The sequence below is a fragment of the Nocardioides alcanivorans genome (assembly GCF_021555175.1).
GTDB lineage: Bacteria > Actinomycetota > Actinomycetes > Propionibacteriales > Nocardioidaceae > Nocardioides > Nocardioides alcanivorans.
In genome coordinates this window covers 1-57,671 of the sequence record NZ_JAKGRW010000004.1, presented here as the reverse complement: position 1 = coordinate 57,671, position 57,671 = coordinate 1, and the positions used below count along the sequence as shown (strand labels likewise).

The 57,671-nt window shown below is 67.3% G+C and carries 49 protein-coding genes, 5 pseudogenes and 1 riboswitch (1 of these 55 running past the window's edge); of the genes and pseudogenes, 18 read left to right on the top strand and 36 right to left on the bottom strand.

Features of this window, described 5'->3' with window-relative positions; genetic code table 11:
• A protein-coding gene (locus tag L1066_RS01995; protein WP_235734702.1) for an ABC-F family ATP-binding cassette domain-containing protein crosses the window boundary here: on the top strand, position 1 shows a 1-nt sliver of it. Its footprint begins 1,484 nt before the window's first position; just 1 of its 1,485 coding nucleotides falls inside the window; its start codon lies beyond the left edge, outside the window; its stop codon straddles the left edge of the window (only 1 of its three bases is visible, at position 1).
• A gap of 18 nt (positions 2-19) precedes the next feature.
• Here the strand turns inward: L1066_RS01995 and L1066_RS01990 are convergent, their stop codons facing one another.
• Positions 20-487: a nuclear transport factor 2 family protein gene (locus tag L1066_RS01990; protein WP_235734701.1), complete on the bottom strand. Its 468-nt coding sequence runs from the start codon at positions 485-487 to the stop codon at positions 20-22.
• 151 nt (positions 488-638) lie between these two features.
• On the opposite strand from L1066_RS01990, the gene L1066_RS01985 reads away from it, so the two are divergent.
• The gene (locus L1066_RS01985; RefSeq protein ID WP_235734700.1) at positions 639-1,757 is read left to right on the top strand and encodes a magnesium and cobalt transport protein CorA; all 1,119 of its coding nucleotides are present in this window, start codon (positions 639-641) and stop codon (positions 1,755-1,757) included.
• Positions 1,758-1,838: 81 nt separating this feature from the next.
• Here L1066_RS01985 and ilvC read toward each other — a convergent pair whose 3' ends face one another.
• The 8 genes and pseudogenes from ilvC to kynU all read right to left on the bottom strand — a co-directional run bounded on the left by ilvC (position 1,839) and on the right by kynU (position 9,718).
• Positions 1,839-2,864 carry a ketol-acid reductoisomerase gene (ilvC, locus tag L1066_RS01980; protein WP_312006769.1) on the bottom strand — a complete coding sequence of 342 codons (1,026 nt, stop codon included), beginning with the start codon at positions 2,862-2,864 and terminating at the stop codon, positions 1,839-1,841.
• Positions 2,865-2,944: 80 nt separating this feature from the next.
• Positions 2,945-3,486, bottom strand: a pseudogene (gene ilvN, locus L1066_RS01975) (acetolactate synthase small subunit).
• A gap of 4 nt (positions 3,487-3,490) precedes the next feature.
• Positions 3,491-5,245, bottom strand: a complete 1,755-nt coding sequence (locus L1066_RS01970) for an acetolactate synthase large subunit (protein WP_235734699.1) — start codon at positions 5,243-5,245, stop codon at positions 3,491-3,493.
• A gap of 228 nt (positions 5,246-5,473) precedes the next feature.
• Positions 5,474-6,160 carry a 4a-hydroxytetrahydrobiopterin dehydratase gene (locus tag L1066_RS01965; RefSeq protein WP_235734698.1) on the bottom strand — a complete coding sequence of 229 codons (687 nt, stop codon included), beginning with the start codon at positions 6,158-6,160 and terminating at the stop codon, positions 5,474-5,476.
• 140 nt (positions 6,161-6,300) lie between these two features.
• A complete protein-coding gene (locus L1066_RS01960; RefSeq protein ID WP_235734696.1) occupies positions 6,301-7,002 on the bottom strand; it encodes a GNAT family N-acetyltransferase in 702 nt (233 codons plus the stop codon).
• A gap of 10 nt (positions 7,003-7,012) precedes the next feature.
• Positions 7,013-7,882, bottom strand: a complete 870-nt coding sequence (locus L1066_RS01955) for an LD-carboxypeptidase (protein WP_235734694.1) — start codon at positions 7,880-7,882, stop codon at positions 7,013-7,015.
• 145 nt (positions 7,883-8,027) lie between these two features.
• Positions 8,028-8,453 (bottom strand): VOC family protein, encoded by a 426-nt coding sequence (locus L1066_RS01950; protein ID WP_235734692.1) that lies wholly within the window; start codon positions 8,451-8,453, stop codon positions 8,028-8,030.
• Positions 8,454-8,494: 41 nt separating this feature from the next.
• Positions 8,495-9,718 (bottom strand): kynureninase, encoded by a 1,224-nt coding sequence (kynU, locus tag L1066_RS01945; RefSeq protein WP_235734690.1) that lies wholly within the window; start codon positions 9,716-9,718, stop codon positions 8,495-8,497.
• 211 nt (positions 9,719-9,929) lie between these two features.
• On the opposite strand from kynU, the gene L1066_RS01940 reads away from it, so the two are divergent.
• The gene (locus L1066_RS01940) at positions 9,930-10,646 is read left to right on the top strand and encodes a DedA family protein (RefSeq protein WP_235734688.1); all 717 of its coding nucleotides are present in this window, start codon (positions 9,930-9,932) and stop codon (positions 10,644-10,646) included.
• A gap of 43 nt (positions 10,647-10,689) precedes the next feature.
• Here L1066_RS01940 and L1066_RS01935 read toward each other — a convergent pair whose 3' ends face one another.
• Both L1066_RS01935 and ilvD read right to left on the bottom strand, forming a co-directional pair.
• Positions 10,690-11,667 carry a hypothetical protein gene (locus tag L1066_RS01935; RefSeq protein ID WP_235734686.1) on the bottom strand — a complete coding sequence of 326 codons (978 nt, stop codon included), beginning with the start codon at positions 11,665-11,667 and terminating at the stop codon, positions 10,690-10,692.
• 99 nt (positions 11,668-11,766) lie between these two features.
• A pseudogene (gene ilvD / locus L1066_RS01930) lies at positions 11,767-13,445 on the bottom strand (dihydroxy-acid dehydratase).
• A 122-nt stretch (positions 13,446-13,567) separates the two neighbouring features.
• Between ilvD and L1066_RS01925 the strand changes: the two are divergent.
• From L1066_RS01925 to L1066_RS28310, 6 genes are all read left to right on the top strand, one after another.
• Complete coding sequence (locus L1066_RS01925; protein WP_235734682.1) at positions 13,568-14,446, top strand: EamA family transporter; 879 nt, start codon at positions 13,568-13,570, stop codon at positions 14,444-14,446.
• A 47-nt stretch (positions 14,447-14,493) separates the two neighbouring features.
• Entirely contained in the window at positions 14,494-14,751 is a 258-nt protein-coding gene (locus L1066_RS01920) for a hypothetical protein (protein WP_235734681.1), read from the top strand.
• 66 nt (positions 14,752-14,817) lie between these two features.
• Complete coding sequence (locus L1066_RS01915; RefSeq protein ID WP_235734680.1) at positions 14,818-15,318, top strand: alpha/beta fold hydrolase; 501 nt, start codon at positions 14,818-14,820, stop codon at positions 15,316-15,318.
• On the top strand, positions 15,315-15,779 hold the full coding sequence (locus L1066_RS01910) for an alpha/beta fold hydrolase (protein WP_235734678.1): 465 nt from the start codon (positions 15,315-15,317) through the stop codon (positions 15,777-15,779). The genes L1066_RS01915 and L1066_RS01910 overlap by 4 nt, the downstream gene beginning before the upstream one ends.
• Positions 15,776-16,645, top strand: a complete 870-nt coding sequence (locus tag L1066_RS01905; protein WP_376707629.1) for a PQQ-dependent sugar dehydrogenase — start codon at positions 15,776-15,778, stop codon at positions 16,643-16,645. Before L1066_RS01910 ends, L1066_RS01905 begins: the two co-directional genes overlap by 4 nt.
• Positions 16,642-16,917: a PQQ-dependent sugar dehydrogenase gene (locus L1066_RS28310; protein WP_376707628.1), complete on the top strand. Its 276-nt coding sequence runs from the start codon at positions 16,642-16,644 to the stop codon at positions 16,915-16,917. The genes L1066_RS01905 and L1066_RS28310 overlap by 4 nt, the downstream gene beginning before the upstream one ends.
• A gap of 177 nt (positions 16,918-17,094) precedes the next feature.
• Here the strand turns inward: L1066_RS28310 and L1066_RS01900 are convergent, their stop codons facing one another.
• A complete protein-coding gene (locus L1066_RS01900; RefSeq protein WP_235734677.1) occupies positions 17,095-18,237 on the bottom strand; it encodes an ISAs1 family transposase in 1,143 nt (380 codons plus the stop codon).
• Positions 18,238-18,548: 311 nt separating this feature from the next.
• Here L1066_RS01900 and L1066_RS01895 point away from each other — a divergent pair, with 311 nt between their 5' ends.
• Together L1066_RS01895 and L1066_RS01890 are read left to right on the top strand one after the other, a co-directional pair.
• The gene (locus L1066_RS01895; protein ID WP_235734676.1) at positions 18,549-19,205 is read left to right on the top strand and encodes a hypothetical protein; all 657 of its coding nucleotides are present in this window, start codon (positions 18,549-18,551) and stop codon (positions 19,203-19,205) included.
• Between the two features lie 10 nt (positions 19,206-19,215).
• Positions 19,216-19,908 (top strand): hypothetical protein, encoded by a 693-nt coding sequence (locus tag L1066_RS01890; RefSeq protein WP_235734674.1) that lies wholly within the window; start codon positions 19,216-19,218, stop codon positions 19,906-19,908.
• Between the two features lie 3 nt (positions 19,909-19,911).
• On the opposite strand, the pseudogene L1066_RS01885 reads toward L1066_RS01890, so the two are convergent.
• The 15 genes and pseudogenes from L1066_RS01885 to L1066_RS01815 all read right to left on the bottom strand — a co-directional run bounded on the left by L1066_RS01885 (position 19,912) and on the right by L1066_RS01815 (position 40,995).
• Positions 19,912-20,633: pseudogene (locus tag L1066_RS01885) on the bottom strand (ECF transporter S component).
• Between the two features lie 71 nt (positions 20,634-20,704).
• The gene (locus tag L1066_RS01880) at positions 20,705-22,303 is read right to left on the bottom strand and encodes an ABC transporter ATP-binding protein (protein WP_235734673.1); all 1,599 of its coding nucleotides are present in this window, start codon (positions 22,301-22,303) and stop codon (positions 20,705-20,707) included.
• Positions 22,300-23,415, bottom strand: a complete 1,116-nt coding sequence (locus L1066_RS01875; RefSeq protein WP_235734671.1) for an energy-coupling factor transporter transmembrane component T family protein — start codon at positions 23,413-23,415, stop codon at positions 22,300-22,302. The genes L1066_RS01880 and L1066_RS01875 overlap by 4 nt, the downstream gene beginning before the upstream one ends.
• Positions 23,412-24,314: a hypothetical protein gene (locus tag L1066_RS01870; protein WP_235734669.1), complete on the bottom strand. Its 903-nt coding sequence runs from the start codon at positions 24,312-24,314 to the stop codon at positions 23,412-23,414. The genes L1066_RS01875 and L1066_RS01870 overlap by 4 nt, the downstream gene beginning before the upstream one ends.
• The gene (locus tag L1066_RS01865; protein ID WP_235734666.1) at positions 24,311-25,942 is read right to left on the bottom strand and encodes a prenyltransferase/squalene oxidase repeat-containing protein; all 1,632 of its coding nucleotides are present in this window, start codon (positions 25,940-25,942) and stop codon (positions 24,311-24,313) included. The genes L1066_RS01870 and L1066_RS01865 overlap by 4 nt, the downstream gene beginning before the upstream one ends.
• Before the next feature lie 70 nt (positions 25,943-26,012).
• A riboswitch (cobalamin riboswitch) is annotated at positions 26,013-26,161 on the bottom strand.
• A gap of 90 nt (positions 26,162-26,251) precedes the next feature.
• Positions 26,252-27,748, bottom strand: coding sequence for an Asp-tRNA(Asn)/Glu-tRNA(Gln) amidotransferase subunit GatB (gatB, locus tag L1066_RS01860; RefSeq protein ID WP_235734665.1), 1,497 nt, complete (start codon positions 27,746-27,748; stop codon positions 26,252-26,254).
• Positions 27,745-29,304, bottom strand: coding sequence for an Asp-tRNA(Asn)/Glu-tRNA(Gln) amidotransferase subunit GatA (gene gatA, locus L1066_RS01855; RefSeq protein ID WP_235734664.1), 1,560 nt, complete (start codon positions 29,302-29,304; stop codon positions 27,745-27,747). Before gatA ends, gatB begins: the two co-directional genes overlap by 4 nt.
• Positions 29,301-29,627, bottom strand: a complete 327-nt coding sequence (gene gatC / locus L1066_RS01850; RefSeq protein ID WP_235734663.1) for an Asp-tRNA(Asn)/Glu-tRNA(Gln) amidotransferase subunit GatC — start codon at positions 29,625-29,627, stop codon at positions 29,301-29,303. The genes gatA and gatC overlap by 4 nt, the downstream gene beginning before the upstream one ends.
• Before the next feature lie 102 nt (positions 29,628-29,729).
• A pseudogene (gene ligA, locus L1066_RS01845) lies at positions 29,730-31,837 on the bottom strand (NAD-dependent DNA ligase LigA).
• 91 nt (positions 31,838-31,928) lie between these two features.
• Positions 31,929-35,297, bottom strand: coding sequence for a pyruvate carboxylase (locus L1066_RS01840; protein ID WP_235734662.1), 3,369 nt, complete (start codon positions 35,295-35,297; stop codon positions 31,929-31,931).
• Between the two features lie 35 nt (positions 35,298-35,332).
• Positions 35,333-35,728 (bottom strand): cupin domain-containing protein, encoded by a 396-nt coding sequence (locus tag L1066_RS01835; RefSeq protein ID WP_235734661.1) that lies wholly within the window; start codon positions 35,726-35,728, stop codon positions 35,333-35,335.
• 22 nt (positions 35,729-35,750) lie between these two features.
• Complete coding sequence (locus L1066_RS01830; protein ID WP_235734660.1) at positions 35,751-36,509, bottom strand: HpcH/HpaI aldolase family protein; 759 nt, start codon at positions 36,507-36,509, stop codon at positions 35,751-35,753.
• Complete coding sequence (locus L1066_RS01825) at positions 36,506-37,669, bottom strand: amidohydrolase/deacetylase family metallohydrolase (RefSeq protein ID WP_235734659.1); 1,164 nt, start codon at positions 37,667-37,669, stop codon at positions 36,506-36,508. The genes L1066_RS01830 and L1066_RS01825 overlap by 4 nt, the downstream gene beginning before the upstream one ends.
• Before the next feature lie 63 nt (positions 37,670-37,732).
• On the bottom strand, positions 37,733-38,350 hold the full coding sequence (locus tag L1066_RS01820) for a fumarylacetoacetate hydrolase family protein (RefSeq protein WP_235734658.1): 618 nt from the start codon (positions 38,348-38,350) through the stop codon (positions 37,733-37,735).
• A gap of 416 nt (positions 38,351-38,766) precedes the next feature.
• Positions 38,767-40,995: a cytochrome P450/oxidoreductase gene (locus L1066_RS01815; RefSeq protein WP_235734657.1), complete on the bottom strand. Its 2,229-nt coding sequence runs from the start codon at positions 40,993-40,995 to the stop codon at positions 38,767-38,769.
• Between the two features lie 227 nt (positions 40,996-41,222).
• Here L1066_RS01815 and L1066_RS01810 point away from each other — a divergent pair, with 227 nt between their 5' ends.
• Positions 41,223-42,332, top strand: a complete 1,110-nt coding sequence (locus tag L1066_RS01810; RefSeq protein WP_235734656.1) for an NDMA-dependent alcohol dehydrogenase — start codon at positions 41,223-41,225, stop codon at positions 42,330-42,332.
• A gap of 82 nt (positions 42,333-42,414) precedes the next feature.
• Here the strand turns inward: L1066_RS01810 and L1066_RS01805 are convergent, their stop codons facing one another.
• Genes L1066_RS01805 through L1066_RS01790 form a run of 4 tightly spaced genes read right to left on the bottom strand, consistent with a single transcriptional unit; the run spans position 42,415 to position 47,246 of the window.
• A complete protein-coding gene (locus L1066_RS01805) occupies positions 42,415-43,323 on the bottom strand; it encodes an ABC transporter permease (RefSeq protein WP_235734655.1) in 909 nt (302 codons plus the stop codon).
• Entirely contained in the window at positions 43,320-44,510 is a 1,191-nt protein-coding gene (locus L1066_RS01800) for an ABC transporter permease (protein ID WP_235734654.1), read from the bottom strand. Before L1066_RS01800 ends, L1066_RS01805 begins: the two co-directional genes overlap by 4 nt.
• Positions 44,507-46,081, bottom strand: coding sequence for an ABC transporter ATP-binding protein (locus tag L1066_RS01795; RefSeq protein WP_235734653.1), 1,575 nt, complete (start codon positions 46,079-46,081; stop codon positions 44,507-44,509). Before L1066_RS01795 ends, L1066_RS01800 begins: the two co-directional genes overlap by 4 nt.
• A 4-nt stretch (positions 46,082-46,085) precedes the next feature.
• Complete coding sequence (locus tag L1066_RS01790) at positions 46,086-47,246, bottom strand: BMP family ABC transporter substrate-binding protein (RefSeq protein ID WP_235734652.1); 1,161 nt, start codon at positions 47,244-47,246, stop codon at positions 46,086-46,088.
• A gap of 295 nt (positions 47,247-47,541) precedes the next feature.
• Between L1066_RS01790 and L1066_RS01785 the strand changes: the two genes are divergently transcribed.
• Complete coding sequence (locus tag L1066_RS01785; protein WP_235734651.1) at positions 47,542-48,990, top strand: aldehyde dehydrogenase family protein; 1,449 nt, start codon at positions 47,542-47,544, stop codon at positions 48,988-48,990.
• Between the two features lie 283 nt (positions 48,991-49,273).
• Entirely contained in the window at positions 49,274-50,467 is a 1,194-nt protein-coding gene (locus L1066_RS01780; protein ID WP_249224046.1) for an IS30 family transposase, read from the top strand.
• Positions 50,468-50,541: 74 nt separating this feature from the next.
• Here L1066_RS01780 and L1066_RS01775 read toward each other — a convergent pair whose 3' ends face one another.
• From L1066_RS01775 to L1066_RS01760, 4 genes are read right to left on the bottom strand one after another with little or no spacing between them, the layout of a single operon-like run.
• A complete protein-coding gene (locus L1066_RS01775) occupies positions 50,542-51,528 on the bottom strand; it encodes an ABC transporter substrate-binding protein (RefSeq protein WP_235734650.1) in 987 nt (328 codons plus the stop codon).
• A gap of 49 nt (positions 51,529-51,577) precedes the next feature.
• Positions 51,578-52,381: an ABC transporter ATP-binding protein gene (locus L1066_RS01770; protein WP_235734649.1), complete on the bottom strand. Its 804-nt coding sequence runs from the start codon at positions 52,379-52,381 to the stop codon at positions 51,578-51,580.
• 1 nt (position 52,382) lies between these two features.
• The gene (locus L1066_RS25815) at positions 52,383-53,249 is read right to left on the bottom strand and encodes an ABC transporter permease (protein WP_235734648.1); all 867 of its coding nucleotides are present in this window, start codon (positions 53,247-53,249) and stop codon (positions 52,383-52,385) included.
• Positions 53,242-53,820 carry an ABC transporter permease gene (locus L1066_RS01760; protein WP_235734647.1) on the bottom strand — a complete coding sequence of 193 codons (579 nt, stop codon included), beginning with the start codon at positions 53,818-53,820 and terminating at the stop codon, positions 53,242-53,244. The genes L1066_RS25815 and L1066_RS01760 overlap by 8 nt, the downstream gene beginning before the upstream one ends.
• Between L1066_RS01760 and L1066_RS01755 the strand changes: the two genes are divergently transcribed.
• The 4 genes and pseudogenes from L1066_RS01755 to L1066_RS28300 all read left to right on the top strand — a co-directional run bounded on the left by L1066_RS01755 (position 53,809) and on the right by L1066_RS28300 (position 55,404).
• The gene (locus tag L1066_RS01755) at positions 53,809-54,321 is read left to right on the top strand and encodes an ABC transporter permease (RefSeq protein ID WP_235734646.1); all 513 of its coding nucleotides are present in this window, start codon (positions 53,809-53,811) and stop codon (positions 54,319-54,321) included. The two genes, L1066_RS01760 and L1066_RS01755, sit on opposite strands and share 12 nt — an antisense overlap.
• A 103-nt stretch (positions 54,322-54,424) precedes the next feature.
• Positions 54,425-54,835 (top strand): annotated as a pseudogene (locus L1066_RS28305) (ABC transporter permease); the annotation flags it as partial.
• A gap of 76 nt (positions 54,836-54,911) precedes the next feature.
• Positions 54,912-55,181, top strand: coding sequence for an ABC transporter permease (locus L1066_RS01745; protein WP_235734644.1), 270 nt, complete (start codon positions 54,912-54,914; stop codon positions 55,179-55,181).
• Position 55,182: 1 nt separating this feature from the next.
• Positions 55,183-55,404, top strand: coding sequence for an ATP-binding cassette domain-containing protein (locus tag L1066_RS28300; protein ID WP_376707627.1), 222 nt, complete (start codon positions 55,183-55,185; stop codon positions 55,402-55,404).
• On the opposite strand, the gene L1066_RS01740 is transcribed toward L1066_RS28300, so the two are convergent.
• Entirely contained in the window at positions 55,304-55,570 is a 267-nt protein-coding gene (locus tag L1066_RS01740) for a hypothetical protein (RefSeq protein ID WP_235734643.1), read from the bottom strand. The two genes, L1066_RS28300 and L1066_RS01740, sit on opposite strands and share 101 nt — an antisense overlap.
• Positions 55,571-57,671: the final 2,101 nt, after the last annotated feature.

Genomic DNA, 57,671 nt, shown 5'->3' with positions numbered 1-57,671 from the left:
GGTGTGGTGTCCAGTGAGGTCAGGCCCACTTGTTGGCGAGGAACTTGAAGCTGGGCGTGTCCTCCAGCGAGGTCATGTATTCGTAGAGGCGCTCGTACTCCGTGGAGGTGATCCGCCACTGACCGTCGGCGTCCAGGCGGTAGGTGTCGGTGTAGTAGCCGGCGCCGCGGATCAGGCAGTTGTAGTGGGAGGCGATGACCGTGTCCTCGAAGGCCCAGGTGGCCGACGCGGTGTCGCCGTCGACGGTGATCTCCGGGTGCTGTGCCACGTGCATCGTGGCCAACGAGTCGGTCATGTGCTTGGCCATGTAGGCCACCACTTCGGCACGGCTCTCGAAGTGGAGCGGCTTGCCCATCGCCTTGGTGCCGTAGTCCGCCCGGATGTCCTCCGCGAGGCAGTCCCCGAACTGGTCCCACTGCTTGTTGTCGAGGGTGCGGAAGTAGCGGTACTTCAGCTGACGGATTGATTCGATCGCAACCAGGTCCATGGCGGGCAATCTAGAGCAAGCAGTCCGGCCCTGCCGGCCACGTGACCGATCACCGGCACCAGTTCCCCTGCGCCCGGCTCGAGGCTTCGCGTCAGTGAGTCGACCAGTATCGTGACGGTGGTCAGGTCCGGGAAGCGAGAACGAGGATGCGATGGCCAACAAGGGGCACGACCGGTCGCTCTCTCGCCGCAGCGGGCTGTTCCGGACTCGGGACGCACCCGCCCCCTCGACCGGCCCCACGGGCACGGCCCGCCGCACTCGCTACCTCATCGACGGGCGGCTGTCCCCGGCCCCGGACCGGGTGGGTGTCGCCGAAGCACTCCGGTTCGCCCATGAGGAACCGGACCGAATGGTCCTGTGCCTCTTCCCCGCGCCGACCGCGGAGGAGATCGATGAGCTCGCCGAGGCCTGGGACCTGCACCCGGTCCTGGCTGAGGACCTGCGCCACGGTGGACAACGACCGAAGCTGGAGCGGTACGACGATGTCCTCTTCCTCGTCGTACGCTCGGCGAGGTATCTCGACGAGACAGAGGACGTTGACTTCTCCGAGTTCCACGTGCTGGTGCGCTCGCGAGCCATCACGGTGCTCTGCCAGGACGGTCGTTGGATCGACGGCGCCGATGCATCCACGCTCCCCGAGAGTGACGTCGATGTCGTGGCGCGCGGTGACTCCACGCTGCTCGACGACCAGCAGCTCCTCCGTCTCGGCCCGGAGGCCGTCCTCTATCGCCTGCTCGATGCCGTCGTGGACGGCTACACGCCGGTGCTGCGCGGGCTCGCCGTCGACAAGGAGCAGATCGAGCGACAGGTGTTCAGCGGTGACGCAGCGGTGGCGGAGCGCATCTATCGCCTCAGCCAGGAGGTCATCGACCTCGAGCACGCGATCTCGTCCCTGTCCGAGGTGTTGGTGGCACTGATGAGCGGTTTCGACCGGCACGGGATCCCGGAACCCCTGCAGGCATATCTCCAGGACGTATCCGACCACCTCACCCGAGCCCAGACTCGTGTCCTCGAGCTACGTGCCGCCCTCTCCCAGATCCTGGACGTCAATGCGACATTGGTCGCCCAGCGGCAGAACGAGGACATGAAGAAGATCTCCGGGTGGGCGGCGATCCTGTTCGCTCCCACCCTGATCGGCGCCGTCTACGGCATGAACTTCGACAGCATGCCCGAGTTGCACTGGTCCCTCGGCTATCCGCTCGCCGTGACGGCGATGGTCGCCCTCGCCGTCACGTTGTATGTCGTGTTCAAACAGAAGAAGTGGATGTGACCCGCTGCCGTCAGGACGGCAGAAGGGCCCGGGATCGCTCCCGGGCCCTTCTGCATGTCAGCTTCGTCGTTGACGGCTTGCTCAGCGAGCGGCGGAGCCGTCGGTGTAGTCGGCGTCCTGCTGCTTCCAGGAGAAGTGCGAGCGCAGCTCCTTGCCGGTGGCCTCGATCGGGTGGGCAGCGGCCTTCGCACGGAGCTCGTTGAACTCCTTGGCGCCGTTGTCCTGGTCGTCGATGAAGCGCTTGGCGAACGCACCGGACTGGATGTCGGCGAGGACGGCCTTCATGTTGTCCTTCACGCTCGGGTCGATGACCCGCGGGCCGGAGACGTAGTCGCCGTACTCAGCGGTGTCGGAGACGCTCCAACGCTGCTTGGCGATGCCGCCCTCCCACATGAGGTCGACGATGAGCTTCAGCTCGTGGAGCACCTCGAAGTAGGCGATCTCCGGCTGGTAGCCGGCCTCGGACAGGGTCTCGAAGCCGTACTGCACGAGCTGGGAGACACCACCGCAGAGGACGGCCTGCTCACCGAACAGGTCGGTCTCGGTCTCTTCGGTGAAGGTCGTCTTGATGACGCCCGCGCGGGTGCCGCCGATGCCCTTGGCGTAGGACTTGGCGAGCTCCCAGGCCGAACCCGACGCGTCCTGCTCGACGGCGATGATGTCGGGGATGCCCCGGCCAGCGACGTACTCACGACGCACGGTGTGACCCGGAGCCTTCGGGGCGACCATGATCACGTCGACGCCGGCAGGCACCTCGATGTAGCCGAAGCGGATGTTGAAGCCGTGGCCGAACACCAGGGTGTCGCCCTCGGTCAGGTTGGGCTCGATGGACTCCTTGTAGAGACCACGCTGGTGCTGGTCGGGAGCGAGGATGACGATGACGTCGGACTCCTCGACGGCCTCGGCCGGGGTGAGCACACGGAAGCCCGCGTCCTCCGCCTTGGCGCGGCTCTTGGAGCCCTCCGGCAGACCGATGCGGACGTCGACACCCGAGTCACGCAGGTTGAGCGCGTGGGCGTGGCCCTGGCTGCCGTAGCCGATCACCGCGACGTTCTTGCCCTGGATCAGGGTCAGGTCGGCGTCGTCGTCGTAGTACATCTCAGCCACGGGGGCTCTCCTTAGGTGTTGGGGTGACTCTCAGTGCTTGCTTCATTGTCGTCACCGGCTGGTGACGACCGGTGGGTGGGTCAGCCGACGGCCGGCGGCGGGGCCGGTACGGCGACCGGTCGCAACGAGCGTTCGGTGATCGACCGGGAGCCGCGACCGATGGCCACGACGCCGGACTGGACGAGCTCGCGGATGCCGAAGGGCTCCATGACCTTCAGGAAGTCCACGAGTTTGTCGGCGTTGCCGGTGACCTGGATGGTCAGGGCATCGACGGAGACGTCGACCACCTTGGCCTTGAAGATCTGCGCGGCGTCGAGCACCTGACCCCGGGTCTCGGCATCGGCGCGCACCTTGACCAGGAGGAGTTCCTTGCTGATCGAGGCGGACTGGTCGAGCTCGACGATCTTGATGACCTCGACGAGCTTGTTGAGCTGCTTGGTGACCTGCTCGAGGGGCTTCCCTCCACGTTGACCACGATGGTCATCCGGGAGATGTCCTCGTGTTCGGTCGGGCCGACCGCAAGGCTGTCGATGTTGAAGCCGCGGCGGCTGAAGAGTCCGGCGATGCGGGCGAGCACGCCCGGCTTGTTCTCGACCAGGACCGACAGGGTGTGGGTAGTCATCGGTTCAGAGCTCCACGTCGTCGAAGTCCGGGGCCAGGTCCCGGGCGTACTTGATGTCGTCGTTGCTGGTGCCGGCGGCCACCATCGGCCAGACCATGGCGTCGCGGTTGACCCGGAAGTCGATCACGACGGGCGCGTCGTTGATCTCCATGGCCTTCTGGATCGTCGCGTCGACGTCACCCGGCGTCTCGCAGGCCAGGCCGACGCAACCCATCGCGTCGGCGAGCTTCACGAAGTCCGGGATCCGCTTGGAGTGCAGGTCGGTGTTGGAGTAGCGCGAGTTGTAGAACAGCGTCTGCCACTGACGGACCATGCCGAGCGACTCGTTGTTGATGATGGCGACCTTGATCGGGATGTCGTTGATCGCGCAGGTGACCAGCTCCTGGTTGGTCATCTGGAAGCAACCGTCGCCGTCGATCGACCAGACGGTGTGGTCGGGCATGGCGACCTGGGCGCCCATGGCGGCCGGCACGGAGAAGCCCATCGTGCCCAGACCACCGGAGTTGAGCCACGTGTTGGGACGCTCGTACTTGATGAACTGGGCAGCCCACATCTGGTGCTGCCCGACGCCGGAGGTGTAGATCGCATCCGGTCCGGCGATCGCACCCAGACGCTGCAGCACATACTGCGGCGCAAGTCCCTCATCGGGAGCGTCGTAGCCGAGGGGATACTTGGCCTTCACCCCTGACAGGAACTCGACCCACCCCTCGTAGTCGCCCTGGTGGCCCTGGTCGGCCTCGGCGCGGAGGGCGGCGACCAGGTCGATGAGGACCTCACGACAGTCGCCGACGATCGGGACGTCGACCGCACGGTTCTTGCCGATCTCGGCAGGGTCGATGTCGGCGTGGATGACCTTGGCGTGGGGCGCGAAGGAGTCGAGGTTGCCGGTCACCCGATCGTCGAAGCGAGCGCCGAGACTGATGATCAGGTCGGACTTCTGCATGCCGGCGACTGCAGCGACCGAGCCGTGCATGCCGGGCATGCCGAGGTGCTGCGGATGGCTGTCGGGGAACGCACCACGGGCCATCAGCGTGGTGATCACGGGCATGCCGGTGAAGGCAGCCAGCGCGGCCAGCTCCTTGCTCGCGCCGGAGCGGATGACTCCGCCGCCGACGTACAGCACGGGCTTGCGCGACTCGAGAATGAGCTTGGCGGCCTCACGGATCTGCTTGCCATGGGGGCGGGTCACCGGTCGGTAGCCGGGGAGGTTGAGCTCGGTCGGCCACACGAAGTCGGTCATCGACTGGAGCGCCGACTTCGCGACGTCGACCAGCACGGGGCCGGGACGTCCGGTCGAGGCGATGTGGAAGGCCTCCGCGACCCGGCGCGGGATGTCGGCGGGGTCGGTGACCAGGAAGTTGTGCTTGGTGATCGGCATCGTGATGCCGCGGATGTCTGCTTCCTGGAAGGCGTCGGTCCCGATCATGGAGGCGCCCACCTGGCCGGTGATGGCGACCAGTGGCGTCGAGTCCATGTGAGCGTCGGCCAGCGGGGTGACCAGGTTGGTGGCACCGGGACCGGAGGTCGCCATGCACACGCCGACCTTGCCCGATGCGGCGGCATAGCCCTGTGCGGCGTGGCCCGCAGCCTGCTCGTGGCGCACCAGGATGTGACGGATCTTGCTGTCGTAGAGCGGGTCATATGCCGGGAGGATGGCGCCACCGGGGATGCCGAAGATGTCTTCGACGCCGGCTGCCTCCAGCGATTTGATCAGGCTCTGGGCGCCGGTCACCTGACCGGCTGCGTCCTGCTCACTCATGATCCTTCTTCCTCAGGTTTTCCGACCGACCGGGCTGCTCCGGCCAACAAAAAACCCCTCGGCCAGGTCAGGCTGACGAGGGGTCGACGCGTGTGATTCGGCCTGAGCCGGTCACCACCCGCGTCGGGTGCGTACGAGAATCTGGGAACGCATGGTCCCTAGGGTTTCCCGACCGCTGGCCGACGTCAACTCAAGTGTCTCACTGTCCCACGATTCGGGACACTCGTATCAGTCCGTGGTCGCATGCCGAGCCAGCACCGTGCAGACACAGGCCTTGTTGCCATCGGCGTCGGCAAGCACCCAGAAGCTGGGAGCATATTCGTCGGTGACCAGCGTGCCGCCGGCCGCGACGACTGCCGCGACCCGCTCCTCCGCCCGATCGGCCGGCACCCAGACATCGAGATGGAAACGTTGGCGGGGTGTGGGGTGCTCCTCCGTCTCCTGGAACCACAGTGTCGGCAGCTGCCCGGTGGGATCGGTGACCTCGTCGTCGGAGGCACCGTCGGCGTCGATCGCATAGAGCGCGCGCCAGAACGTGATGATCCGGCTCGCGTCGGCAGTGTCGAGCGCAACCTCGGCAATCATGACCTGGTGCGGCGCCGGCGTCGCACCGTGCTCCGCGGCGAGGTCGCTGATCGTGGCGGCCAGGCGCAGGTCACGATCGGTGAGGCCGTTGACGTCGTGGCTGCGCAGTCGTACCGCGACCAGTCCCCACCGCAGGTCGATGTCCGGATGATGGTCGACCTCCTCGGCCGCTGAACCGATCGCGTCGACCAGTGCGAGTGCGGTCGCGAAGTCCTTGGTGGCGAACCGGGCCGCCAACGTGCTCAGCAACTGGCGCCAGTCATCGAGCCCGGCCGCCTGCACCTCGGACTCGGAACGGAGTTCACGGTCGACAACTGGAATCGGGGTCATGCATCCACGGTGCCACTCCGTCCACCCCACCACAAGGTGGGAAGCCTCGAACCCTGTGACCCGGGGACGGACTCCGCAGCAAGGCTCCGGCCCGCTGGAGGAGCTCACGGAGTCCGGGCGCCACGGCCGGTGGATCCGACTCAGCGCTCCTCGCGGAACTCCTCGAGCCGCTTGCGCTGACCGGTCGGGGTGTGGTTGCCCGGGGCGAGCCAGGCCTCCAGGGCCGCCCGGCGGGTGGGCCATTCCTCATCGGTGATGGACAGCCAGAGCGTGTCGCGACTGCGCCCCTTGGTGACCACGGCCTTGCGGAAGAGACCCTCGCGGACGAACCCGAACCGCTCGGCGGCACGCACCGAGGGTGCGTTGAGCGCGTCGCACTTCCACTCGTAGCGCCGGTAGCCGAGGTCGAAGACATGCTTGGCCGCGAGGTGGAGTGCCTCGGTGGCGGCAGTGGTGCGCTGCAGGCGGCGACCGAAGAGGATCGAGCCGATCTCGACCACACCGTTGGCCGGGTCGATCCGCAGGAAGCTGAAGAGACCGCAGGCCCTGCCCTCCGCCGTCCGCACCACCACGGTCACCCGGTCGGTGGCCAGTGCCCACTCCTCGACGAGGTCGGAGAACGTCGCTTCGTCGGCGGGCTTGTCGTGCCCGAGGTAGGTCCACAGGGCATCGTCGTCCGGGCCGCAGAGCTCGACGTAGAGCTCCTCGGTCTGGTGCAGCATCAGCGGCTCCAGGCGGCAGTGCTTGCCGGTCATCACCCGGACGTCGGGGAACGGTGCGGGAGACCAGTCCTGGAGCGCGGGTCCGATGGGCTGGCCGTGTTCGTTGGTGCGCGGGGTCACCGCGCAAACCCTACTCACCCGGCAGGATTTGGCTGACCGTCCCGGAACCGTCTCGCACCGTGACACGCGTGGGCACGCCGGTGACCAACGGCAGGTGCGGCGCGACGTGGCCGCAGTCGACGTCGAGAACGACCGGCACGTCGAGTCCGCCGAGGGCATCCGCGACGGCCTCCTTCTGACTCCATCCCTCGGCGTCGGGGGCGGCAGGACGACCGATGAGCACGCCGCTGGCATGGTCGAACCAGCCAGCGAGGCGGAAGGCGTGCAGTGCCCGGGCCACGTCGAAGGGCGACCATTCGCATGCCTCGAGGAAGACCAGCACCCCGTCGTCGGCGTGGGTGCGCGCGAAGCCGGGAACGTCGGCGTACGGCGTGCTCGCCAGTGGGCTGAGCATCTCGACACAACCGCCCACGAGGAGGCCGCGCACGTCGACGTCACCACCACCGAGAACACTCCAACCGCCCGGCTCGCTCAGCTCGAACCGGTCGACCCCGGGCTGCTCGACGTAGTCGACGAACCCCTTGCGGAACCTGCCCGGCGCTCGCTGCACGATCTTCCCGGAGGCCGCGGCGACGTCGGTCCAGTGAGCCGTGCCGTCGACGGCACGGTAGGGCGTGTCCATGAGGTTTCCCCCGTGCAGGGTGGCCCAGCCCGACCGGAGCATGAGGGGAAGCATCACGGTGGTCAGGTCGGAGTAGCCGACGAGCCAGCATGGCTCTGCGGCCGCAAGTGCGTCGAAGTCGAGCAGATCCAGGATGTCGATCCCGGTCTCGCCGCCCCAGGGCGGCACGACCGCGGCGATCGCGGGGTCGAGGAGCATCCGCATCAACTCGTCGGCCCGGCGGTGCTTCGGCGCGGAGACATGGCTGTCAGCTGCCATGCACTCCCCACCTCGACCACGAACCCTCGATCCGTGAGGGTGCGCACGGCTACGTCGAGGCGCGGCCCGAAGGCCTCCCCGATGCCGCTGGACGGGCTGGTCACCCCGATCCGGTCACCGGGGCGGAGCGCTCGGGGGACGCGGATCATGCGGGGGCGTCCGGCAGCACGAGACGGCCGATGTCGCCGGGGTTCTGGGCGATCTCCCACCGGAAGCCGTCGGGGTCGGCGAAGTAGCCGGTGTAGCCGCCCCACTCTCGTTGCTGCCCGACCTGCACCTCGGCACCTGCACGCTCGGCCTCGGCCAGCACGGAGTCGACCTCCGCTGCGGTGGCGACGTTGTGGGCCAACGTGATCGGGGGTAAGCCGGTGCCCCGGGTGATCGGTCCGACTTCGGCCTCGAACGCCTCGGCGTCCCACAGGGAGAGCACGAGGTGTTCCCCGGCCTTGATCATGATGACCTCGCCGGGCACGTCGAGTTCGGGCGCCCAGCCCAGGCCGTCGCAGTAGAAGCGGCGTGTGGCGTCGAGGTCACGCACCGCCAGGGTCACGAAGCTGATCCGCTGGTCCATGGCACGAGCCTGTCACACGGCGGGAGGAGGGACCGCCGACGTCATGCGAGCACGCTGGCGACGGCCTCGATGCCCCGGTGCACCTCGGCGAAGCTCGTCGACAACGGGGACAGGCCGACCCGGAGGCCGTCGGGATTGCGGAAGTCGGGGATGACGTCGCGCTGCCAGAGGCCGGCCACCGCCTCCTGCATCCGCGGGTGGCACAGCAACACGTGGCTGCCGCGCGACGCAGCGTCGCGCGGGGTCGCGACCGTGACGTCGTACGGGGAGAGCAGCTCGTCGGCGAGTTCGATCGCGTAGGAGGTGAGCGCCACCGACTTCTCCCGGAGCGCGTCGATGCCGGCCTCCTCGATCAGGTCGAGCATGTCGGCGATCGGCTGCATCGCCACGATGGGCGGGGTGCCGGTGAGGAATCGGCGCATGCCCTCTGCCGGAAGGTAGCCGGGCGCCATCTCGAAGGGCGCTGCGTGCCCCATCCATCCCTGCAGGGGCTGCACCAGATCGCCCTGGAGCCGGCGCTTGACGTAGCCGAAGGCCGGCGAGCCCGGACCGCCGTTCAGGTACTTGTAGGTGCATCCGACGGCGAGATCGACGCCCCACCTGTCGAGCTGCAGTGGCACCACCCCCACGGAGTGACAGAGATCGAGCACCATGAGGGCGCCGTGCTCGTGTGCCAACGCGGTGATCGCCTCCGCGTCTGCCAGGTGGCCGGACTGGTAGGCGACGTGGCTGGCCAGGACGACGGCGGTCTGCTCACCCACCGCTTCACCGAGTACGTCGACACCCACCCCCGCATCCCGGGGCGCCGACACCCACCGCACCTCGAGGCCGCGTTCGGCCGCGATGCCCTCGACCAGGTAGCGATCGGTCGGGAAGTTGTCGTGGTCGACCACGATCTCGCGGCGCCGCGGGTCCAGGGACACCTGGCGGTCGACGGCCGCGCGCAGCAGCTTGTAGAGCAGCACCGACGTGGAGTCGCCGACAACGGTCTGGCCCGACGCCGCGCCCAGGGTGGCGACGCCGATCCGGTCCCCCAGGGTGAGCGGGGCGTCGTACCAGCCCTCGTCCCAGCTGCGAATCAGCCCGCGGCCCCACTCCTCCTGGAGGAAGTCGACCATCCGCTCCGGAGTGACCCGGAGCGGCCGCCCCAAGGAGTTGCCGTCGAAGTAGACGAGGTCGGACTCGGCACCAACGAACCGGTCCCGGAAGTGTGCCAGCAGATCAGCCGCATCGAGGGCCGCGGCGTGCTCGGGCGAGGAGGCCATGAACTCACTGTGACAGACACGGGTGGCGTGCGCGCGAAACTGCGTCAGGACGGCGGCGGTTCGGCGTCGCGGAGGAACACCGAACCGCCGCCGTCCCGGTTCAAGACCCACGCCGACCGCCTGACCACAGCTCGCGGCCGTGATGAGAAGATTCCTTCGTGACAGCGAACACGTCCGAGCGTGGTGCCCCGGCCGCAGGGCGGTCGACGCCGTGATCCTTGACCCCCTCTTCCTCGGCATCGAGTGGATGGACTTCGAGTGGTGGCTCGACATCTTCGGTCCAGCACTGTTCTGGATCAGCCTGGCCGTCGTGTTCGTGGAGTGCGGACTCCTCTTTCCGTTCCTGCCCGGCGACACCCTGCTGTTCAGCGTGGGCCTCTTCCTCGCCACCGGCAAGATCGAGCTCTTCGACGCCGATCCCCTGGCACAGCTCCCCGTGGCAGTGCTCCTCCTCACTGCGGCGGCGTTCCTCGGCAACGTGGTCGGCTACGAGATCGGGCGCCGGATCGGGCCACCGCTCTATGAGCGTGACGGTCGGATCCTCAAACGGAAGTACTTCCACCAGACCAGCGACTTCTTCGAACGTCGCGGCAGCATGGCCCTGGTCATCGGCCGCTTCGTCGCCTTCGTGCGCACCTTCATCACGGTGGTCGCCGGCGCGACCCGGATGCAGCGACGTCGCTTCCTGGTCTGGAGCTTCATCGGTGCCGTGCTCTGGGTCACCGGCCTGACCGTGCTCGGCTACTCCCTGGGCACTCGGTTCGAATCGCTCGGCGCCAACATCGACTACGCGCTACTGCTGATCATGGGCATCTTCGCCGTCCCACTCGGCTGGGAGTGGTGGCACAACCGGCGCAAGGGGCAGGGCACGCCGACCTCGACGACCGACGACCGGGAACAGACCTCGAGCGGTCCCGCACCGGTATGAGCCGCTCAGAGTGATCCGACCCGGCCTGCACGGCCGGTCGAGATCACTCCCCCAGGGACCGGTAGGCGATGCGAGCGCTGACCGCCCGTTGGAGGTCGTCGGTGATGGACGTGAAGAACTGTTGCCGATAGGTCTCGTCGGTGACCGCATAGACCGCGAAGTAGAGACCGCTGAAGGCCGCCAGGAAGACGGACACCTGCATGAGCTCGCGGTTGAGGGGGCCGAGCACCTCGGCGGGTGCGTGGCCGGTCCAGCTCTCGATGACCGCCGCATCCATCGCCACGGCACCGAAGGCGAGGAAGAAGGCGAAGACCGCGAGCGAGAGCAGCACCACCTGGACCAGCTGGGCGACCAGCAGCACCAGGAGCAGGTTGGCCCGTTGCAGTCCGGTGACGGTGGCCTCCGAACGCAGCTGGTGATCTGACCCCGCGAGCTCGACGGCCACCTCCTCGAGCGGGGTGCCGGTGCACGCCCGCACCAGGCGTTCGGCGTCCAGGGTCTGGTCGAAGTCGTCGATCTCCTCCGGGAGCCGGCTCAGGAGGAAGAGCACCCCGATACCGGCGAACAGCATCACCGCACCCCACATCACGCCGCCGTCGAGGGTGTCGGCGACCTGCCAGACCTCGGCGTTGATGAAGAGGAACGTGACGAAGAGCAGCAGCATCGGCAACGCCCGGGTCACCAGTGGCACCAACAGCTCGAGTGACCCCAGCGTCTGCTGCACGCCCCACCGGAACCACAGCCACGCCTTGAGGGTCGACAGCGCATAGAGACCGCACACGATGCCCGCCGCCGACACTCCGGCCGAGAAGCCGAGCGAGGCCTCACCGGACCTCGTCGCGACGAGGAACCCCACCGGTACGCCGACCACGAGGGCCACGGACACCACGGCAAGCAGGCGTGGCCATCGCAACCCGGCCTGGACCTGGGCACGGTAGGCATCCACGAAGTACGGAAGACCCTGATCGACGAACCAGGCCTCCGCGTCGGCGCGGGTCCTGGTGGAGGTGGCTGCACTCATGGCGCAAACTGTGGCACCTGGCTCAGGTGGGACGCCGACCGGCGCGGCCCCTGCTCGGGACCGCGCCGATCGACGTACTGCTGGTGGCCGTGAAGCGGATCAAGCGGTGACAGCGCCCTTGCTGGCCGACTGCACCAGCTTCGAGTACTTGCCCAGCACGCCGTGCGTGAACTTCGGCGGTTCGGGCACCCAACCCACCTTGCGCTTCTCGAGCTCGTCGGCGTCGACGTGCAGCTCGAGGGTGCGGTTGGGGATGTCGAGCGTGATCTGGTCACCGTCCTCGACGAACGCGATCGGCCCCCGTGGGAGGCCTCGGGGGCGACGTGGCCGATGCACGGACCGGTGGTGCCCCCGGAGAAGCGACCGTCGGTGATGAGCAGGATGTCCTTGCCCAGACCAGCACCCTTGATCGCGCCGGTGATCGCCAGCATCTCACGCATGCCCGGGCCGCCGGAGGGGCCCTCGTAACGGATGATGACGGCGTCACCCTTCTGGATCCTGCCCTCGGTGAGGGCGTCCAGCGCTTCGCGCTCGCGGTTGAAGACCCGAGCAGTGGCGGTGACCACCTCGGCGTCGAATCCGGCCGACTTGATGACAGCGCCCTCAGGAGCCAGCGTGCCCTCCAGGATGGTGAGGCCACCGGTCTTGTGGATCGGCTGGGAGACCGGGTAGATGACCGAGCCGTCGACGCTCTTGGGGTTGAGTGCCTCGATGTTCTCGGCGAGGGTCTTGCCGGTCACCGTGAGCACGTCGCCGTTCATGAGATTGGCGTCGAGCAACGCCTTCATGACCACCGGGATGCCGCCGATCTTGTCGACGTCGGTCATGACGTACTTGCCGAACGGCTTCATGTCGGCAAGGTGCGGGACCTTGTCACCGATCCGGTTGAAGTCGGCGAGCTCGAGGTCGACGTCCGCCTCGCGAGCGATCGCGAGCAGGTGGAGCACCGCGTTGGTGGAGCCACCGAGGGCCATCGTGATCGCGATGGCGTTCTCGAACGCCTCGCGCGTCATGATCTGGCGGGCGGTGATGCCCTGCTTGAGCAAGTTGACCACGGCCTCGCCCGAGCGGTGCGCGAAGCCGTCGCGGCGACGGTCGACAGCCGGCGGGGCGGCAGAGCCGGGCAGGCTCATGCCGAGCGCTTCACCGATGGAGGCCATCGTGTTGGCGGTGTACATGCCGCCACAGGCACCCTCACCGGGGCAGATCGCCTTCTCGACGCGCTTGACCTCGGCCTCGGTGATCTTTCCGGCCAGGCAGGCTCCGACCGCCTCGAAGGCATCGATGATCGTGACGTCCTTGCCGTCGACCTGTCCCGGCATGGTGGATCCGGCGTAGAGGAAGACGCTCGACAGGTCGAGGCGCGCGGCGGCCATCAGCATGCCGGGCAGCGACTTGTCACAGCCGGCGAGCAGGACCGATCCGTCGAGACGCTCGGCACTCATCACGACCTCGACCGAGTCGGCGATGACCTCGCGCGACACCAGCGAGTAGTGCATGCCGTCGTGGCCCATCGAGATGCCGTCGGAGACGGAGATGGTGCCGAACTCGAGCGGGTAACCGCCAGCCGCGTGCACGCCGTTCTTGACTGCCTTGGCCAGGCGGTCGAGCGACAGGTTGCACGGCGTGATCTCGTTCCAGCTCGACGCGACGCCGATCTGAGGCTTGGTGAAGTCATCGTCGTCCATGCCCACCGCGCGGAGCATGCCTCGGGCAGCGGCCTTCTCGATGCCATCCGTGACGTCGCGGGATCGGGGCTTCATGTCGACTTCGTTCATGGCTCCAGAGTAGTCCCGCGCTTTCGCAGCGTTGATGGGGATCCAGTGATCGGGAGGCGGGCCACCCCATGTGACAGGCTCACGCCGGGACCAGGCCGTGGACGTACGAAGGGAGTCGGGCCGTGCGCAGGGCGGTGTGGATGGTGGTCGCCGGCATCACGTCGGTGCAGGTCGGCGGAGCCATCGCCAAGGGACTCTTCGACCGGATCGACCCCACCGGGATGGTCTTCCTCCGCCTGGCGACCAGCGCCGTGGTGCTCCTCCTGATCACCCGGCCAGGCTGGCGCGGTCGGACCCGGGCGGACTGGTTCGTCGTGCTGGGCCTGGGAGCCAGCCTCGCCACCATGAACTGGGCGATCTATCAGTCGTTCGCTCGGATCCCGCTCGGGTTGGCGGTGACGATCGAGTTCGTCGGTCCCCTCACCATTGCGCTGCTCGGCTCCCGACGGTGGCGTGACCTGGCCTGGGTGGGACTCGCCGGGATCGGCGTGCTGCTGCTCGGGTTCGACTCGAGCGGGGTGACCGTCGTGGGGGTGTTGTTCGCGCTGCTCGCGGGCGCCGCGTGGGCGACGTACATCCTGATGAGCGCGAGCACCGGACGACGCTGGCAAGGACTGGACGGGTTGTCGCTGGCCAGCATCTTCGCCGCGCTGGTCCTGCTGCCCATCGCCATCCCCGTCTCCGGGGATCGCCTGCTGGATCCCACCGTCCTGGCCCTGGGCGTCGCCGTGGGGCTGCTGAGCTCGGTGATCCCCTACAGCCTGGAGATGATGGCGCTGCGCCGGCTGCCGACGGCTGCCTTCGGCATCTTGATGAGTCTTGAACCGGCGGCCGCCGCGCTGGCGGCACTGGTCATCCTTCAGGAGCAGCTGGGCATCCTCCAGTGGCTTGCCGTCGCGTGCGTCGTGGCTGCGTCGGTGGGTGCGACCCGAGCGGCGGCAACGGGCGGGTTAACGAAGACGTCACACGGTGTTGACCCCACGGTCGCACCGCTTCCCTAGCGTGGGAGATCCCACCCCACCACCTCCGGACGGCAACCATGCTGACCTTGACCGCACCACTCCCGGCCCCCTCCCTCTCCCTCGTCCGGCCGTCCACGGTCGTCGACCTCCTCCAGAGATGGGCTGTCTCGTCGCAGCAGACCGCCCGCCGCAACGCCATGCTCGGCGCCACCGAGTGCGCCGCCCGCCGGGCCGTGAGGCTCGACGTCGACACCTACCTGGCCTCCGCAGCCGGCCCTGCCGCGAGCGGCGCCACGGCCACCGCCACGGGCACCGGCCTGGGGCAGATCGCGACACCCGGCTGACCGACGTCCGCCGGGTCCGGAGGAGGGCACTCCCGCACACGGCTCCGGTGCGGCAGGATTCATCCCATGCCCGCCCGCTCGCTGCCCACCGATCCCCGATCCACCGACCGTTCCCAGGCGCTTGTCGAGCCGTTCTTCCACGACGTCGTCTCCGCCGACGGCACCGTGCTGAAGGCGTGGACCAACGACCCCGACTGTCGGATCGAGGGTCCTGTGGTGCTGCTGTGCAACGGGCTGGGCACCAATGCCTGGACCATGCCGGCGCTGCTGCGACCCGACTGCGGCGTCCGCATCGTCTCCTGGAACCACCGGGGAGTCGGTGGCTCCGAGCGGCCAGCAGACCCGGATCACGTCGGGGTCGACTGCTTCGTGGAGGATGCACTCGCCGTCATGGATGCGCACGGCATCGAGTCGTGCGCGGTCATGGGCTGGTCGATCGGCGTCAACACGATGTTCCAGCTGGCCTTCGACCACCCCGAACGGGTGCGTGGACTCTTCGCGGTCGCGGGTGTGCCGGGCGACACCTTCGCGACGATGTTCGAGGTGCTCCACCTCCCCGACCGGTGACCCGCCTGCTGACGGTCAACGTGTCGCGGGCGGTCAGCTCGATCGGCCACTTCATCTCGCCGGTGGCGAAGCGGCTGCCCATCGGCGACCTCTCGATCGCAGTGCTCGGCCACAGCGGCTTCATGTTCAAGCCGGCCGATCCCGAAACAGCCAAGCACGCCGTCAGGGAGTTCCTGCAGACGCCGATGGACTGGTACTTCCATCTCGCGGTGCGCACCTCCTTGCACCGGCGGGTCTCCCTCAGCTCCATCGACGTGCCGGCGATGTTCGTGGCCGGGGTGTGGGACGTGCTCGCCGGGCCGAAGTCGATGCGCACCGCGGCGGAGCGGATGCGCGATGCCACGTTCGTCGAGTTGTGGGGCACCCACTTCATCGCGATGGAGAGTCCCGAGACCGTCCACGACCTGCTCATGGAGTTCCTCGAACGCGTCGATGCCGGCCAGGGGGTGGTCGAGTCATGAGGCGCCGCGCCACCCTCGCCGTCTCCGCTGCCGTGCTCGTGACGACGTTGGCCGCGTGCAGCGGTGGTGACGATGAGCGCCACTCACGGGACGACGTACCCCACCACGAGCAGCCGACCGACCCGGCAACGACCAACGGCCCGGCTCCGGCGCCCGAGACCGACACGACGGGGGCCGTCGAGGTCGACGAGGTGGTCGCTCGTGGCCTGGAGGTCCCGTGGGGCCTGGCGTTCCTGCCCGATGGCAGGGCCGTGGTCACCGAGCGGGACACCCGACGGGTCCTGTCCATCGATGCTGACCGGGAGGTCCGGGAGCTCGGCGACTTCGGGGACGTCCCTCAGGACGGCGAGTCGGGTCTGCTGGGCGTGGCCGTGTCACCCGACTTCGCCAACGACCGAACGCTCTACTTCTACGTGACCATCGAGCAGGACAACCGGATCGTGCGGGCGGAGTTGCGTGGCGGACAGCTGAGTGTGCCGGTGGCGATCCTGACGGGTATCCCCCGCGCCGCCACCCATGACGGCGGTCGCCTGGTCTTCGGCCCCGACGGCTATCTCTACGCCTCCACCGGTGATGCCCAGGAGGGTTCCCGCTCCCAGGATCCGCAGTCGCTCGGCGGCAAGATCCTGCGCATCGACACCGATGGCAACCCAGCCCCTGACAATCCCGACCCGTCCTCACCGGTCTTCAGCATGGGCCACCGCAACGTGCAGGGCCTCGCGTTCGATGACGACGGCAATCTGTGGGCGAGCGAGTTCGGCTCCGACGAGTTCGACGAGCTCAACCTCATCGAGGCCGGCAACAACTACGGTTGGCCGGAGGTCGAGGGGTCGGCGGAAGCTCGGAGTTCACCGACCCGCAGATGACCTGGCGCACCGACAAGGCGTCCCCCTCGGGCCTGGCCTGGCACGAGGGCCGGCTGTGGATGGCCTCCCTCAACGGCGAACGTCTCTGGTCGGTCCGGGTCGAGGACGGGCAGGCCACCGGCCAGCGGGCGTGGTTCGTCGGCGAGTACGGCCGCCTGCGCACCGTCACCGTCGCCCCCGACGGCACCCTGTGGCTGACCACCTCCAACCGCGACACCCGCGGCACTCCGGCCAAGAACGACGACCGCATCTTCTCCCTCACCCTCGACTGAACCGCGCCTCAAGCACACGCGTCGAAGGTGCGCGGCCTTGCCAGCCGGCCACCGACGGACGCCTCGATCACGTCCGCAGGTCCGGATTCCGCAGCCTGCCGAACTACATCGCGAACTCGTTCCTCAAGCCCAGAGGGGTCAGACCCCAGGGCCCCGGAAAGGTCGTGTTTCAGCAGGTCAACGCGCATGTGATGGCTCTTTCGGGATCACGGGCGTGGTGTCGTAGGGCGGCGGCGATGTTGGTGGTGCCGGACAGGCGCAGGATTGAGATGGCGATGTTGCGCAGGGTGGCCATGACGTGAGCGGTGTGGCCGGTGCGGACCTGGAGCGGTCTTCGTCGTAGGTGACGTCGCGGACCCAGTGCAGGGTGTTCTCGATTCCCCAGTGGCCCTGGACCCAGGCGGCCAGCGTCGCGGGCGGGGCGTCGTGATGGGTGGCCGAGGTGAGCAGGTAGACGACCTCGATGGTCTTCTTCGCGGCCTTGGTGACAGTGCGGCGCAGTTGCGCCACTTGGGCGAGGCCGTGGAAGGCCGGCCAGCCCGGCAGTGCGGTGGGCGCTTCGATGACCTTGATGGTGCGGGTCGCTCGTCGTCCGTGGCCGTGTTGGGTGCTCTGGGAGCCTCGCGGCACCTGTGTCCAGGGCAGTGCTTTGAGTGCGGCGAGCAGGGTGGGCTGGTTGGCCTCGACGGTGAACACGTAGTCCGCGCCAGCATCGACGATCGCGGCCGCTGTGTCGTGCTGGGTGTGCATCGCGTCCAGGGTGATCACACATCCGCGCAGGTCAGCGGCATCGAAGCTCGCGATCAGGTCACGGACCGCGGGGATCTCGTTGGACTTCGCCGCCACGGCGTGCTGGCCCACAACGACGCCGGTGGCGTGGTCGAGCGCGGCGATCAGATGCGGCGCCGAGGCGGGGGCGGCGACGTTCCTGGAGCGGGCACCGCGGATTGTCTTGCCATCGATCGCGATCACCCGACGACCACCGATGTGACGGACCCGGCACCAGGCGTAGACCGCCAGTGCGGCATCCAGTGCCGCGGCGTCGAGGCGGGCGAACAGCTTGCGCAACGTGGACTCCACTGGCGCCCGGCCCAGCCTGAGCCGGTCCAACTGCTCCTCGCTTAAGTCCAGCGCCCACTCCCCGATCGCGGCGAAGGACCGGGCACCGGCGAGCACGGCGCACACCGCGGCCGCGAGCATCCCGGGCAGGGGGTAGCGGACCCCGCGAGGGTCACGCGGATCGGGGACAGTGGACAGGGCGGAGATCAGGTCACCGGCGCGTTCGATGCTGTTCGCGCTGGCCCTCGGGGAAGATGGCATCGGCGGGTGTGGTCCTCGGTTGAAACGGATGCTTCGAGAACACCCATCTCAACCCCACAGACCACACCCGTCACACACGCCACGCCGGCCACATCCACGCGTTTCGCCAGGTCACAGCCCCGTCACCCGACCTTTCCGGGGCCCTGGGTCAGACCCAGACTCCCGGAATGCGAAGATCCGCAAAACTTGTCACGCATGTGACAAGTCTTGCTTCAGTTCGCAGGCTCATCGAGTTCAAGTTCTCCAAAACCTTGACGGGCAAAGCCAGCGGGTCAATCTTGGGGATCGAATCCTACCCAGGAGCGAGATCGATGATCCCTTGGAAGCCCCTCGCCGTCGCCAGCATCTTCATCGTTTGCACTGAATTCCTAGCCATTTCGCCACGACTGGCCCACGCGAATTGGAAGAGTGCGACAGGGCAGTCGGGGACGTGTACTGGCGCGAGCATCAACGACAACAAGAACGTTTCCATCTTCGCCGTGGCCCCGGATCCAGGAATGAATCGCGGAATTAAACGAACAATAAAGTTGATGGCGCCCCAACTCACAGGGGTGCTCAAGAAAGAACACGGCGCAAAGACCGACGTCATCACACGCAATCGCTACTACACCGATTGGTGCGAGTACGCGATGGCGGGCGACTGGACGACCGATGGAACGCGAGGAATGATCGGATGGACCGTCTGCTATCAGGCGAATCCAGCAGGGCGATGCGATCAGTCTGTCGTCCGTATAAGTCGTCACTATTTCGACGCTCACGGGAACGCAGCCGACCGGTGGATCGTGTGCCACGAGATCGGTCATTCAATCGGCCTCGGCCACCGGACCGTTAACGCCAGCGTGCAGGAAACTCCAGGCTGCATGTGGAATGGCAACGGGGTGCGCAGCGACGTCAAGTACACCGCTCATGATCGCCGGCATTTCTCAGCCAACTGGAACACTGAACCGCGCCACCTGACCGAACCGTGAAGGATCGTCCATGAACCGTGCAAAGCAGAAAGACGCTTCGGTGGCTCTACTGTCGGCGGCCCTACTGACCTTCACAGGGTGTTCGGCCCCTACCCAGGAGGCCACACCCGACTTCTATTTTGATCATGTCAGCAACCTTCGTGAATCCAATTTTGGAGTCCAAAGCGAGCCTGCCACGTTGGCCGACGCGGTCCGACCAGGTGGCGCCGGCCTTGGCCCACCATGGTCCGAACTCACCTTGACAGGGAGGGTTCTCAACGTCCGAGGCAGCCATGGCGTGAGATATCCGAACGCGGATCCTTTGTTCGACGGTGATGAGCAAACACGTCCCACCGTTACTCCGTTCGAGGATCCAAGCGCAGATGAGAGGGCGATCTCAGTGACCATTCGTCCTGACTGGACCACGGAGGAGAAGGTGCCCGAGGAGATCGTTTTGACCATCGGTCTAGGGCCGGATGCGGATCCACACAAGATGGTTGACAGTTTGGGCGCGCTCAACGAGATAGTCGCGGTTGTCGCGGTTCGCCGGGGCGGACGAAGCGATGGCGAACTCTATCCGCTTCTCAACGGCGCGCTCCTGGGTGAGGTCGCGTCTGGAATGATCCGGTTCCCCGGACTCGACGACGAAGAGCGGTCATTCGTTGGTGAGATCGACACAGTGGACGAGCTACGAAGCGCAGCGATGGCAGATCGGCTCTCGTGACCTTCATCCGCTGCGGTGGATGACGGCTCGGCGGGCGGCGCGGCGCAGGGTGGCGAGGATGGCAGGGCCGAGAAGGGCGATGGCGACCACATTGGTCACGGCGCGTCCCAGGTCCCAGCCCATGGAGGTCACCACCACGTAGAGGCCGAACCGGTGCAGGTTGTCGAGCAGGGACGCCCCAGCGACATAGGAGAGTTGCGTCTGCTCGTATCCCGGCACCTCGACGCCGAGCAGGAACGGCCAGCCCGAGAGGTTCATGAACAGCCCGTAGAGGAACGCCGACAGCGCCCCGTAGACACACAGCATCACGATCTCTCGGCGCCCCGACACTCGCTTCGGCAGCAAACCTGCACCGAGGCCGACCCAGCCGGCGACGAGCATCTGGAAGGGCAGCCACGGACCCACACCAGCAGTCACCAGCGCCGAGACGAACAGCGACAACGTGCCCAGCACGAAGCCGAATCCAGCACCGAAGACCCTCGCGCCCAAGATGAGCAGGAAGAAGACCAGCTCGATGCCCGCCGTCCCGGCGCTGATGCCGCGCAGCACGCCGTTGATCGCTGCCAGCACCCCGAGGATCGCAAGGACCCGGGCGTCCATCCCGCCCTCGCTCATCTCTGCCAGCACCACCATGAGCATGAGCGGCAGCAACAGCATGAAAAGGAACGGCGGGTCGACCCGCTCCCCGCCCCCACGTCGAGCAGCAGCGGCCAGCAGAGCATCATCAGGCCCGCGAACGACGTCACGGCCAAGACAGCAGCGGTACGCCGCCCCACCGGAAGCGCGTTGACCGTGCTCACCGGGTCGCCCCCAGCGCCCGCGCGACCTCGTCGACCCGCAGCCATTGCGGTCCGAGCACCTTCATGACCTGCGGAGCGAAGGCCGGCGACTCGGCGACCACGCGGCGTACCGGGCCTGACGAGACGACCTCGCCCTCGGCGATCACGATCACCTCGTCGGCAACCCGGGCCACGAACTCGACGTCGTGGGTGGCCACCAGGACCGCGCGCCCCTCCTCGGCCAGGCCGACGAGCATCTCGGCCAGAGCCGCCTTCGCCGGGTAGTCCAACCCGCGCGTCGGCTCGTCGAGCAGCAGCACCGGCGGCCGTGCGGTGAGGACGATGGAGACGGCCAGCGCCAATCGCTGTCCCTCGGACAGGTCCCGCGGGTGCGTCTCTTCGCGAATACCGGGCGCCATCCGTTCCAGGAGCGCGCGGCAGGTGCCCGTCTCGGCACCGGCGGACTGGTCAGCGGCCGCGCACTCCTCGGCCACCGTCTCCAGGTAGAGCAGGTCGACGGCGGTCTGCGGCACCATCCCGGCCAGTTCACGCCGTTGCTCACGCTTCGTCGTGTGGGGATCGGCGCCGCCCACGCTCAGGCGTCCGGCGTCACGTGCGAGCCGCCCCTGGAGCGTCCACAACAAGGTGGACTTGCCGGCTCCGTTGCGACCCATGAGGGCCGTGATCCGGCCGGCATGCAACTGCATGGACACACCACGCAGGACGACTCGCTTGCCGTGGGTGACCACGAGCTCCGTCGCTGCCACCCGCGTGTCGCCCGCCGGCCTGTCGGCGACCACCTCGGGGCCGGCCTCGAGCGCCGGCTTGAGCGACGACGTACGACGACGGGCATCTCGCACGCTCAACGGCAGCGGTTCCCACCCGGCCAAGCGGCCGAGTTCGACGAGTGGTGGGGCGATCGGCGAATCGGCCAGCACGATGGATGGTTCGTCCACCTGCAACGAGCCGTCCGGGCGCAACAGGCACATCCGGTCGGCGAACGGCACCACCCGCTCCAGCCGGTGCTCGGCGACGAGCACCGACATGCCGAGGTCGTGCACCAGGCGGGTGATCGTGGCGAGCACGTCCTCGGCGGCGGTCGGATCGAGTGCCGAAGTGGGCTCGTCGAGCACCAGCAACCGTGGGTGCATCGTGAGCACCGAACCGATCGCGACACGCTGCTGCTGGCCGCCCGACAACGTGCGCAGGTCACGGTGCCTCAGGTCGGCGATGCCGAGCAGGTCGAGGGTCTCCTCCACCCGCCGACGCATGGTCTCCGCGGGCAGCCCCAGCTGCTCCATGCCGTACGCGAGCTCCTCCTCGACGGTGTCGGTGACGAACCATGCGGCGGGGTTCTGCCCCACGTATCCGATCGAGTGCGCCCGCTCACGGGCCGGTCGCTCGATGATGCTCTCGCCGTCGAGCAACACGTCACCGCTGAGGGTGCCGCCGGTGTAGCCGGGCACCAGGCCGGCGACGACACCGAGCAACGTCGACTTGCCGACGCCGGTGGGGCCGGCGAGCAGCATCAGCTCGCCCTCCTCGACCGTGAGGTCGATGCCGTCCAGCACGGTCCGGTCGTCGTAGCCGAACCGAACGCCACGCAACTCGATCATGACTCCACCATCTCCTCATCGCGTGCCTGACTCGTCACCGGCGGCGGTGCGACGAACAACGGCACCACGCCCAGGAGTACGCCGATCAGGGCCGCCGCGCTCACCGGCGGCACCTCCGACACGGCGGGCATCGCCACGGCCCACTGCTCGGTGTTGACCCACCACAGGACCACCCCCGCCGCGACTCCGGACAGCGCCACGGCCACCTCGGCCGACTGCCACCGATCCGGCCGGTAGCGGGTGCGCTGGACCCGGCGCCCTGCGAGCACGAAGCCGATCAGCGCAAGCGCGATGCCGGCGAACATCATCGGTGTGCCCAACCACAACGACGTGGTGCCGTCGAGGAAGCCGTAGACGCCGATGCACACCCCCATCAGGCCGAGCAGCATCACGGCGCCGGTCAACCGCCGCTGACCCGCTGGCGCCTCGCCGGGGCGGCCGTAACCCCGTGAGTCCATCCCGGCAGCCAAGGAGAGCGAGCGCTCGAAGGCGTCCTCGAGGACCGGCACGATCAGGCGGCGGAGCCCGCGGATCCTCCCGGGCGGACCACCACGCAACTCCTGGGCGTGCTTCACCCGCACCGCGCTGTCCGCCAACTGGGGCAGCACGGTGACCGCCACCACGAGTGCGGTGCCGATCTCGTAGAGGGCGGGCGGCAGCGACTTCATCAGCCGCTTCGGGTTGGCCAGGGCGTTCGCTGCTCCGACCGCCACCACGATGGCGCCGAGACGCATGCCGTCGTACAACCCCGCCAGCACCGCTTCGCGAGTGATCGGTCCCAACAGGCTGATGCCGGCGGCCCAGTCGGGTAGCGGGATCTCCGGCAGGTCGAGCCACACGTGCCCACCCGCGCCGCTGCCGAGCACGACCCGGAAGAACACCCGAGTGATGACGATGACCAGCCCGAGGATCAGATAGAACTTGAAGGCTCTCGCCCACATGCCATCACCACGGCAGGCGAGCACCACGACCGTGATGACCACGACGAGCAACCCGATCAGGAACGGGTTGGTCGTGAAGGTCGCCGCAGCGGCCAACCCGATCGCCCACACCCACCATGCCCCGGGGTGCAGCTCTCGGGCCAGCCGGACACGTGCGGAGCCGCCGCTCACCCCAGCCGTCGCCGTACGACGACTGCGGCACCGGCGGCCACGATCACGACCACTGCCACGAACGGAATCCACATGGGCAACCCGTCGTCGGCACCACCGTCGTCAGCGTTCTCGACGGTGCCACTCTCCGGCGGCCCCTCGGTGATGTCGTCGACGGTGGGAAGGTCGGTGCTGCTGTCGTCGCTCGGGCTCGCGGACTCCGAGGAGTCCGTGGCCTCGTCGCTCGGACTCTCGGAAGCAGACGGACTCCCTGAGGGTCCCGTCGACTCCGACTTCTCCGCGTCGCTGCTGGACGGTGCCGACGTCGGCGTGCTCGTCGGCGAGGCCGGACGTGTCGTCGGCTTCTTGGTCGGCTTGGTCGTGGGGTTGGTCGTCGGCTTCTTGGTCGGCTTCGGACTCTCGGGCGTGCTGCGCCGAGGCGCTACGTCGGGCGCCTCTGCGCGACCGCCTCCCTGGTGCCAAGCGAAGGCAACGAAGCTGCCGTTGGGCACCTTCAGCTGATTGACCCCGCGGGTCGCGTAGGTCCAGGTGCCGCTGGTGCCGTCGGAGTACCAGAGCCCCCAGTAGGCGTCCGCTGGCGGAGTGTTCCCACAGACCGACCCGGTGGGCAACCCGGCCACCCGGCAGACGAAACCGTTGGCGGGATCGTCACGCACGAAGGAGAGCGTGAAGTTGGCCTCCGCGAAGGCGGCGCTGGCGCTCTTGCCACCCGAGCCGTTGGCGCATCCTGCTTGGATTCCGCCGAGTTCGTTGTAGTCGACGACCACCGTCACACCGCTGTTCCCGGTGCAGGCCGCAGCAGCTGCAGGCTGGGTGAGGCCACCGGGCAGCACGACCCAGGCCGTCGCGGTGAGCAGCACCGCGACGGCTGGACCGAGCATCGAACGTAGACGGTTCATCGCACCTTGAACTTGGTTGCGCCCTTGCGGTTGGCGAACTGCCCGACCGCCTTGACCTTGGCGTTGCCGGTCTTCTTGCCGACCTTGAACTTGGCCTTGAAGACGCCCTTGGCATTGGCCTTGCCCGCCGCGACCTTCTTGCCACGCAGCGCGACCTTGACCTTCTCGCCGGCGACGAGTCCCTTGACCGTGATCTTGTTCTTCTTGGTCTTCTTGACCTTCTTCTTCGCCGCCTGCACCTTGAGCTTCGCCTTGCCGAGCACCGAGACGGTGGTCTGCGCGGTCGCGTCGCCGGCGGTCACCAGGGTCAGCGTGCGGACGCCCGTGCCCGCCTTGGCCGTCACGGTGGCGCTGCCGGAGCCGGTCACCACGACTGCTGCCTTGCCGCCGGTGAGGCAGGCACGCTCGCCAGCCGCGAGACCGGTGACGGTCACCTTGGTGGCGGAACCCGCCTGGATGAAGCCCGCCTTGCCCTTCACCGCGAGGTCACCCACGGCGGCCGGAGTGAGTGTCAGCACCGGAAGTGCCTGAGCAGCGGCGCGGACGAAGACGCCCCTTTCCAGATCGCCGATTCCGTCCTTCGCAGCAGCGGCTGCATCGGCGTCGTTGTAGGCGATCGCGCCGGCATCTGCACCGATACCGGCTTCACATGTCGTGAGGCCGGTCAGCTGGTGAGCGCGCACCCACGCGGCAGCATCCGTCGCAGCCTCGGTCTCGCCGAGCGCAGCCAGCGCCGAGCCGGCCAGCCCGGTCGAGTTCGAGTTGGACTCCTCGGTGCTGGTGCCGCCGCCGAAGGAGCCGTCTGCCTTCTGGATGTCGAGCAGGTAGTCGGTGCCATCGGCGAGGGCGGCCTCGACCTCGGCGTCCGGGGTCTCGATCGAGCTCAGGGCCACCAGCGCGTTGGAGGTTGCGTCGGGGTCGGCATCGGCATCGTCGGTGCACCCGGCGTCTGCACCGTTGAAGTTGAGCCGGAACCCACCGTTGTCGCACTGCTGGAGCACGAGGAACTCGGTCACCGCGTCGGCCACGGCGGCAGACGCGTCATCACCGGCGCCCTGGAGGCCACGCACCGCGAAGCTCTGCCCGATCACGTTTGCGTAGTCGCCGAAGAAGCTGTCGTCCTCGATGCGACCGCTCGGGGTGACGAGCTCCTCCAGCCGATCCACCAGATCGACTCCACCGAAGCTCGTGGGATCGCCACCGAGCTCGACAGCAGCAGTCAGTGTCTTGGCCGTCGCGCCGGAGTAGTAACCGACCTGCTGGAAGTCGTAGGGCTCCTGCCAGTCGTACTCATCCCCCTGGATGTACTTTCCGGCTTCCACCTCACCGGCCACCGCGTCGAGGATCTCGGTGACGGTGTCGCCCTGTCCGCCGACAGCATTGAGCGCGAAGGCAACGTCGAGGGACAACCCCTGGTCGACGCCTTCGAAGACCTCGCCGTCGTACTCGTTCTTGACGTTGATCAAGCCGTCCACGGGCTGCGTAGCGAGCCACGTGGCACCGGTCGCAGCCGGCTGGGGATCAGGCTCGGCCTGCGCTGCTCCCATGGGGAGCGCAACAGTGAGCCCGGCGGCAAGCACACCAGCTCCGGCCAGGCCGATGGCCCGACGTACATGCATCGTCTTCATGATTTCCTTCCCGCTGTGACGAACGGGAAGGGCCTCGGGGCTCCCACCCGCTGCATTCCGCGACAGCGCTGATAAAGGTGCATCGCTGGCAGGTGCTCCGGCTCGTCCCCCGCCCGAACGGGAGAATCACGGCTGCGGGTCAGCGCCGGAGTCGCACCGGCTTCCCCACCACACGACGTGGTTTCAAGTTGTACGTCGACCGTGGGCACGGCGACGCTTCACGGTACACCGGAGGACCGGCGCGCCTCGAAATGACCAGCACCCGGTCCCGCAGTCGCGGACCGGGTGCTGGCGGGATCGTGCAGTGACTCAGGTGAGCTTCTCGAGCACCAGTTCGCGCACCCGACCGGCGTCAGCCTGTCCGCGCATCTCCTTCATCACCGCGCCGATGAGGGCACCGGCTGCAGCCACCTTGCCGTCACGGATCTTGTCGGCGATGTCGGGGTTCTCGGCGATGGCCTTGTCGACGGCCGCCGAGAGTGCACCCTCGTCGGAGACGATCTCGAGTCCACGGGCCGCGACGATCTCCTCGGGCGTGCCTTCACCTGCGAGCAGGCCGTCGAAGACCTGCCGGGCCAGCTTGTCGTTGATCGTGCCGCCGTCGACGAGCTTCTGCACCTGGGCCACCTGCGCCGGGGTGACGCCGAGCTCGGCGACCTCGACACCCGTCTCGTTGGCACGGCGGGCCAACTCGGTGAGCCACCACTTGCGGGCGGCCTGGGGAGCGATGCCCTCCGCGATGGTCTGCTCGACCAGGTCGAATGCTCCAGCGCCCACCGTGTCGCGCATCTCCATGTCGGAGAAGCCCCACTCGGCCTGCAGCCGCGCCCGGCGCAGCCACGGGAACTCAGGGAGGGTGGCCCGCAACTCCTCGACCCATGCGCGCGTCGGGGCCACCGGCACCAGGTCGGGCTCGGGGAAGTACCGATAGTCGTCGGCGTCGGACTTGGGGCGACCGCTGGTGGTGACAGAGGTGTCCTCGTGCCAGTGCCTGGTCTCCTGGAGGATCTTCTCGCCGCCGCCCAGCACCAGGGCGTGGCGGCGCATCTCATAGCCCACGGCCCGCTCGACTGAACGCAGCGAGTTCACGTTCTTGGTCTCGGTACGGGTACCGAGCGTGCCCGAACCCTTCGGCGAGAGCGACAGGTTGACGTCGGCGCGGATCGAGCCCTGGTCCATCCGGGCGTCCGAGACACCGAGCGCGACGATCAGCTCACGGACCGCCGCCACGTAGGCCTTGGCCACCTCCGGTGCCTTGGCGCCCGCCCCGAGGATCGGCTTGGTGACGATCTCGATCAGGGGGATGCCGGCTCGGTTGTAGTCGATCAGGGAGTAGTCGGCGCCCTGGATCCGGCCGGTTGAGCCCCCAACGTGGGTGGCCTTGCCGGTGTCCTCCTCCATGTGCGCTCGCTCGATCTCGACGCGGAAGGTCTCGCCGTCCACGTCCACGTCGAGGTAGCCCTCGAACGCGATCGGCTCGTCGTACTGCGAGGTCTGGAAGTTCTTCGGCATGTCGGGGTAGAAGTAGTTCTTCCGGGCGAAACGGCACCACTCCGCGATCTCGCAGTTGAGCGCCAGGCCGATCCGGATCGCCGCTTCGATGGCCCGGCCATTGACCACCGGCATCGCTCCGGGCAGGCCCAGGCAGACCGGGCACACCTGGGTGTTCGGCTCGCCGCCGAACTCGGTCGGACAGCCACAGAACATCTTGGAGTTCGTGTTCAGCTCGACGTGGATCTCCAGACCCATCGCCGGGTCGTAGCTCTCGAGAACCGCCTCGAAGGACGGCAGGGTCGCGTTGCTCATCGGGCCACCTCCACGGTGCCGGCGGCCTCGAGCCGCGCGTCGAGATCGTCGAGACCGAGGAACGGGCCTCCACGTTGTTGGGCACCCAGCGCCTCGACGGCCGCGCCCACCCGGTAGAGCCGGTCGTCGGCCATCGCGGGTGCCAGGATCTGGAAGCCGACGGGGAGGCCGTCCTCCTCGGCCACGCCGACGGGCACCGAGATGCCCGGGACGCCCGCCAGGTTGGCAGGGATGGTGGCCAGATCGCCCTGGTACATCGCCAACGGGTCGTCGAGCTTCTCGCCCAGGGCCCACGCGGTGGTCGGAGCAGTCGGCGACACGAGCACGTCGACCTGTTCGAAGGCGGCGTCGAAGTCGCGCTGGATCAGCGTGCGAACCTTCTGTGCCTGACCGTAGTAGGCGTCGTAGTAGCCGCTCGACAGGGCGTAGGTCCCGAGGATGATGCGGCGCTTGACCTCGTCACCGAAACCGGCGTCGCGGCTGGCCCGCATGACCTCCTCGGCGCTCGGCGCCTCGACGCCCTCGGGCAGCACCCGCAGGCCGAATCGCATCGCGTCGAACTTGGCGAGGTTGGAGGACGCCTCGCTCGGCATGATCAGGTAGTAGGCGCCCAGCGCGTGCACGAAGTTGGGGCACGACACCTCGATGACCTCGGCTCCCGCCGAGACGAGCTGGTCGACGGTCTCGCGGAACCTCGCCTCGACACCGGCCTGGTAGCCCTCGCCGGAGAGCTCCTTGATGACGCCGACGCGCAGCCCCTTCATGTCACCGGCCGCGCCCTGACGGGCAGCGGCGACGACATCGGGCACCGGTGCGTCGATGCTCGTGGAGTCGAGTGGGTCGTGACCGGCGACCAGCTCGTGCAGCAGCGCTGCGTCGAGCACCGTACGGGTCACGGGGCCGACCTGGTCGAGTGAGTTGGCCATGGCCACGAGGCCGTAGCGCGAGAACGCACCGTATGTGGGCTTCACGCCGACGGTGCCGGTCACCGCTCCGGGCTGCCGGATCGAGCCGCCCGTGTCGGTGCCGAGCGCAAGCGGAGCCTCGAACGCTGCAACGGCAGCGGCCGAGCCGCCGCCGGAGCCGCCGGGGATCCGGTCGAGGTTCCACGGATTGCGCGTCGGACCGTAGGCCGAGTGCTCGCTGGAGGACCCCATCGCGAACTCGTCCATGTTGGTCTTGCCCAGGATCGGCAGGCCCGCCGCCTTGAGCTTCGTGACCACCGTGGCGTCGTACGGCGGGATCCAGCCGTCGAGGATCCTGGAGCCGCAGGTGGTGGGTTGGCCCACCGTGGTGAGCACGTCCTTCACCGCGATCGGGACGCCGTCGAGCGCGCTCAGCGGCTTGCCCTCGGCGCGGCGCGCGTCGGAGGCGGCCGCCTCGGCCAGCGCTCCGTCGGAGTCGACGTGCAGGAAGGCGTGCACGCCGGACTCGGCGGTGCCGTCAACGGCAGCGATCCGGTCGAGGTGAGCCCGGGTCAGCTCGACGGAGGTCACCTCGCCAGCAGCGAGCGCGTCGGCCAGTTCGGCCGCGGTCCTGGTCAGCCACTCGCTCACTGCTCGTCCCCCAGGATCCGCGGCACGCTGAACCGCTGGTTCTCGCTCTCCGGTGCCATCGCCAACGCCTGCTCCGCCGTCAGGCCGGGCGTGACGACGTCTTCACGGAAGACGTTGGTCAGCGGCAGCGGGTGGGAGGTGGCGGGCACGTCGTCACCCGCGACCGCGCCGATCGAGCGCACGGAGTCGAGGATGAGCGACAGTTGCGGGGCAAGGTGGTCGAGTTCGGCATCGGAGAGTTCGATCCGCGCGAGGTTGGCCAAGTGGGCCACCTCGTCGCGGGTGATCTCTGCCGACGCGCCGATCGCAGAGTTCTCGGGCATGGTCCGAATCCTAGTTGGGACCACCGCCAACCGACCGCGCGGCCACCTCCCGGGGACGGAGTCGGCACGACCTGAGGTCAGCGTCGGTGACCGACCAGCCGATCACGCCAAGGCATCGGGCCCACCGGCGAGCAGCGCCTCGAACCCGGCCTCGTCGAGGATGGTGAGCCCGAGCTCCTCCGCCTTTGCGGCCTTGGACCCGGCGCTCTCCCCCACCACGACGAAGTCCGTCTTCTTCGAGACCGATCCCGAGGCCTTGCCGCCACGGGCGATGATCGCCTCCTTGACCGAGTCACGGGTGTAGTTGACCAGTGAGCCGGTCACCACGACGGTGAGCCCCTCGAGGGTGCGCGGGACCTCCTCGTCGCGCTCGTCCTCCATGCGTACGCCGGCCGCGGCCCACTTGTCGATGATCGCTCGGTGCCAACTGGCGCCAGCCTCCTCGTCGTCGAACCAACGACGGACCGAGGCGGCGATCGTCGGCCCCACTCCTTCGACGTCGGCCAGGGCGGCCTCGTCGGCATCGGCGATCGCGGTCATCGAGCCGAAGGCCGTGGCAAGTGCTCGGGCAGCGGTCGGACCGACGTGGCGGATCGACAGCGCGACCACCACCCTCCACAGCGGCACGTCCTTGCGCTCCTGGAGGTTGCCCAGCAGCTTCTCACCGTTGGCGGTCAGCTGCAGGCCCTCCTCCCCTTCTTGGGGGCACGGGTGAACAACGACGTGCGCAACAACTTGTCGATGTCGAGGTCGAAGAGATCCCCCTCGTCGACCAGCACGTCGGGACCGGCGTCCAGCAGGGCCGCGGCCGCCTCCGAGCCCAAGCCCTCGATGTCGAAGGCGCCGCGGCCGGCCACGTGGAAGACCCGCTCCAGCAGCTGGGCCGGGCACGAGCGGTGGTTGGGGCACCGTCGGTCCTTGTCGCCCTCCTTCTGCTCCACCAGCTCGGTGCCGCAGGCGGGGCACGTGGTTGGCGGCACCCACTCCTCGAGGCCATCGGGGCGCAGTGCGGGCACCGCCCCGAGGATCTCCGGGATGACGTCGCCCGCCTTGCGCAGGATCACCGTGTCACCTGGACGCACGTCCTTGCGCTTCACCTCGTAGAAGTTGTGCAGGGTGGCCCGCTCCACCGTCGAGCCGGCCACCTTCGTGGGCTCCATCACCCCGAACGGCGTCACCCGCCCGGTGCGTCCGGTGTTGACCTCGATCGCCAGCAGCTTGGCGTTGACCTCCTCGGGCGGATACTTCCAGGCGATGGCCCAGCGCGGCGCGCGACTGGTGGAGCCGAGCCGGCGCTGGTCGGCGACCGAATCGACCTTGATCACGACACCGTCGATCTCGTGCTCGACCGAGCGTCGGTGCTCGCCGTTGTAGGCGATGAACTCACGCACTGCGGTCAGGTCGGGCAACACCTTGACCCGGTCGGAGGTGGGCAGGCCCCAGGCACGGAGTGCGTCGTAGGCCGTGGACTGCGACGACGGCTCGAAGCCTCGACGCGCGCCGATGCCGTGGCAGACCATGCCGAGAGCCCGGGTGGCGGTGACCTTGGGGTTCTTCTGGCGCAACGAGCCGGCGGCGGCGTTGCGGGGGTTGGCGAACGCCGGCTTGCCGGCGTCACGCATCGATTCGTTGAGGCGCTCGAAGGCCTCCACCGGCAAGAACACCTCACCGCGCACCTCGACCAGCTCCGGCACCGGGAACTCCTCGGTGCCGGTGAGCCGGTGCGGGATGCTCGCGATGGTGCGCACGTTGGGAGTGACGTCTTCGCCCGTGGTGCCGTCACCGCGGGTGAGGGCTCTCACCAGGCGACCGCCCTCGTAGAGCAGGTTGATCGCCAACCCGTCGACCTTCAGCTCGCACAGCAGCGGTGGTGCCTCGACACCGTCGCGTCCCAAGCGGGCGTACCAGACGTCCAGCTCCTCGTCGGAGAAGGCATTGTCGAGGCTCTCCATGCGCTGGAGGTGGTCGACCGGGGTGAAGTCGGTGGAGACCCCGCCCCCGACCTTCTGCGTGGGCGAGTCGGGCGTGCGGAGCTCCGGGAACTCCTCCTCCAGCGACTCCAGCTCGCGCATCCGCACGTCGAAGTCGGCATCGGAGAGGGTCGGGTCGTCGAGCACGTAGTAGCGCCAGCGGGCCTCTTCCACCTCCTCAACCAGGAGGTGGTGACGGTCCTTGGCCTCAGGAGTGGCGGGAACGACCTCGTTGCTCATGGGGTCAATCTTGCCGTGCCGCCCCGACAGGCCCCCGGGCCCCTCGGGCCGCACCGCGGCCGGAGCCCCTGCGGGCCCGTGCGTCACTCGATCACCAGGAGGAGGTCGCCTCCTCGACGCCCTGCGGCCCCGCGACCGGGACCCGCTGCACCACTCCGGCAACCGGTGCGGTGATCTGGGCCTCCATCTTCATCGCCTCGATCGTCGCGACAACGTCATGCGCCTCCACGTGGGAACCTTCCGAAACAAGGACGGTGACGACGCCGGCGTACGGCGCAGCCACCTGTCCGGGCCGGGAGGTGTCGGCGCGTTCCCGGGCCGGCGTCTCCGACGCGATGGAGCGGTCTCGCACGGTGATCGGTCGCAGCTGTCCGTTGATGGTGCACATCACGGTCCGGAAGCCGCGTTCGTCGGCCTCGCTGATGGACTCCAAGGTGATCAGGAGTGTCTTGCCGGCTTCGAGCTCGACCACGTGCTCGTGCCCGGGACGCAGTCCGTAGAGGTACTCCAACGTGGGCAGCAGTGTCAGCGCACCGTACTGCTCCACGCTCTCCCGGTAGGTCGCAGACGGACCGGGGAAGAGCAGCCGGTCCAGCGTGCCACGGGGCGACGCGGCGAGGTCGGCCTCATCAACCGCCGACAGCGTCACGGCTGCCCGACGTGGTTCACGTCCGGCGAGCGCCCGGGTCCGGAACGGCTCCGGCCAGCCACCGGGCGGGGTCCCCAGCTCCCCGGCGAGGAAGCCGACGACCGAGTCGGGGATGTCGTGCTTCTCCGGCTCCCGGGCGAAGTCCGACGGGTCGACGCCGCTGCCCACCAGGTGCAGGGCGAGATCGCCCACGACCTTGGAGGTCGGCGTCACCTTGATGATGTTTCCGAGGATCTGGTTGGCGGCTGCGTACGTCGTCTCGACCTCCTCGAACCTCTCGCCCAGTCCGAGCGCGATCGCCTGCTGCCGGAGATTGGAGAGTTGCCCGCCCGGGATCTCGTGGGTGTAGACCCGCCCGGTCGGAGCCGGGAGTCCCGACTCGAACGGCGCGTACGTTCGGCGCATCGCCTCCCAGTAGGGCTCGAGCGCGCAGACCGCGTCCAGATCGAGTCCCGTCTCCCGGGCAGCGTGGTCCGTCCCGGCCACCAGTCCCGACAACGAGGGCTGCGAGGTGTTGCCGGCCATCGGCGCGCTCGCTGCGTCGACGGCGTCGACACCGGCGACGATGGCTGCCAGCAGGGTTCCCGACTGGCCCCCGGCCGTGTCATGGGTGTGCAGGTGCACGGGGAGCTCGAACTCCTCCCGCAGCGCCAGCACCAGCCGCCGTGCCGCGGGGCCACGGAGCAACCCCGCCATGTCCTTGATCGCCAGCACGTGCGCGCCGGCAGCAACGATCCGCTCCGCCAGCCGAAGGTAGTAGTCGAGGGTGTATGTCTCCTCCGCCGGATCGTTGAGGTCGCCGGTGTAGCACAGCGCCACCTCGGCCACGGCGGTTCCGGTCCGGAGCACCGCGTCGATCGCGGGACGCATCTGCTCCACGTCGTTGAGCGCGTCGAAGATCCGGAAGACATCGATGCCCGAGCGGGTCGCCTCGGCGACGAAGGCGTCGGTCACGGCCACGGGGTAGGGCGTGTACCCGACCGTGTTGCGACCACGGAGCAGCATCTGCAGGCAGACGTTCGGAATCGCCTCACGGAGACCCTCGAGTCGCTGCCACGGATCCTCGGCCAGGAAGCGGAGTGCCACGTCGTGCGTGGCACCTCCCCAGGCCTCCACGCTGAGCAGCTGAGGAGTGAGCCGAGCGACATGGCCAGCCACGTCGAGCAGGTCGCGGCTACGGACCCGCGTGGCAAGGAGTGACTGGTGAGCGTCGCGGAAGGTGGTGTCGGTGACCCCGACCGTGTCCTGTTCCCTCAGGTGCCGCGCGAACCCTTCGGGACCGAGGCGGCCGAGCAGCTGCCGCGAACCCTCCGGTGGCGTCGACGTCAGGTCGACGGGAGGCAACTTGGCCGCCGCCGGCACCGTCACCGGAGCGACGCCGTACGGCTGGTTCACGGTCACGTCCGCCAGCCACGCGAGCAACTTGGTTGCTCGGTCCGCGCTGGAGCGTGCCGTGAGCAGGTGCGGGTGGTCCTCGATGAAGGAGGTGGTCAGTCGGCCGGCGACGAAGTCCGGCTCGTCCAGCACCGCCTGGAGGAACGAGATGTTGGTGGCCACGCCACGGATCCGGAACTCGGCGATGGCACGGCGGGCCCGGGTCACCGCCGTGTGGAAGTCGCGCCCCCGGCAGGTCAGCTTCGTGAGCATCGAGTCGAAGTGGGCACTCACGTCGGCGCCGGTGTAGGCGGTGCCGCCGTCGAGCCGGACCCCGGATCCACCGGGCGAACGGTAGGCGGTGATGCGCCCCGTGTCGGGCCGGAACCCGTTGGCGGGATCCTCCGTGGTGATCCGGCACTGAAGGGCAGCGCCACGCACCAGGATCCGCTCCTGGGCAAGCCCGAGATCGGCCAGTGTCGCCCCGGCCGCGATCCGTAGTTGCGCCCGGACCAGGTCCACGTCGGTGACCTCCTCGGTCACCGTGTGCTCGACCTGGATCCGTGGGTTCATCTCGATGAACGCATAGGAACCGTCCGGTCCGAGGAGGAACTCGACGGTTCCTGCGTTGACGTAGCCGATGGCGCGGGCGAAGGTGACCGCGTCGGCGCACATCCGGTCACGGAGCTCGGGGTCCAGCCCGGGAGCTGGCGCGATCTCGACGACCTTCTGGTGACGCCGTTGGACCGAGCAGTCGCGTTCGAAGAGATGGATCACCTCACCGTCGGCGTCCGCCAAGACCTGGACCTCGATGTGCCGGGGGTCCGCCATTGCCTGCTCGACGAAGACCGTGGGGTCACCGAACGCCGCCTCGGCTTCCCGCATGCAGGTGGCGATCGCGTCGGCGAGTGCTGCGGGCTCATCCACCCGTCGCATGCCCCGGCCACCACCGCCTGCGACCGCCTTGACGAAGACCGGGAACGGCAACGCGGCGGCGGCGCGGAACAGCTGTTCCGGGTCGGCAGACGGCGGCACGCTCGCCAGCACCGGGATGCCGGCACTCCGCGCAGCCTCGACCGCCCGTGCCTTGTTTCCGGTGAGGGCAAGGACCTCTGCGTCGGGCCCGACGAAGGTGATTCCCTCCTTCGCACAGGCCGCGGCGAGATCCGGGTTCTCGGACGCGAACCCGTAGCCGGGGTAGACGGCGTCCGCGCCGGCCCGCAGTGCGGCTTGGACCACCAGTTCAGGATCCAGGTATGCCCGCACCGGGTGCCCGGGCTCACCGATCTGGTAGGCCTCGTCAGCCTTCAGCCGGTGCTCGCTGTTGCGGTCCTCCCACGGGAAGACGGCCACCGTGCGCACGCCGAGCTCACACGCCGCCCGGAAGGCTCGTACGGCGATCTCACCGCGGTTGGCGACCAGGACCTTGTGGAACATCGGCGCATCTCCTCGGACGTGTCGTGGGCCTGCGGTCACGCAGGATCTGTGGGAGGGGTCAGTGGCCCCTCGAGCTTCGCCAGCAGGTCGGCGCGCGGCGGCGTGAAGAAGTCGATGTTGATGCAGGGGCCCTGGGTCGGCTCCACGTAGTGCTCCGCTCCCCTGGGCACCAGGAGGAAGGAACCCGGCCCCATCTCGTTGGGCGTCCCATCGACGTAGTAGTTGCACCGGCCCTGCGCGATGAAGACCAACTGGTCGAAGTCCTCATGGCGGTGCGGGTTCAAGGTCATCCCGACCTCCAGCTCGTGGTGGGCGATCATCACCTCGTCGGTGGAGAAGATCCGCCGTCGTACCCCTGGCCGCACCTCCCGCTGGGGGATGTCGTCCCAGTTGACGACCTTGCCGAACAGGTGGGGGTTGAGCGTGCTCATGGCTCCTCCAAGTGGTGGTTGGTCAATCGATGTGTGGCGCAGTGAGCTCGTGCAGCGCGGTGGCCAACAGCTGGAGGTCGGAACCGATCACGACATATCCCGCGCCGTCCAGCGCCGCGGCGTCCGCACTGCTCGCGGCCCAGCCGCCGAAGTTGACTCCGGCGCGCTCGGCAGCGCGACGGATCTCCCCCACCGCGCGGTCGAGCTGCTCTCGATCCGGAAGTCCCAGGTGGACCGCCAGGTCCGTGACCCCCACGAACGCGACGTCGAGGCCGGTCAGGACCTTGCTCAGGTCGCCCTCGACATCGGACTCGATCTGTCCCACCAGCACCGGAGGAGACTCCTGTTCCCGCTCCAGGTAGTCCGCGAGCGCGGTCCGGCCGAACCCCGCAGCCCGGTTGGCGAGGCTGACCGACCGTTCGCCGCGCGGCGCGTGATGACAGGCATTCTGCAAGGTCCTGGCCTCTTCGTGGGAGCGCAGCGAGGACAGTTGGATGCCCGCCGCGCCGTTCTCCAGCAGCCGCGCGACCAGACCGTGGTCCACCGAGGGCAGCCGGACCAGTGCCGGGAACCCGACACCATCGGCATGACGGACCAGTCCGATGGCATCGTGCTCCCCCAACGTGGAGTGCTCGAGATCGACGACGACGAAGTCCAGCCCAGTCGCAGCGGCAACCTCGATGACGTCCGCCGAAGGCAGCTTCACGAAGGTGCCGCGCAGCTGCTCTCCCGCCGCCAACCCCGCGCGCAGCCTCGCGCGTGCCTGGTGCACGGAGGTCACGCCGAAGCTGCCCCGCGCCACGGGGTGGTCTCGACGAACGCGCCACGGTGCAGGACCGTGGTCGGCTCCAGTCGCGGAGCGGTGATCTGGTTCCCGGAGGCATCGGGGAGCACGACCTCGGCGGTCTCGGTCAGCACCGTCACGTGTGCCGGCCCGCCCACCACCAAGCGGCCATAGCCTTCGCCCGCGAGTCCGAGGAGCTCGGCCGGGACCACGGTCGCCCGTCGGATGCACTCCTCCAACGGGGCTCCGAGAGCGAGCAGCTTGGAAATGCTGGTGGTCAGGTCGAAGACGGGGCCGTGCCAGTTCCGTGCACTGGTGTCGGAGCTCAGGAGGTCAGGCAGGAAGCCGTCCGCGATGGCGCGTCGTGCCACCTCGAAACTCAGGTTGCTGCGACCGTGCGCGGAGTCGAAGAGAACACCGCGTTCCCGTGCCTCCATCACCTCGGGCAGCACCCGATCACCATCCAGGATGCCGTGCGGCTTGCCGGTGTAGCAGTGGGCGACGATGTCACCGGGACGCAGGTACTCGAGCACCGCCGGCAACGGCTCCTCGGTCTCACCGATGTGCATCATCAGCGGCAGCCCTGCTTGCTCGGCAAGGTCGATCGACTTCTTGAGCAACGTCCTCCACCGCGGACCGACGACGTCCTCGGAGAGCCGAATCTTGAAGCCACGCACGACGTCCGGGTTGGCCTCCGCCGTGGCGAGCGCGTCCTCGACGTTCAGGGTGTCGGGGTTGAGCAACTCCCCGAACCGGAAATCGATCAGGCCGAGGACCGACACGTTGAGGAAGTTCACCACCCGCATCTGGTTGCCCTCGACGGTCAGCTTGCGGAAGGCGTCGAAGGTGGATGCTCCCGCCGTGCCCGCGTCCGCGACTGCGACGACGCCGCGACGCAGATGGGCCTCGTCGGCCGGGGCACCGACCTTCGAGACGTGCTGGAAGATGTGGCTGTGTCCCTCGACCAGGCCCGGAACGACCAAGGATCCGGCACAGTCGACGACGGTGGCGCCGTGGCTGGCCAGGTCGGGCCCGATCGCTGCGATCTGCTCCCCGCTGACGGCGACGTCGCAGCGCTGGTTGAGACCCGAGGCCGGGTCGAGCACGGTGCCGGCGGCAAGCACGAGGTCGTACTGCGGATGGTTCGAGACGGTCATGTCGACTCCTTGGTCGGCCAAAGGTGAGGATGGGTACGCCGACGCCCGGACGTCGGCGGCGGATCAGGTGTGACCGTCGACCACTGTGGTGATCAGCGGCAGCAGTGGACCGATCTCGATGCGGATGCGGTCGCCGGGGACCAGGAAGCATCCGCGGTCCTGTCCGGTGCCCGCCGGCGTCCCGGTGAGGACGACGTCACCAGGACGCAGAGGGGTGTGTCGGGAGATGCGGGCGAGGAGCTCCGGCACCTGGAAGATGAAGCCGGCGCTCGTGTCGTCCTGCTGCAGCTCGTCGTTGACCCAGGACCGGACCGGGATGTCGTCACGTTGCGCGAACTCGTCGACGGTGCACACCGAGGGGCCGAGCGGCTTGAATCCTGGGAAGCTCTTCGCCAGCACAGGAGTTGCGGTCGCCCGCATCACGTCACGGGCCGTCATGTCGTTGGCCGATGTGATGCCGGCGATGCAGTCCCACACCTGACTCTCCGAGGCCCGGTAGAGCGGCCGGCCGATCACGAGCGCGATCTCGGCCTCGTAGTCCATCTCCTCGGTCACTCCTGCGGGCACCGCGACTCGAGCGCCGGGGGCCGCAACGGAAGTCGGTGCCGCCAGGAAGAGGATCGGGTCCGTCGGCAGGTCCCGGCCGGCACGAGCCGCCTTGGAGCGGTAGTTGAGGCCCACCCCCAGAGCGCGCCCGGAGTGCCCAGCGGCGCAACCATCTCGGCGCCGGCGAGCGGGACTCGCGAACGCACCGAGGCAGTGGCCAGCGGGGCGAAGGAACCGGCGTCCGCCAACACCGCACCGAGGTGTGGGAACGGCGTGTCCAGCAACGCGACCTCGTCGGATTCGAGGCGGCCGATACCGGCGTCAGTCGTCACCAGGTGCATGTGACGTATCTTCTAATGCGAGATGATGTCTTGTCAACTGAAACGCTTGGCCGTGTTCAAAGGGGCCCAAACAACGTCCGTCATGCCACCTCTTCACGTCACGATCAGGCTTCTGACCTGCGCAAATGAAAGACGCGGCAACACCGTTTCGGTGTTGCCGCGTCCGTCGTTCACCGCGCGCCAACCATGGGCGCCGGGCCGTCCCAATGATCAGAGATCAAGCACGATCCGGTCCGTGGCGGACCTGCTGACGCAGATCATCATCGAGGTGCCGCGGGCGCGCTCCTCCTCCGTCAGGACCTCGTCGCGATGCTCGGGCCTGCCAGCCAGGACCCGCGTCTCGCAGGAACCACAGAAGCCCTTCTCGCAGTCATAGTTGAGACCGGGAAGCTCCTCACGCACCACTTCGATCAGGCGCTTGTCGACAGGTACGTCGAGCACCTTGCGCGTTCGGGCGAGCTCCACCTTGAACGGACGGTTGTCGTCCGTCGAGGCCAATCGCGCCTCCATCTCGTCGCTCGCCGCAAAGCGTTCGACGTGCAACTGCGACCGGCGCCCCAGTTGGTCGCACACCTCCTGCACGGCATTGATCATCGCGCTGGGACCACAACAGTAGATCGCGGTCCCCGGCCCCGCTCGACCGATGATCGCCTCGAGGTCGGGCACCCCTCGCTCGTCCTGGGGAACCAGGTCCACCTCCACGCCGGGCAGGTCGCCGAAGCGGTCGGCAAAGGCCATCGAGCCCCGCGAGCGGCCGCCGTACACGACGATGCTCTGCTTGCCGCGCCCCGATGCCGCGCGCGCCATGGCCAACAGCGGCGTCACGCCGATGCCACCGGCCAGGAAGAGATAGTCCTCGGCATCGACGAGCGGGAAGTGGTTGCGCGGGCCGCGGACGGTCAGTCGGGTCCCGGGCGCGGCGATCTCGTGCATTTCGACCGACCCACCCCGACCGGCCTGCTCCCGCAGCACGGCGACCTCGTAGACCCCGCGATCCCCCGGTACGCCACACAGCGAGTACTGGCGCAGCCGCCCCGACGGCAGGCGGAACTCCAGGTGCGCGCCAGGCGACCATGCGGGCAGCACCGAGCCGTCGGCCGCTGCCACCGCGACGCTGATCACGTCGTCGGCCTGGTCGCACACCTCTTCGACCACCACCTCGAAGGTGTCCGCAACGTGCTCGGAGGCAGCGGTGAACTGCTGGACCTGGGTCCCGACGCGGGGGCCTGGCGTGAAGGTTGCCGGGATGACGTCCCAGCCCATGTGATTGCCGCGGGACGGGTACCCCACCAGTCCGCTGCGATCCACCCGGTAGTCGGGCAACCTGGTCAGCACCTGCTGGATCATCTCCTGGAACATGGCCCGAGCCAGGTGGGAGCCCGGGCACCGGTGCGTCCCGATCCCGAAGGTCAGGTGGCGACTCGCGTCGCGGTCCAGCTGGACCTGCTCCGGGCTGGGGAAGACCGCCGGGTCGTGATTGGCTGCGAACCACGGAACCAGCACGCGTTCGCCAGCACTGACCGGGCAACCGCCGATCTCGGTGTCGGCCGTGGCGGTGCGGGCCATTGCGGTGACGGACCCGTAGCGCCGGAGGAACTCGTCAGTGCCGTCGATCAGGAGGTCCGGCGCCTGGATCAGCTGCTCACGCATCTCCGGGTGCTCGTCCAGATGGACGAGCACGGACCCGGTGAGCGACGTGGTGGTGTCGACGCCGCCGGAGATGGCGATCCCGATGACGGACAGCAGCTCGGCGTCGGTGAACAGCGAGCCGTCCGCCTTGCGCTGCTGGAGCAGGAGCGAGATCGTGTCGTCCCCCGGCGTCGCGCGGCGCTCGGCGAGCAGTTCCGCGATCCGCTGCTCCATGTAGATGGCGCCTTCGATGGCGCGCCGTTGGCGCTCGCTTCCGGGCTCCGAGGTGAAGGTGTCATGGATCGGTCGGCCGATCCGCAGCCAGTCCTCCTCCGGGAATCCCAGCCAGTCGAGGGTCACCGCGCTCGGCAGCGGATTGGCGAGATCGCGCACCAGGTCCGCGCTGCCCGTCTCGATGAACTCGTCGACGATCCGGGATGCGTGGCGGGCGATCATCGGCCGCAGCTCGTCGACCGCGGCCGGAGCCAGGATCAGGTCGAGCAGCTTGCGGTACTCGACGTTGTCCGGCGGATCCATCTCCAGCGGGAACTGCAGGTTCTCACCGAAGTTCCCACTGGGGATCACGATCGCGGTGCCCACCAGGCCGGCCTTGGCGCGGGTGGACGAGAAGAGTTCGTCGTTGCGCGCCACGCGGAAGACGTCGGCGTACCTGGTCAGGTAGACGTAGCCGTTCTCCTCGTGCACGTCCGAACGGCCGACTGGGCACTTGTCACGGAAGGCCGCGTAGTAGCCGACGATGTCGTCGCGACATTCGGCGGAATGATGGTCGAAAGTCTCGTAATCTGGCATGAATCGTCCTCTGGAGAAGAAAATCAAACTGACGTCCAGGACTGCCCGATCACGCTAACCCGTCTCGCAAGGTGAGTCAACGTCTCGCATTGCGCAAAGCTTGGACCTGCCCTACTGTCGCTTCACGCCTGTGCGCGCACTAGCCACGCACGGGAGCAGAGTCGGCTCGACGCCCGGCAGTGGCCGCGTCCTGCCGTCATTCCTCAACCGATGGGAGCAGGCAACAGATGCGAACACGTGGCGCGATCGTCCGAAGCGCACCGGGGCCCTACGAGGTCGTCGACCTCGAGGTCAGTGACCCGGCCGAGGGCGAGATCCAAGTCAAGATGGTGGCTGCGGGGCTGTGCCACTCCGACGACCACATCGCAGTGGGCGACTCACCGGTCGCGATCTATCCGTTCGCCCTCGGCCACGAAGGCGCGGGAGTGGTCACCAAGGTCGGCCCCTCGGTGTCGGGCCTGGCCGAAGGCGATCACGTGGTTCTCTCCTTCCTCCCCGCGTGCGGACGCTGCCGCTGGTGCGCCAGCGGCATGCAGAACCTCTGCGACGAGGGCGGCAAGGTCTGGATGGCGCCGGAGCGGCCCCGCGTCCACTTGGCCGACGGCGGTCAGCCCGTCGGCCAGATGTGCGGCGTCTCGGCCTTCATGGAGACCACCACGGTCTCCGCGGCTTCCGCAGTGAAGGTGCCGCACGACATCCCTCTCGACAAGGCCTGCCTCGTCGGTTGCGGTGTCGCCACTGGTTGGGGTGCCGCAGTGAACTCCGCAGCAGTCCGCCCGGGCCACGTGGTGATCGTGATGGGTGTGGGCGGGATCGGCATCCACGCCGTCCAGGGCGCCCTCCATGCGGGCGCCGGTGCCGTGATCGCCGTGGACCCGGTGGAGTTCAAGAGGGAGCAGGCCAAGCTCATGGGCGCCACCCATGCCTTCGCCGACATGGCGGAGGCAGCTGAAGTTGCCCGTCAGCTGACGAACGGTCAAGGCGCCGACTCCACCGTGGTCACCGTGGGGATCGTGGAGTCCCACCACGTGGGCGACGCGTTCGCAGCGATCCGCAAGGGCGGAACGGCTGTCGTGACCGGCTTGGGCAACAGCGCCAACAGCGGTATCCCGGTCAACCTGGCCGAACTCACGCTCTACCAGAAGCGGATCCAGGGCTCACTCTTCGGGCAGTGCAACCCGACGTGGGACATCCTGAACCTGATCGACCTCTACCGGGCGGGGAACCTGCGGCTCGACGAGCTGATCACCCGGACCTACACGCTCGACGAGATCGGGCAGGGGTTCGCCGACATGCATGCCGGGATCAACACCCGCGGCGTCGTTCTCTTCGACTGAAGCACCACGCCGGGAGCCGCCACGATCACCAGATCGCGGCGGCTCCTCGCACGTGGTGCTCAGGGACCGTTCGCCACGCCAGCTAACGGGACGGAGCGAAGGGTTGCCCCAACGCCATCGGTCGGTGCAGCCGGTTGCCGAGCACCACGAGCGACACGATCGCCAGCAGGTAGGGAACGGCGGTGAGCAGCTGCGGCGAGAAGCTGAAGCCGATCGCGGGCAACGCCAGCTGCAGTCCCTGGGCGACGCCGAAGAGAGCGCACGCGCCGATCGTGCCGCGCAGCATCCAGCCTCCGAAGATCACGGCCGCGATGACGATGTAACCCCGGCCGGCCGTCATCCCCGACGTGAACGAGCTCGCCTGGAAGACCGACAGGTAGACACCGCCGATACCGGCGCAGAACCCGCACCAGAGCAATGCTTGGCGCCTTCTGGCGTTGACCTTGATGCCCGTCAGGTCACTGGCTGTCGGATCGTCTCCGCAGGCCCTCAGCTCGAGCCCGACCCTGGTGCGCCGGACCGCCCAGATGAGGAGCACCACCACCGGCACCAGGTAGACGACCCACGGCTGGTCGAAGAACGGCTCACCAATCACCGGGATGTCCGCCAGCAGGGGAATCCTCGTGCCCGAGACGTTCGGGAGAGTGAGCGTGGCGCTGGTCAGCAGATAGCTGGTCAGTCCCAGCACCAGGACGTTGAGCGACAGTCCGACCACGTAGGTGTTCAGCTGCATCCGGTGGCTGAGGTTGCCGTGCACCAGGGCCACGACCATCGCCGCTGCCGCGCCGGTCAGCAGACCGACCAGGGGCGATCCGCTGGCGGAGGCGCCCCAGGCACCGAAGAAGGCTCCGGACAACATCATCCCCTCGACCGAGAGGTTGAAGGTGCCCGCGCGTTGGGCGACGTACTCCCCCAGGCCCGCGAACAGCAGCGGCACCGTCAGCGGCACGGATGCCGCGAGGATCGTCTGGGCGTCCATTCCGATGCTCATGCCGCTTCAACCTTTCGACGTTGCCTGCGCCGCCTCAGGGCGGCCAGCGCCACCGGCGGACACAGCAGGGCCACGATGACGGCTGCCGTCATCACGTTGACGAGATCAGTCGGCACTCCCTGCCCACCGAGGAGACCGCCGCCCGCCGTCATCGCGCCGAACACCAACGCCAGCAGAATGCTGATCCCAGTGTTCAGTCGCGCAGCCAGGGCGATCAGGAGGCCGTTCCAGCCGATGGCACTGGCGAAGTTGCCGTGGATCTGGAAGCTCTGGCCGAGCAGTACGACACTTCCAGCAGCGCCGGCGAGCGCCCCGCTCGCCATCACCGCCCAGGTGCCGGTGCGGGACTCACGCACGCCAAGCGTTCGCGCGACCGCAGGACTCTCTCCGAGGATCCGCAAGCGGTACCCGGGCACGCTCGATCGCAGGAACCAGGCCACCAGGACAGCGACGACGAGGGCGATCACGAAGCCGATCGGCACATCGACGCCGAACATCCTGATGCCGCCCAGGATCGCTGCGTCCGGCACGGGTGGCGACTGCGAAGCCGTGCCGGCACCCAGTACGCCGTCACCCGAGTCGTGCAGCGGTCCGTTCCCACTGATCAGAGCGACCAGGAGCTGCTCTGCGAGGAACACCAGGAGCAGCGACGTGACCACGATGTCGACGCCACGGCTGAACTTCAGCACGGCTGCCAACGCGGCCCAGAGTGCCCCAGCGACCATGGCCGCCACGAAGGCGAGCGGAATCAGCAGGGACGTCGAGGCGTCGATCTTGAACACCACGAAACCGGCACCGATCGCACCGAGGGTGACCTGGCCCTCCTGACCGATGTTGAACTGTCCCGCACGCATGCAGATGACAGTGCCCGTCGCCACCAGCAACAACGGCGCCGCGGCAGTCAGGGTGAAGGCGATCGAGGTCGCGTCGCCGACGCTCCCCTGGACCAGGGTGGACCAGATGACGCTCGGCGAGTGCCCCGTCAGTCCCCCCAACAGCAACCCCGCCAAGACACCGCAGGCGAGGAAGACCACGAACATGACCACTTGCTCCACTGCCGGGCCGGTGGAGGCCCGGAGGCTTCCCAACAGCCGGGCCGCGCCGGCGTCGGCCCCGACGACCCCACGGGTCGACGGAGCCTGCTCCTGGTCAGCAGGCTGTCGCGGGGACAGTTCGGTGTCCGTCATGCGCTCATCCCTCCCATCAGCAGTCCCAACTTCTCTGCATCGGCCTCGGAACGACTCAACTCGCCTTGGACCCGGCCGCGGTACATCACCGCGATCCGGTCGGAGAGCTGGAGTATCTCGTTGAGATCCGTCGAGATGAGGAGCACCGCCACGCCGTCGCGGGCGGCGGCCCGCACCCGTTCATGGAGGAATGCCACGGCACCGACGTCCAACCCACGTGTGGGTTGGGCCAGCACCAGCACCTCCGGGTCCGTCGACATCTCCCTGGCCAGCACCACCTTCTGCTGGTTGCCACCGGAGAGCGAACGCATCGGCTGGTCCATCGAGGCCATCGACACGTCGAACTCCTCGGTGAGCCGCTGGGCCAACGCGCGCAGGCGCGTCCTCGACACGAGTCGGAAGCGGGACATCGCCTCCAGCGACGCGAGGCCGAGGTTCTCGGCCACGGACATGTCCAGCACGCAACCAGAGACCCGGCGGTCCTCGGGCACCACCGCTACCCGCGCGGCCCTGGTGCATCCGGGACGCCCGACCGGGATCCGACGTCCGGCGACGTGCACGGTGCCGGAATCCAACGAGAGGCCGCCGAGCAGGAGTTCGGCCAACCAGGCCTGGCCGTTGCCCTCGACCCCCGCGACGCCGAGGATCTCCCCGGCGTGCACCTCGAGGTCGAGCCCGTCGAGGCGTCGTTTGCCGTCCTTGGTTCCCGCCGCGGCGCCGGCGATCCGCAACACCGGCTCATCCGAGCGCGCCGCGACCGGTTCCTGCCCGGGCTCGGCAGCTCCGGTCCCGACCTCCAGACCGATGGCAGCTGCCGCGTCGGGACGCGGTAGGTCACGACCGATCATGTGGCGGGCCAGCTCCGCGGCGCTCACGGTGGCCGGCTCGACCTGCGCCACCACCTGGCCACCGCGCATCACCGTGGCCCGCTGGGCGGCTCGCCGGATCTCACCGAGATCGTGGCTGATGAGGATCACCGAACAGGCACCGTCGCCAACGAGCTCCTCCAGCATGCTGAAGAGCGACCGGGACTCGCTGGTAGTGAGGACCGCGGTCGGCTCATCGAGAACCAGGAGTCGAGGCTTCTCGATCAAGCACTTGACCAGCTCGACGCGCTGCTGTTCGCCGACACTCAGCTCACCGACCCTCCGCAGCGGATCCACCTGCAGCCCGAACCGTTCGCTGGTCTCGCTGATCGCGGAGACGAGGACGTCCCGCTCGATCTTTCCGACACCGTTGAGGGCGACGTTCTCCCAGACCGACAGGGTCGGGATCAGGCTGTAGTGCTGGTGCACCATGCCCACGCCGAGCAGCCGAGCATCCTGGGGTCCGCGAATGCTGCGTGGGCGCCCAGCGATCTCGATGGTGCCCCGGTCAGCACGGACGAGACCCATCAGGATGTTCATGAGAGTGGACTTGCCGGCACCGTTCTGCCCGAGCAGACCGTGCACTTCACCGGCGGCGACCGAGAAGTCGACGCCGTCGCATGCCGCCACCCCGTTGAAGGACTTGGTGACATCGGACATCCGGAGCACCGGATGCCCGATGTCACCGGGAGAAACCGTGGTCATCAGTTCAGCTGCCGTCACCGGCGAGTGCGAACGGGTTGACCTTGCCGTTGTTGATGTCGTCCTGGGCCTTCGTGATCGCGGCGTCGATCAGCGCGGAGTCGTCACCTGCCGAGGCGCACGGCTTGACCACCGGGACGGGATCCACGCCGAGGCGCCAGTTCCGGGTCTGTCCGAGCTCGAGCTCGCCGGCCGCGAAGTCGTCCAGGAGCGGAGCCAGGTAGTAACCGGGGCCGAAGACGACCGTGCCAATGAAGGAGATCTCGTCGGCGTCGCAGACGTCGGTCGGCGACCCCAGGACCGGAATCTTGGCAGCATTCGCCTTCTTGGCAACGGCGAGGGTCGGAGCACCGAAGTAGGGATAGACGAGGCCGATGCCCTGCGACTGCTGGGCACCGAAGGCCTCAACCGCCTTGCCCACGTCGATCTGGTCACCGGTGTAGGTCTCAATCACATCGGCCTCGGGTGCCTCGGAGAGGACGCCCTGCTTGAACACCGCACCGATGGTGGTGTTGAACGGAGCGGCGAGCCCGGCAATGAAGCCAGCGCTCTCGATGCCCTTGGCCTTCATGTAGGCACCGGCTGCGGCGCCCGCGACGTACGCGTAGTCCAGCCCCACGTCGTACGACTGGGTGAAGGTGTCGTCCTGCTCCGGGGAGCCGTAGCCGCCTTGGAGGTAGAAGAACGTGTCCTTGCACGCCGGCTTCTTCGCGGCAGTGAGGGCCTGCACGAGCTGGGAGTCACCGATCACGACGAGGTCGGCCTTCTGACGGCACAGGTTCTCCGCCGCCGTGGCGGCCTGGTTGAGCGGCACGAGGCCCTGGACGGTCTGTTCCCAGCCGTGCTGATCGGCCGCGAAGGCAACAGCGTCGGCGATGCTCTGGTAGTAGGTGCCGTCCTTGATGTCACCGGAGGTGATGGCACCGACGACGACCTTGCCGTCGCCATTGATGTCGGGCTGCCCCTCGGGCACGGCCCCCTCCCCGATCCATTGCGGCGGGGTGGCGCTGCCGGGCTCACCGACAGCCTCGCCCTTCGCGAGCGCGAACTTGTCCACGCTCGGGGTGTCGGCTGCCTTCCCGCCCGAATCGTCATCGGTGCCACAGGCAGCCAGCGCGGCCAGCATGCCGGCGGCAGCCAGGACCGCAGTCAGTTTTGAGTTCCGCATGATCCGTCTCGCTCCTCGAGTTCCAAGGGCTTGCGCCCGGTCCTACAGCCTCGGCTCACGAGCGGCGAGGCTGGATCTGCGCCCAGTGACCCAGATCACTGGATGGGTACACGATCCACGATCACCATCACGTATTGCAAGACGTTTGCTCATAATCCAAGACAGAAACTTCGTCAGAACTCGAACCAGGGCCCCAAACGGACGACTTGCGGGCGGTTCGCGGCCATACTGCGGCATGTACCGCAATGCGATATGTCATCTTGACAACAGAGATGCTGCACGTGACGATCCGAGCGTGAGCCCGACACAGAACGTCACCGACCACTTCGGCAGCTTCATCGACGGTGCGTGGGAGGGGCGCGGCCATCCCCTGTCCTTGGTGGACCCGGCGTTGGCCCAGCCGCACGCCGTGATCCACACCAGCACTCTCGAGGACGTCGACCGGGCGGTGACCGCAGCCCACGCAGCGAGCCGCGCCTGGGCTCGACGGTCCCCCTCCGAACGAGGCGCGATCCTGGGAACCTGGGCGGGGCTTGTCTTCGCCAACCAGGACCGACTCGCGGCCCTTGAGAGCCGCAACGTCGGCAAGCCCCTGGCCGCCGGACTTCTCAACGTGCAGATCGCAGGCTCGATCATCTCCTACGCCGCCGGAGCAGCAGACAAGCTCACCGGTGCCACCCTCCCGGTCCGCAGTCCCGACTACTTCGGCTACACCACCCGCGAGCCGTACGGCGTGTGTGCCATCGTGCTGCCCTGGAACGTTCCAGCAGTGCTGGGTGCCTCGAACCTGGCTCCCGCCCTGGCAGCCGGCAACTCGGTGGTGCTCAAGCCCTCCGAGGTCGCTCCGCTGGTCCTGCACGCGATGGTCGACCTGGCTCACGAAGCCGGCCTCCCGCCGGGTGTGCTGAACGTCGTCACCGGCGTCGGACCCGAGTTGGGCTCGGCCCTCGTCGGGCATCCGGGGGTGAATCACGTCAGCTTCGTGGGGTCCGTCGCCACGGGCCGGCTGGTGATGCAGAACGCCGCCCAGAACCTGACCCCGGTCAAGCTGGAGCTCGGCGGCAAGTCACCCCAGCTGGTGTTCGCCGATGCCGATCTCGACCGGGTGGTCCCGTCCATCGTGCGGGGCATCACCGAGAACGCCGGTCAGAACTGCAACGCGGGCTCCCGGCTGCTGGTCGATGCACGGATCGCCGACGAGGTGACCGATCGTGTGCTCGCGGGCATGTCCGCCGTACGCGTCGGCGCCTGGGATGAGGACGTGGACATGGGTCCCCTGGTCAATGCCGCCCAGCACGACCGGATCAACGGCATCATCGGGGACGCACGATCCCGGGGAGCGGAGCTCCTCCTCGGTGGCGCGCGACCGGATGGCCGGGAGGAGGGGTACTTCCTTGCACCTACGGTGCTGCGCGTGAAGGAGGCCGGCCACCCCGTGGTCAACCAGGAGATCTTCGGGCCCGTGCTCACCGTCGAGACCTTCGCCGACGACGCCGAGGCGCTCGCGCTCGCCAACGGCACCGACTTCGGACTGCTGGCGTGCGTCTGGACCCAGGACGTCTCACGCGCCCTGGGCATGGCCCGGGACATCACGGCGGGCCAGATCGCCGTCAACCAGTACTCCGACGCCGGCGTGATCGGGCTCCCCTTCAACATGGCCAAGCAGAGCGGATTCTCCTCTGGGCAGGGCTACCGCGGCATGTACGAGTTCACGCGCGAGAAGGCTGTCGCGGTCAAGCTCTGAGCCGATGCCCGGCGCACGCTGAAGGGCCCTGTCCAAGATCCTTGGGTTCTAGCGATCCCCGCAACACCTTGAGTTTCAAGGGGTTGCGGGGATCGTGGTTTCTGAGGAGTTGAAGGCGCTGTTCTTCGAGGCTCTTGATCGTGAGGGCGGCAGCGTTACGGCCGCTGCCCGTGCGGTCGGAGCGAATCGGAACACTGCCTATGGATGGGCCCGCAGGGCGGGCGTTCGTGGTCGTGGCAAGCCCGGTACCGGCCCGCACCCAGGGCGTGGGGAGTACGACCGGTTGCGTGCGGCAGGAGTTCGACGCCTTGTGGCTGCCGCCCGAGTCGGGGTCAACCCCCGCACTGCACAGGACTGGGACAAGGGAATTCGGAAGATCAACGGCTCGCGCCTGCACCCCGATGGTCGGTGGGTGAACTACAAGACAGGGGTGAGCACCCATGTCGAGGGACAGCAAGCGCCGACAGTCTCGGCGTTGGAAGCCCAGTTACATCCGCGGTACCTCACGCTCGTCGAGCGAGAGAAGATCGCCGACCTGCGCCGGGGCAATGCCTCGCTGCGTGAGATCGGAAGGCAGCTTGGTCGGTCGGCATCGACCATCAAGCGCGAACTGGACAACCGCTCACGCGACGGCGTCTACCGCCCCTACGCCGCGCACCGGGCGTGGTCTGCTTCGCGGAGCCGTCCCAAGGCCAGCAAGTTGGCCGCGGAAGGTCCGCTGCGCCGCTATGTAGCAGCCAAACTGCAGGATCAGTGGTCGCCCGAACAGATCTGTCACGCTCTGGTCGAGAAGTTCCCCACCGACGAGAGCATGCGGGTGAGCACAGAGACGATCTACCAGGCGATCTATGTCCAGGCCCGCGGTGGCTTGCGGCGTGAAGTTGCCCAGGCATTACGGACCGGACGGACCCGCCGCAAGCCGCACCGGCAACCCGACCAACGCACCCAGCGGTTCAGTGACCCGATGATCATGATCAGCGAGCGCCCGGCCGCGGTCGCCGACCGTGCCGTGCCAGGGCATTGGGAAGGTGACCTCATCGTCGGCACCAACTCGCAGTCCGCGATCGTGACCCTGGTCGAACGCTCGACCCGCTACGTGATGCTTGGTCACCTGCCCGGTGGCCATACGGCCGAGGAGGTTCGTGACGTTCTGATCCCGCTGATCGCGAGTCTGCCGGAACATCTTCGGGGCTCGCTGACTTGGGACCAGGGCTGCGAAATGGCCGCACACAAGCAGTTCACGATCGCGACCGGCGTACCGGTCTACTTCTGCGACCCGCACTCGCCGTGGCAACGCGGATCGAACGAGAACACCAACGGATTGCTGCGCCAGTACTTCCCCAAGAGCACCGACCTAGCGGTCCACGGCCCCGAAGACCTCGAGCTAGTCGCGCAAAAGCTCAACCGCCGGCCACGCAAAACGCTCGGCTGGAAAACTCCAGCCGAGCGTCTGCGTGATCTACTGACAGCCGTCTAAACCATCAGGTGTTGCGAGGACCGTTAGAAACCGCCATCTCGCTGATCTTGGGCAGGGCCCTTCGGCGCGTGGGACTACTTCGTCGCCACCCACTCCGGCACGAAGTCGGAGGCAGCAGGTGCGGCGTCGAGGCGCCCCTGCTGTTCCAACATCGCGCCCATTCTCGACAGTGCATCCACGTCGACCCTGGCTTCGTAGATGTTCTCCGGCAACGTGCTGAGCACTTCTGGGTCCTGCTTGCATCTCGCGGCCGCGATCGCGAAGCGCTCGTCGTCGTTCGCCTCGTCGTTGATCGCCTCGTTCGCCTCGATCAACGCGGCTTGGAAGCCTGACAGGTCGTCCTCGCGCTTGCTGGCCTGCTTGCTCGTCGACACGTAGCCCGCGAAGACCAGGCCGCCACCATCACCGGCGGCAACATAGGGGTCACCCAAGCTGGTGAGGCCCAGCTCGGGATCCACGTTCTGCTTCGGGATCTGTGCTGCTGCAACCTTGTTGGTGGCAACGGCCGATGCCAGCTCGTTGAACGGCAGAGCCACGAACTTCACCGAGTCGGGGTCACCACCACCGAGCGCCAGCCAATGGCGTGTGATGATCTCGTTGATCCCGCCGATCTCGTTGACGCCAATCGTCTCCCCATTGAGCGATACCGCGTCGGCGTGGCCACCGCCCTCGGAGACCACGACGGCATTCGCCGCCTTCGCCTCGTCGGTCGTGGTCTCGTACGCGGTGGCGATCCACCGCAGGTCCAGCCCTTGATCGAGAGCGATCATCGTGGAGAAGGGATTCGCGAAGGCAAGGTCGATGTCTCCGCTCTGCAGCGCAGTGAGTGCCGCAGCTCCGCCGGTCGACTTGACCAGCTCGACCTCGACGTCGTGATCTTCGAACAGCCCCTTCTCCTGCGCCCAGTACAGCGGGATCTCGTTGCACAAGCCGAGGGTTGTCACGCGTAGCGACCCGTCGTCGCCACTGTCGTCTCCGGAGCAGGCAGCGATTGTCGTCGTCGCCACGAGAGCAGCGACCGCCGATGCAGCCAGCCGTAGCCGGTGGGGTGAATTCATCATGGAAGGAAGTCCTTTCGAGAAATCTGACGATGGCCGTTCATGCCTGTACTCACGGGGCATGCACCGTGCGCGTCCCTGGCCGCATCACCATCGAGAACACTTCGGCGCGCAACTCCGCGAACCTGCGGTCCCGTTTCGTTTCGACCTGGTCCCGCGGACGCGGCAGCGCGACCGGCAGGTCGCCGATCACCCGCCCCGGCCCGGCTGCGAGCACGACCACTCGATCCGCCATGTAGACGGACTCGTCGATGTCGTGGGTGACGAGAGCGACGGTCACGTCGTAGTCATGACGCACGCGCAGGACGAGATCTTCGAGATCGGCACGAGTCTGCGCGTCCACCGCGGCGAAGGGCTCGTCCATGAGCATGACCGAGGGCTCCGTAACCAGTGCGCGGGCGATGGCCACACGTTGTTGCATCCCGCCCGACATCTGCCACGGATACATCGCACCTCGGCCCTCGAGCCCGACGGCTGCGAGCGCCTGCTCGACGCGCAGCTCGGCTTCCGGCTTCGGCAGCCGCTCCACGACCAGCGCCGCGAGCAGGTTGCGCCGAACCGACATCCACGGAAAGAGTGAGCGGCTGTAGTCCTGGAAGACCACCGAGAGCCCGGCCGGCGGACCCGATACCTGTTGGCCACCGACCAACACCCTGCCCTCCGTGGGCGGAAGCAGCCCCGCCATCATCATCAGCAGGGTTGACTTGCCGCACCCTGATGGGCCGACGATGCTGACGAACTCGTTCTTGTTCAGTGTCAGCGTCGTGCTCTCAAGCACCTCCAAGGCGTCCGAACCACGTCCGTAGACCTTGCGGACTCCGTCAACGACGAGGCTGCCGGCATGCTGCGTTGCCACTTCACTCTCCCTTCGTCACACCCTGCTGCCACCGCAGCAGACGCTTCTCCGCCAACCCGAACAACAGGTTCAGGGCGATTCCGATCAACCCGATCAGCACGAACGCCGACCACATGTCGAGGTAGCGGAAGCCGGACTGCGCGACCATGATCTGGTGACCGAGGCCAGCCGTGGTCGCATACATCTCGGAGACCACCATGAGAATGAGCGCGATACCCAGGCTCACCCGGAGGCCCGCCAGGATCTGCGGCGAAGCTGCCGGCAGGACCACCAGGCGATAGCGAGCGCTACGCGACATACGCATGCTGCGCGCGCTGTCGAGCCACATTCGATCCACTCCGGCGACGCCGTCACAGGTGTTGATCATGACGACCCAGACACTGCCCAGGAAGATCAGGAAGATGTTCATGTTGTCCGCGATCCCAAATATCTGCACGGCGATGGGCAGCAGCATCGTGTTGGGAATCGCTGAGAAGAACCTCACGCTGGGCGCATACATGCGGTTGAGCGTCGGGCTGCTCCCGAGCAGCAGTCCACAGAAGATTCCGACGACCACGGCGGCGGCCCACCCCTGGGCGAAGCGGGACAGGCTCGTCAGCGCCTCATCCCAGAACAGGTTCGACAGGAACCCATCCGCCACGTGAGCGGTGGTCCACATCTCGACGAAGCGCTCCGTCACCTTCGAGATCGGCGGGAAGAAGAGCGACTCGCTTCGTCGTCCCAGCAACTCCCACACCGCCAGGAACGCGGCGAGCATCCACAGGCTTCCCAGGACGAGACCGCACCGCGCGACCAACGCGCGGGCGATGGCCCGGCAGCGTTTCGTCCGGCCCGTGGGCAGGGTGATTCCCGCCGTCTGCTCAGCCACGGTGCTCCCACCTCACCAGACGCTGTTCGAGTCGGAGCAGGCCCGAGAAGAGCAGGGCACCCACCACCCCGAGAAGGAGGACCCCGGCGTACACCACATCCGGCCGATCGGCCTGCGTGTACTGGACCAGGACGGTTCCGACGCCGGTTCGGGCGCCCAACAACTCGGTCGAGATGATGACGATCAGGCCGATCCCGACTGCGATCCGGATCCCGGTCAGGATCGAAGGCAGGGCACTGGGCAGCACCACGAGGACCTGACGCCGCCACCAGGACCATTGCATCGAGCGCGCGGCCTGCAGACGCATCCGTTCCGTCGATGCCACGCCGTAGGTGGTGTTGATCAGGATCGGCCAGAGCACGGCGTACACGCCGATGGCCACCTTCATCTGGGTCCCCATCCCGAGCGCCATCACGCCGATCGGGATGAGTGCCGTGGCCGGAATCGACCGAAGGCTGTTGACCAGGACCATCGCCGGCCGCTGCAGCGCCCGATGACTGCTCACCAGGAGACCGAGAGCGACTCCGGCAACTGCGCCGATGAGCACCGTGGTCCCCTGGTGAGCAGTCATCGGGCGCTGCAGCGGCCGGCGATGGTCCTGGTCAACAGCCTTCGGTCGATTCCGGCCACGGCACTCATCCCGATCGGCGTGATGGCGCTCGGGATGGGGACCCAGATGAAGGTGGCCATCGGCGTGTACGCCGTGCTCTGGCCGATCCTGATCAACACCACCTACGGCGTGGCATCGACGGAACGGATGCGTCTGCAGGCCGCGCGCTCGATGCAATGGTCCTGGTGGCGGCGTCAGGTCCTCGTGGTGCTGCCCAGTGCCCTGCCTTCGATCCTGACCGGGATCCGGATCGCAGTCGGGATCGGCCTGATCGTCATCATCTCGACCGAGTTGTTGGGCGCCCGAACCGGCGTCGGAACCGTCCTGGTCCAGTACACGCAGGCCGATCGGCCGGATGTGGTGTACGCCGGGGTCCTCCTTCTCGGGGTGGTGGGTGCCCTGCTCTTCTCGGGCCTGCTCCGACTCGAACAGCGTCTGGTGAGGTGGGAGCACCGTGGCTGAGCAGACGGCGGGAATCACCCTGCCCACGGGCCGGACGAAACGCTGCCGGGCCATCGCCCGCGCGTTGGTCGCGCGGTGCGGTCTCGTCCTGGGAAGCCTGTGGATGCTCGCCGCGTTCCTGGCGGTGTGGGAGTTGCTGGGACGACGAAGCGAGTCGCTCTTCTTCCCGCCGATCTCGAAGGTGACGGAGCGCTTCGTCGAGATGTGGACCACCGCTCACGTGGCGGATGGGTTCCTGTCGAACCTGTTCTGGGATGAGGCGCTGACGAGCCTGTCCCGCTTCGCCCAGGGGTGGGCCGCCGCCGTGGTCGTCGGAATCTTCTGTGGACTGCTGCTCGGGAGCAGCCCGACGCTCAACCGCATGTATGCGCCCAGCGTGAGGTTCTTCTCAGCGATTCCCAACACGATGCTGCTGCCCATCGCCGTGCAGATATTTGGGATCGCGGACAACATGAACATCTTCCTGATCTTCCTGGGCAGTGTCTGGGTCGTCATGATCAACACCTGTGACGGCGTCGCCGGAGTGGATCGAATGTGGCTCGACAGCGCGCGCAGCATGCGTATGTCGCGTAGCGCTGCGCTATCGCCTGGTGGTCCTGCCGGCAGCTTCGCCGCAGATCCTGGCGGGCCTCCGGGTGAGCCTGGGTATCGCGCTCATTCTCATGGTGGTCTCCGAGATGTATGCGACCACGGCTGGCCTCGGTCACCAGATCATGGTCGCGCAGTCCGGCTTCCGCTACCTCGACATGTGGTCGGCGTTCGTGCTGATCGGGTTGATCGGAATCGCCCTGAACCTGTTGTTCGGGTTGGCGGAGAAGCGTCTGCTGCGGTGGCAGCAGGGTGTGACGAAGGGAGAGTGAAGTGGCAACGCAGCATGCCGGCAGCCTCGTCGTTGACGGAGTCCGCAAGGTCTACGGACGTGGTTCGGACGCCTTGGAGGTGCTTGAGAGCACGACGCTGACACTGAACAAGAACGAGTTCGTCAGCATCGTCGGCCCATCAGGGTGCGGCAAGTCAACCCTGCTGATGATGATGGCAGACCCGCGACGTTGTAATCATCGCCGACCGAGCTGCTCGTGTTAACCGCCTCGATGGTCGGTTCGGCTGCTCGCGGCGCTGATAAAGCAGCCGGCCGAGCGCACTCACGCGTCATCGGCAGGCCGAAGGTGCGGTAATATCCATTGACGTCGAGGCGTACGCAACACGTGTGCGTCGCCGCTGCCATGTGCAGGCCCTCGATCGTGCTCATGGACGAGCCCTTCGCCGGAACTTTCGTGCCGATCAGGTACGTGCGTCTGTTTGATGCTCTCGTCACCACGGTATCGACGAGTCGGTCGTAGCAGCCGACGTGTCGGCGACTGCCGACACTGCGCAGAAACAAGTCGAAAGCAGGACCGATTCACTGGAAGTTACTGCCGAAGACGTTACTCGATGTGTCTCAACAAGCAGACCTGGCGATTCCCCCATCACCGTGAAATGCAGGTGCGCCATCGTCCTCAGCTCAGGGAACCTTCACTTCCCATGACACCGGCTGAGCTCTCTCTCCGTATCCGCTTGCTTATGGAACGTGTCAGCTGTCCCGCATGTGCGAACCGGCTGATGATAACAGATCCCGCTGGCAACTAGAGCGCAGAAAAAAGGGACGATGCCGACGTCAGGCTCAGCTGGTCCATCATTTCCGTTCCGCAGCTTCTCCCACTTTTTGCTTTACGCAGACATGCGCCTTCCGATGATCTCATCAGAAACTGGACACCGTACGACAGTTTTCATGCAAAAATGACCGACGAAAGTGAGCGCGGCGCGAATAAATCTCCGAAAGCTGTGTTCCGGCCCGCGGCTCGAAATCTCAATAAGGAGACCCGTGGCGTCAGCAGATCAGCATCGCTGGAGCAGATCATCACACCGCATGGCGTATTGAGTGGTGACCCGACTCGGCTAAGCGTAATACTACCGTTCAACAAGCTGTATCAGCTACTATTTTTTTCCCTGTGTTGCAACAAGCTTTACAGATCGAAGCTAGAAACGTGGATCCCAGTGGCACTCTTCCCCCAGAGTGACTATATTTTCCGGTAGTGTAGTGGCAGCCTGAGTGAATTCGCGAGGCTCGGCAAGTAACAGAATAAGCGAAGACATTTAATCAGCGCAAAACAAAACGTTGATCGAAGATGAAACAAGCGACTGATCAACAACGAGACGAAAACGACGGCAACAAAAACGCTTCGCGTCGCCGGCACCCTGCGAAAGACGAAGCGGGACGAGCCGCTAAACCGGAGAACGTCTGCGAAAGCCGAAGTCGACGATGAACCCGCTGTCGAGAAACAGGCGATGTTGAACAGCCGAGAGCCTCGACGCTACCCGGCTGCCGGAAGGCGGAAACCGACGACGAAATAATCCCCGCGCGCCGAAAAAACGCCCGCTATCGTGGCTTCCCAACGATTGGCCTGCCAGGCAACTTGTCCGTCCCTTTTGCCGAACTGCTCGGCGGAGTTTTCCAGCCGAGCGTTTTACGTGGCCGCGGTTGGAAATTGCGCGACTAAAGGTCTTCAGCCCGTGGACTACCGTCGGCTAACTCAATGTCCGTTGTGTTCGTCCCTTGCACGGCGATGCGGAACAAATGAACCGGTACGCCGGTACGATAAACCAACTGCGTATTGCGTATATTATCCGGCAGCCCAGCTGTTGTGAACTCGCGTCGAATCAGAACGTCGCGAACACTCACCGGCCGTATGGCCCGCAGCTGATATGACGAAGCGTCAGCAGCGGTGAAACGATTCGCAGAGTGCTGGCGTCGCGGCGGTTTGATGAATCGCGCTCACAACTGGCAACACCGGTCGCGCACGGTACTCGCTGATATGATCATCGTCTCGCCTGGAACCGCAGGTGCGACAGATCTATACATTACATGTCATCCAGTCCGTATCGCCTGTTCGGCTACACCGCATATAGCCCCCGCCCGCTGAGGCCTGGAGATGTGATCAAAATGTCGCGCTATCCAAACGACACAAACTAATATAGGTCTAATTGAGAAGCTACAGTTTTCGACCAGGCGATGAGACAGATCTGTTCCGGGCGACCACTGTCCCACACTCTAGCGGCTTTTTGTGGGCGCTCCCACTACCCGGCACCCTCGTGCGCTGGCGATAGTTGCAGCCACTGAACCACGCCTAAATTGCAACTTATTTAAAACAATAAAAATTCCCGCAAATAAAAAGCAATTGATCCGAGTTCGCGCTGACGGTCGATATGACGATATGCACACATAACCACACTGGCGGCATATCTACTTTACGGCTAGTACGAAACTTTGGCGCACACGAATTTGACGTGGCTTGGACTGTTCCCTGAAATCT

Excerpts from the sequence above, each read along its gene's own strand:
- L1066_RS01985 (WP_235734700.1), top strand. The coding sequence starts at position 639 with ATGGCCAACAAGGGGCACGACCGGTCGCTCTCTCGCCGCAGCGGGCTG.
- gatC (WP_235734663.1), bottom strand. The coding sequence starts at position 29,627 with ATGCCCGAGAACTCTGCGATCGGCGCGTCGGCAGAGATCACCCGCGAC.
- L1066_RS01990 (WP_235734701.1), bottom strand. The coding sequence starts at position 487 with ATGGACCTGGTTGCGATCGAATCAATCCGTCAGCTGAAGTACCGCTAC.
- L1066_RS01790 (WP_235734652.1), bottom strand. The coding sequence starts at position 47,246 with ATGCGGAACTCAAAACTGACTGCGGTCCTGGCTGCCGCCGGCATGCTG.
- L1066_RS01955 (WP_235734694.1), bottom strand. The coding sequence starts at position 7,882 with ATGGCAGCTGACAGCCATGTCTCCGCGCCGAAGCACCGCCGGGCCGAC.
- L1066_RS01905 (WP_376707629.1), top strand. The coding sequence starts at position 15,776 with ATGAGGCGCCGCGCCACCCTCGCCGTCTCCGCTGCCGTGCTCGTGACG.
- L1066_RS01805 (WP_235734655.1), bottom strand. The coding sequence starts at position 43,323 with ATGAGCATCGGAATGGACGCCCAGACGATCCTCGCGGCATCCGTGCCG.
- L1066_RS01740 (WP_235734643.1), bottom strand. The coding sequence starts at position 55,570 with ATGAGCACGATCGAGGGCCTGCACATGGCAGCGGCGACGCACACGTGT.
- L1066_RS01870 (WP_235734669.1), bottom strand. The coding sequence starts at position 24,314 with ATGAACCGTCTACGTTCGATGCTCGGTCCAGCCGTCGCGGTGCTGCTC.
- L1066_RS01895 (WP_235734676.1), top strand. The coding sequence starts at position 18,549 with ATGATCCCTTGGAAGCCCCTCGCCGTCGCCAGCATCTTCATCGTTTGC.
- L1066_RS01810 (WP_235734656.1), top strand. The coding sequence starts at position 41,223 with ATGCGAACACGTGGCGCGATCGTCCGAAGCGCACCGGGGCCCTACGAG.
- L1066_RS01825 (WP_235734659.1), bottom strand. The coding sequence starts at position 37,669 with ATGACCGTCTCGAACCATCCGCAGTACGACCTCGTGCTTGCCGCCGGC.
- L1066_RS01970 (WP_235734699.1), bottom strand. The coding sequence starts at position 5,245 with ATGAGTGAGCAGGACGCAGCCGGTCAGGTGACCGGCGCCCAGAGCCTG.
- gatB (WP_235734665.1), bottom strand. The coding sequence starts at position 27,748 with ATGAGCAACGCGACCCTGCCGTCCTTCGAGGCGGTTCTCGAGAGCTAC.
- L1066_RS01775 (WP_235734650.1), bottom strand. The coding sequence starts at position 51,528 with ATGATGAATTCACCCCACCGGCTACGGCTGGCTGCATCGGCGGTCGCT.
- L1066_RS01965 (WP_235734698.1), bottom strand. The coding sequence starts at position 6,160 with ATGACCCCGATTCCAGTTGTCGACCGTGAACTCCGTTCCGAGTCCGAG.
- L1066_RS01915 (WP_235734680.1), top strand. The coding sequence starts at position 14,818 with ATGCCCGCCCGCTCGCTGCCCACCGATCCCCGATCCACCGACCGTTCC.
- L1066_RS01865 (WP_235734666.1), bottom strand. The coding sequence starts at position 25,942 with ATGAAGACGATGCATGTACGTCGGGCCATCGGCCTGGCCGGAGCTGGT.
- L1066_RS01795 (WP_235734653.1), bottom strand. The coding sequence starts at position 46,081 with ATGACCACGGTTTCTCCCGGTGACATCGGGCATCCGGTGCTCCGGATG.
- L1066_RS01935 (WP_235734686.1), bottom strand. The coding sequence starts at position 11,667 with ATGAGTGCAGCCACCTCCACCAGGACCCGCGCCGACGCGGAGGCCTGG.
- L1066_RS28310 (WP_376707628.1), top strand. The coding sequence starts at position 16,642 with ATGACCTGGCGCACCGACAAGGCGTCCCCCTCGGGCCTGGCCTGGCAC.
- L1066_RS01815 (WP_235734657.1), bottom strand. The coding sequence starts at position 40,995 with ATGCCAGATTACGAGACTTTCGACCATCATTCCGCCGAATGTCGCGAC.
- L1066_RS01760 (WP_235734647.1), bottom strand. The coding sequence starts at position 53,820 with ATGACTGCTCACCAGGGGACCACGGTGCTCATCGGCGCAGTTGCCGGA.
- L1066_RS01800 (WP_235734654.1), bottom strand. The coding sequence starts at position 44,510 with ATGACGGACACCGAACTGTCCCCGCGACAGCCTGCTGACCAGGAGCAG.
- kynU (WP_235734690.1), bottom strand. The coding sequence starts at position 9,718 with ATGGCCTCCTCGCCCGAGCACGCCGCGGCCCTCGATGCGGCTGATCTG.
- L1066_RS01880 (WP_235734673.1), bottom strand. The coding sequence starts at position 22,303 with ATGATCGAGTTGCGTGGCGTTCGGTTCGGCTACGACGACCGGACCGTG.
- L1066_RS01835 (WP_235734661.1), bottom strand. The coding sequence starts at position 35,728 with ATGAGCACGCTCAACCCCCACCTGTTCGGCAAGGTCGTCAACTGGGAC.
- L1066_RS01950 (WP_235734692.1), bottom strand. The coding sequence starts at position 8,453 with ATGGACCAGCGGATCAGCTTCGTGACCCTGGCGGTGCGTGACCTCGAC.
- L1066_RS01900 (WP_235734677.1), bottom strand. The coding sequence starts at position 18,237 with ATGCCATCTTCCCCGAGGGCCAGCGCGAACAGCATCGAACGCGCCGGT.
- L1066_RS01890 (WP_235734674.1), top strand. The coding sequence starts at position 19,216 with ATGAACCGTGCAAAGCAGAAAGACGCTTCGGTGGCTCTACTGTCGGCG.
- L1066_RS01840 (WP_235734662.1), bottom strand. The coding sequence starts at position 35,297 with ATGTTCCACAAGGTCCTGGTCGCCAACCGCGGTGAGATCGCCGTACGA.